This window comes from Chelatococcus reniformis (genome assembly GCF_014640075.1).
Taxonomy (GTDB): Bacteria; Pseudomonadota; Alphaproteobacteria; order Rhizobiales; family Beijerinckiaceae; genus Camelimonas; species Camelimonas reniformis.
Map to the genome: position 1 here is coordinate 169,899 of NZ_BMGG01000009.1, position 57,671 is coordinate 227,569.

Consider the following 57,671-nt stretch of genomic DNA (forward strand, 5'->3'; position numbering starts at 1 on the left):
GCAGGGGGCAGGACCGCAGCTGTCCGGGCCGCCCGCGTCGTCCGGCGCGTCGGCGCGCCCCTGATCGCGGGCCGGCGGCCGCCCCATGCATGATCTCATGGCGGCCTTCGGCTTGCTGCTGGCGATCGAGGGAATCTGCTTCGCGGCATTTCCCTCGGCGGTGAAGAAGGCCGCGGCCGACATGGCCGCGGCGCCCGTCGACATGATGCGGCTCGTCGGCATCACGGCCGCCGCGGTCGGCGTCGGGCTGGTCTGGCTGATGCGCAACCACGTGTGGTGACCGGATGGCGGCCACCGAGCTGTCGCAATCCTGTATAATGCATCAACGCGGGCGCCCTGCGCCTGTTCACGAACGACGAGGACGGACAATGGTCTCTCTCAGCATGGCGTTCGAGGCGACAAGGTCCATGGCGCCACCGCGGCGCCTGGCTGGAGCGCTCGCCCTGGCCGCAGGCCTGGTGCTCGGCGCGGTGGGTACGGCCCATGCCCGCGGGCCCGAAGGCTTCACGGACCTTGCCGATCAGGTGACCAACGCGGTGGTCAACATCTCCGCCTCCACCACGGTGGAAACGAAGGGCCGCACCCTGCCGCAGCTGCCGCCGGGCACGCCCTTCGAGGATCTGTTCGAGGAGTTCTTCAATCGCCGCGGCGGCGGCGGCGGCGATGCCCCGCGCCAGCGCAAGTCGAACTCGCTCGGCTCCGGTTTCATCATCGACTCGGCCGGCATCGTCGTCACCAACAACCACGTCATCGGCGAGGCCAACGAGATTACCGTCATTCTGAACGACGGCACCAAGCTCAAAGCCGAGATCCTGGGCAAGGATTCCAAGCTCGATCTGGCCGTGCTCAAGGTGAAGCCCGAAGGCAAGCCCTTGACCGCGGTCAAGTTCGGCGATTCCGAGAAGCTCCGGATCGGCGAATGGGTGGTTGCCATCGGCAACCCGTTCGGCCTCGGCGGCTCGGTCTCGGCCGGCATCGTCTCGGCCATCAACCGCAATATCGATCAAGGACCCTACGACAGCTACATCCAGACCGACGCGGCCATCAACAAGGGCAACTCCGGCGGCCCGCTGTTCAACATGGCCGGCGAGGTGGTGGGCATCAACACCGCCATCCTGTCGCCGACCGGCGGTTCCGTCGGCATCGGCTTCTCGGTGCCGTCGGCGCTCGCCGGCCCCGCCATCGAGCAGCTGCAGAAGTTCGGCGAGACCCGCCGTGGCTGGCTCGGCGTGCGCATTCAGTCGGTCGACGACGCGACCGCCGAAGCGCTCAACCTCGGCCGGGCCCGGGGCGCCCTGGTCGCCGGTGTCGACGACAAGGGGCCGGCCAAGCCGGCCGACATCAAGCAGGGCGACGTCATCGTCCGCTTCGATGGCCGGGAGGTGAAGGACAGCCGCGACCTGCCGCGTCTGGTTGCCACCACGCCGGTCGGCAAGGAGACCCAGGTGGTCATCTTCCGCGGGGGCAAGGAGGAGACCAGAACGGTCAAGCTGGGACGCCTGGAGGACGGCGAGAAGCAGATGGCAGCCCGCGGCGGCAGTGACACGGACGTGGACAAGCCCGCCATCAAGAAGGCGCTCGGCCTCGATCTGTCGTCGATCAGCGATGACTTGCGCCAGCGCTTCTCGATCAAGCCGACCGTCAAGGGCGTGGTGATCACTCGGGTCGACCCCAACTCCAACGCGGCCGACAAGCGCCTGCAGGCCGGCGACGTCATCGTCGAGGTGGCGCAGGAGCCGGTGCAGCAGCCGGCGGATGTGTCCAAGCGGCTCGACGCGCTCAAGAAGGACGGCAAGAAGTCGGCGCTGCTGCTGGTCTCCAACCCGGCTGGCGAAGTGCGCTTCGTCGCCGTCGCCATGGAGTAGGTCAAGGCGCGGCGGCGGAGCCCATGGGCGTGGCGCGGCTGCCGATAGCGGCCCCGTCGACCGCGACGGCGCGTTTCCCGGGTCGGCCGTTGCATGCTATCGAACAGGCTGGCGTGCGCTAGCGCACTTGGTAGTTCACAGCTGCGCGTCTAACTGTGGCGAACTCCCACCCCTGGTCCGGTTGCATGCTCAGGTCGCTGCTCGCTCGTGTTTTGCCTTCCGTCGCGCTCGTTGCGGCGCTCGCTGCCTGCAATGAACCCGCGACCAAGCCACCGGGGGCGGGTGGCGCCGGCGCGGCGGCCCCGCCCGCGCCGGTGGTCACCGTGGCCAAGCCGGTGGTCAAGCAGGTCACCGAATACGACGACTTTACTGGCCGCTTCGAAGCGGTCGACTCGGTCGAGGTGCGCTCGCGCGTGTCGGGCTATCTGAGCTCCGTGGAGTTCAAGGACGGCGCCGTCGTCAAGAAGGGCGACCTGCTCTTCGTCATCGACAAGCGCCCCTACCAGGCGGCCACGGACCAGGCGATAGCGGGCGTGAACTCGGCGCAGGCGCGAGTACAGTTCGCCAAGAGCGACTTGGAGCGCGCCCAGAGCCTGCAAAAGACCGGCAACATCACCGAGCAGGTCCTGGAAACCCGGCGCCAGACGGCGCTGGTGGCTCAGGGCGATCTCGCCGGCGCCAATGCCGCGGTGGTGAGCGCCAAGCTCAACCTCGAGTTCACCGAGATCCGCGCCCCGGTGTCCGGGCGGATCGGGCGCAAGCTGATCTCGGAGGGCAATCTCGTTACCGCGGATTCGACGCTGTTGACCACGATCGTGTCGCTCGATCCGATCTACTTCTACTTCGATATCGACGAGCGCTCCTACCTCGCCTACCAGCGGCTCAACCGCAACCGCGGCACCGGCGGCTCGATCGCGAGTGATGTGCTCGTCGGCGTCACCGACGAGCGCCAGCCGACGCGCAAAGGCAAGCTGGACTTCCTCGACAACCGCATCGATCAGGCCACCGGTACCTTGAGGGCCCGTGCGCTGGTGCCCAATCCCGACCTTTTCCTGGCGCCCGGCATGTTCGGCACCGTGCGCATCCCCGGCTCCGACCCGTACAGGGGCGTGCTGGTGCCCGATGTCGCGATCGCCACCGACCAGGATCGCCGGCTGGTCTGGGTGTTGGGGGCGGACGACACGGTGTCCCCCAAGGTGGTTCGGCCGGGGCCGCGCATCGACGGCTACCGCCTGATCCGCTCCGGCCTCGACGGCAGCGAGACGATCGTCATCAACGGCCTCCAGCGCCTGCGCCCGGGCATCAAGGTGAAGCCGGAAATGAAGGAACTGCCGCCCACGGCCCCTGACCCGGCCGGCGCGAACGGCTCGAAGAGCTGATCCGCCATGAAATTTGCGCATTTCTTCGTCGATCGGCCGATCTTTGCGTCGGTGCTGTCGATCGTCATGGTGCTCGTGGGATATATTTCCTACGTCTCGCTTCCCGTCGCGCAGTATCCCGAGATCGTTCCACCGACCATCGTCGTCCGGGCGAGCTACCCCGGCGCCAACGCCGAGACGGTGTCGCAGACCGTGGCGACCCCGATCGAGCAGGAGATCAACGGCGTCGAGGACATGCTCTACATGACCTCGAACTCGACCAGCGACGGCAACATGTCGCTGACCATCACCTTCAAACTGGGCACCGATCTCGATACCGCCAACGTGCTGGTGCAGAACCGCGTCGCGGTCGCCCAGCCGCGCCTGCCCGCCGAGGTGCGGGCGCTGGGCGTGACGACGCGCAAGAGCTCCCCCGATCTGATGCTCGTCGTCCACATGTTCTCGGAGAGCGAGGGCTTCGACGACCTCTACATCTCCAATTACGCGCTGATCCGCGTGCGCGACCAGCTGCTGCGGCTCGACGGCGTCGGCGACATCACCGTGTTCGGCGCGCGCGAGTATTCGCTGCGCATCTGGCTCGATCCCAACAAGCTGGCCTCCTACTCGCTCACCACGACCGACATCGTGAGCGCATTGCAGGAGCAGAACGTCCAGGTCGCGGGCGGTGCCATCGGCGGCCCACCGACGCCGGCCGGGGCCGATTTCCAGCTGATCGTACAAACGCAGGGACGCTTCAAGGACGTCCGGCAATTCCGTGACATCATCGTCAAGAGCGGCGAGGCCGGGCGCCTCGTGCGGCTCCAGGACGTGGCGCGGGTGGAGCTCGGCGCCCGCGACTACACCACCAACTCCTACCTAAACGGCAAGCCGGCCGTCGGCATCGGCGTGTTCCAACGGCCCGGCACCAACGCGCTCGACGCCTCCGCTGCCGTCATCGCCAAGATGGAGGAGCTGAAGCGCGACTTTCCGGCGGGAATGAACTACCGGATCGCCTACAATCCGACCGTCTTCATTTCGCAGTCCGTCAACGAGGTCTACAAGACGCTGTTCGAGGCGGTCATCCTGGTGGTGATCGTCGTGCTGGTCTTCCTCCAGTCGTGGCGGACGGCGATCATTCCCATCATCGCCATTCCGGTGTCGCTCATCGGCACCTTCGCCGTCATGGCCATGTTCGGCTTTTCGCTGAACAACCTGACGCTGTTCGGCCTGGTGCTGGCGATCGGTATCGTCGTCGACGATGCCATCGTCGTGGTGGAAAACGTCGAGCGCAACATCGCGGAGGGGCTGTCGCCGCGCGAGGCGGCGCACCGCACCATGGACGAGGTCGGCGGCGCCGTCATCGCCATCGCCCTGGTGCTGTCGGCGGTGTTCATTCCGACGGCTTTCATCAGCGGTATCACCGGCCAGTTCTACCGGCAGTTCGCGCTAACCATCGCCGCCTCGACGGTGATCTCCGCGTTCAATTCGCTCACGCTGTCGCCGGCGCTGTGCGCCCTCCTGCTCAAGGGCCACCACAGCGCCGACCACCGGCCGCGCTTCTTTCTGGCCCGCTGGGGCCGCGGGCTGGCCAATGGCTTCAACTGGGGGTTCGACAAGACGTCGAACGGCTATGCCACCTCGGTGCGAGGCATCGTCGCGCACAAGCTGCCGCTGATCGCCGCGCTCGCCGTCTACGGCGGCCTGCTCTACGGCACCGTCTGGATCTCCCAGCGCGTGCCGCAGGGCTTCATTCCCGCCCAGGATCAGGGCTATCTGCTCGTCGTCCTGCAACTGCCCGACGGCTCGTCGCTGGCCCGCACCGACGTGGTGGCGCGACGGGCCATGGCGATCGTCGGCGAGACGCCCGGTATCGCCGATACGATCGCCATCGTCGGCTTTTCCGGTGCCACATTCACCAACGCCAGCAACCAGACGGTGATCTTCACGCCGCTGAAGCCGTTCGAGGAGCGGGCCAAGGCCGGCATGACGGCGAATTCGATCGCCGGCAACCTCATCAAGCGGCTGTCCACGATCCAGGAGGCCTTCGTCATCGCCGTGCCGCCGCCGCCCGTGCGCGGCCTCGGCAACGCCGGCGGCTTCAAGATGCAGATCCAGGATCGCTCCGGCGCCGGGCTAGGGGAACTGCTGTCGGCCAGCCGCAGCCTCATCGCCGAAGCGAACCAGAATCCCAACCTGACGCGGGTCTTCACCACCTTCGGCGCCAACACGCCGCAGATCTATTTGGACATCGACCGGGTCAAGGCGCGCATGCTCAACGTGCCGCTGTCGAACGTCTTTGCCACCTTGCAGATCAATCTGGGCGGCGCCTACGTCAACGACTTCAACGTCTTCGAGCGCGTCTACCAGGTGCGCGTGCAGGCCGATGAGTCGTTCCGCGCCGACCGGAGCAAGATCCTGCGGCTCAAGGTGCGCTCGTCCGACGGCGCGCTGGTGCCGCTCGGTTCCCTGGTCGAGATCAGGGACGTGGCCGGGCCCGATCTGGTGCAGCGCTTCAACATGTACACGTCGGTGCCCGTGCAGGGCGAGACCCCGCCTTCGGTCTCGTCGGGAACCGGCCTCGATACCATGGAGGCCCTGGCGGCGCGCGTGCTCCCTCAGGGCATGGGCTACGAGTGGACGGAGCTCGCTTTCCAGCAGCGGGCCGTGGGCAACACCACCATCTACATCTTCGCGCTGTCGGTGCTGTTCGTGTTCTTGGTACTGGCCGCCCAGTACGAAAGCTGGGGCCTGCCGCTCGCCATTATCCTGATCGTGCCGATGAGCGTGCTATCGGCCCTGATCGGTGTCTCGCTGCGCGGCATGGACAACAACATCCTCACCCAGATCGGCCTCGTCGTGCTGATCGGTCTCGCCGCCAAAAACGCCATTCTGATCGTGGAATTCGCGCGGCAAGCCGAGGCCGAGGGCAAGGGGGCCGTCCCGGCCGTGATCGAGGCGGCGCGGCTACGCCTGCGGCCGATTTTGATGACGGCGTTCGCCTTCATCCTGGGCGTGGTGCCGCTGGTCACGGCGACGGGACCCGGTGCCGAGATGCGCCAGTCGCTGGGCACCGCCGTGTTCTATGGCATGATCGGCGTGACCTTCTTCGGTCTGTTCCTCACCCCGGTGTTCTACGTCACCATCCGCTTCATTTCGGACCTGCTGAGCGGCAAGCGGCGTCGTGCCGCCGCGCCGCCCGCGTCCGCCGCGTGAGGTGGCGCAGGCCCGGACACCCTCGGCTCCTGGCGGGAGAATGTTGATGACAGCAAAGTTCGGCATTGGGCAGCCGCTGAAGCGGGTGGAGGACGAGCGCCTGCTGACGGGCGTCGGCAGCTACACGGCCGACATCACGGCGCCGTCGGCCGCCGCCGCCGTGGTCGTGCGCAGCCCCCACGCCAGCGCCCGATTCACCATCGGCGACCTCGCCGAGGTGCGTGCCATGCCCGGTGTCCTGCTGGTGCTGACCGGCGCCGACGTGGCGGATCTCGGCGGCCTGCCGTGCCCGGGCGCGGCGGCCGTGCACAACACCGACGGCTCCGCGGTGGTGCTGCCGGACTATCCGGTGCTGCCGCGGGACCAGGTGCGTCACATCGGCGAAGCTATCGCCCTCGTCGTCGCCGAGAGCGACCTCGAGGGCCGGCAGGCGGCGGAAGCCTTTCCCGTGGAATGGGAGTCGCTCGAGGCCGTCGTCGGCATCGAGCAGGCCTCCGGGAACGAGGCGCTGGTCTGGCCGCAGCTCACGAGCAACACCGCCTTCGACATGCTGGTCGGCGACAAGGACAAGGTCGAGGCGGCCTTCGCCATGGCCGCGCGGACGGTCGAGCTCGCCCTCGTCAACAACCGCGTTGTCGCCAACTACATGGAGCCGCGCGCCTGTCTGGCGGACTACGATCCGGCCGCGGAGCGCTGGACCATCACGCTCGGCAGCCAGGGCAGCCACGGCATCCGCGATACGCTGGCGCGCCAGATTCTGAAGGTCGACCGCGAGCGCATCCGCGTCGTCACGCCGGACGTCGGCGGCGGCTTCGGCACCAAGATCTTCATGTATCGCGAGTATCCGCTGTGCGCCGTAGCCGCCCAGCGGATCGGCCGCGCGGTGCGCTGGGTCAGCGACCGCAATGAGCATTTCGTGGCCGACACCCATGGCCGCGACAACGCCACGCGCGCCGAAATGGCGCTCGACGAAAGCGGCCGCTTCCTCGGCCTGCGCGTCGATCTCCGGGCCGACCTCGGCGCCTATCTGTCCCAGTTCGCGCCCTTCATTCCGGCCGTCGGGGCGCGCATGACGCCGGGTTGCTACGATATCCCGGCCCTGCTGGTCCGGGTGCGCGGCTACTACACCAACTCGGTGCCCGTCGACGCCTACCGCGGCGCCGGCCGGCCGGAGGCCGCCTACGCCATCGAGCGCTTCGTCGACTATATCGCCAGGAAGATCGGCAAGGACCGGGCGGAGCTGCGCGCGCTCAACTTCGTCAAACCCGAGACCATGCCGCACACCACCCAGACCGGGCGTGTCTATGATTCGGGCGAGTTCGAGGGCCACATGCGGCGGGCCATGGAAATCGGCGACTGGTCCGGCTTCGAGGCCCGGTGCGCCGCTGCGGCGCAGAAGGGCCGCCTGCGCGGCATCGGCCTCGCCTCCTATATCGAGGCCTGTTCGGGCGGCGGCGCCGAGAAGGCGGAGGTCCGCCTGGAGCCGGACGGCTCGGCGGTGGTGCTGATCGGCACGCAGTCGACCGGGCAGGGGCACCAGACCGCCTATGCCCAACTCGTCTCGCAGCATCTGCAATTGCCGCTCGATCGCATCTCGGTGCTCCAGGGCGATACCGCCGTGATCGCCAGCGGCGGCGGCACCGGCGGTTCACGCTCCATCCCCGTCGGCGGTGCGTCAGTGGATCAGGCCTCGCGCACGCTCGCCGAGCGGCTGAAGGCGTTCGCCGCCGAGGCGCTGGAGGCGTCGCCCGCCGACCTCGAGATCGCCGAGGGCGGCGAGGTCCGTGTCGTCGGCACCGACCGGTCGATCAGCTTTGCCGACATTGCCCAGCTACCGGCGGCGACGCGCGAACAGCTGGCCGTCGAGGATGCCTGGACGCCGCCCGAGTTCACCTACCCCAACGGCACGCACGTGTGCGAGGTGGAGATCGATCCCGACACCGCGGAGATCGCGATCGAGCGCTACAGCATCGTCGATGACTTCGGCGTCACGCTCAATCCGTTGCTGCTGGCCGGGCAGGTGCACGGCGGCGTGGTGCAGGGCGTCGGCCAGGCCTTGCATGAACGCACGGTGTTCGACGCGGATGGTCAGCTGGTGACGGCATCGTTCATGGACTACCGGATGCCACGAGCCGCCGATTTTCCCGAGATCACGTTCGAAACCCGCAACGTGCCGTGCAAGACCAACGTGCTCGGCATGAAGGGCGCCGGTGAGGCCGGCTCGATCGGCGGGACGCCGGCGGTGATGAACGCGGTTTGCGATGCGCTGTGGCGGGCCCACGGCATTGCCCACGTAGACATGCCGGTCACGCCGGACCGGCTGTTCGCCCTGTTGCGCACGGCGGCCGCCAAGGCCGCCTGACCGGGCGGCAACGCCGATGACGGCGGGACAGGAGACGGGCGCAGCTCGCACAAGAAATTGGAATTGGCCTAAATCGAGATTCTATGATGATGAGGTCCGGCAGCCGATGGGCTCGCCCGACGGGAGATCGATGACGATGAAATATGCCGGCTTGGTAGCGACAGTCCTGGTATTTGCCGCACTGGCGGTCGGTTCGACCGTGGTGACCGCCGAGCCCGATCCCATCGCCGAACGCAAGGTGCTGCTGAAGCAGATGGCGGGCGCGGTGAAGGATCCGGCGCAGATGCTGAAGGGGGCGGAGCCTTTCAACGCGGCCAAGGTCAAGGAAGCGCTTGCGGTCGTGGTGACCAACGCCGGCAAGTTGCCGGCCCTCTTCCCTGACACCTCCAAGGTCGGCAAGACGGACGCGCTGCCCAAGATCTGGGAGAGCAAGGCCGACTTTGACGTCCGCTTCGACAAGCTCGGCAAGGATGCGGCGGCGAGCATCGCCTCGATCACCGACGAGGCGAGCTTCAAGGCCGCCATGCCCAAGGTGCTGGGCAATTGCGGCGCCTGCCACAAAGAATACAAGAAGCCCTCGTGAGCGAGGCGCCAGGCGCGGTCCGCACGGGGGCGGGCGCCGAGGCGGACGGCTCGAGCCAGCCCGTGCGCGCCTGGGACCTGCCCACGCGCCTCTACCACTGGCTCCAGCTCGCGCTGGTCGTCGGTTCCTACTACACCCAATGGTGGATGGATCCGGCGGCCGACCCGACGATGCGCTTCCACCGCTGGCTCGGCTATTCCATCCTCACCTTGCTCGTGTTCCGGCTGCTATGGGGCGTCGTCGGCGGCTCGACGGCGCGTTTCGGCTCATTCGTGCGCTCGCCGGGCACGGTCGTCCGTTACGCCTGGGCCCTGGCCCGCGGCCGGGCGCCCGCTTACCTCGGTCACAACCCGCTCGGCACGCTGATGGTCCTGGCGCTGCTCGCCGTGCTTGCGGCGCAGGCGCTGAGCGGCCTGTTCGCGGCGGATTCCAACGCGATCTTTGGCGGCCCGTTTGCCCATCTCGACCCACTGGAGGACGGGCCGGCCTGGAAGGGCAGCGCGTCGCGCTACCACCATCTCGGCGCCAACATCCTTCTCGTCCTCGTCGGCGTCCACGTCGTGATCAATCTGTATTATCAATACGTCAGGCGCGACAAGCTGATCAGCGCGATGGCCAGCGGCTACAAGCCGGCGCGGGCCTATGCGGACCAGCCGGAGGCGGCGGGCGGCTCGCCGGCACGCGCAGCGGTCTGCCTGATCACGGCCGCGGTGATCGTCTTCGGGGGTATCAAGATCTTCGACGGCAGCTTGTGAGGCTCAAAGGCAAGGCCTTGCTAGCGCCGAACGGATTTCGCTCGGGCGCCGCGCGCGCTCCCAGCCAGGGGCGATCTTACAAACGCATCAGCCCCGGCTGTGAGGGGCCTATTCCATGGCGGCGGCCTTCATGATGCACACCATGGTGGCGCGGCCGGTGGCGGTGCCGAGGCAGCGGATGATGTGATGCCGGTCGGAGCGGTAGCGCAGGCTGTCGCCCTGAGCGAGCGTCTGGCTGACACCGGCGACGATGACCTCGAACTCGCCCTCCAGCACCGACAGGCACTCGACGGCGCCGCGCTGATGTCCTTCCGACTCCAGCGTGCCGCCCGGCTCGGCGGTCACGTCGTACCATTGCAGCCATTCGACGGTGCGAAGCCAGCCGATGATGGCGAGGCGGATCTTGCCGTCCTCGGAGAGGAGCATCGGCGTGTCGGCGCGCGTCACCTTCTCGATGACCGGCCCCTCGTCGGAGGCAAGCACGCGCTCGATCGACACGTCGAGCGCCTGTGACAGCCGCCAGATGGTGGCCAGCGTCGGGTTCGTCTCGTTGCGCTCGATCTGGCTGATGATGGATTTGGCGACGCCGGCCTGCTCGGCGAGTTCCGATAACGACAGGTTATAGGCCTTGCGCAGGCGTTGGATGGTCTTTCCGAGCTGACCGGACACCAGGTGGGCGCCCTGATCGGCGGACCGCGGCCGCTCCTTGCCTTCGATGGCCATCGTCGTTCCTCGCATGCCGTCGACGGGGGCCTGGAGCGCTTAGCGGTGGCTCCGCCGTGACGGAGGGCGAGGCGTATCAGCTTGCCGGGCTCACCACCAGTGAGGAAAGTGATGCACCGGCCCGTTGCCGTGGCCGATCACCAAGGCGTCGGCGGCGGCGATCGCGCGGTCGAGATAGGCCTTGGCGCCGCGCACGGCCTCGTCCAGCCCGGCGCCCTTCGCCATCAGCGCCGCGATCGCCGACGACAGCGTGCAGCCGGTGCCGTGTGTATGGCGCGTGGCGATCCGCGGTCCGGCGAAGCGCAGCACGCCCGTGCGCTGGATCAGCAGGTCGACGCTCTCCGGCCCGCTCGCGTGGCCGCCCTTCATCAGCACGGCGCCGGGCCCCAGCGCCAGCAGCCGCTCGCCCTGACCGATTATCGCCTGCTCGTCGGTGGCCGGCGGCTCGCCGAGCAGATCGGCCGCCTCCGGCAGATTGGGCGTCAGCACATGCGCCAGCGGCAGGAGCTCGGTCTTCAGGCCGTCGACGGCCTCGGGCGCGATCAGCCTGTCCCCGCTCGTCGCGACCATGACGGGATCGAGGATCACCGCACGCGGGCCATAGCGGCGAAGCCCCTCGGCCACCGCCTCGATCGTGGCGCGGCGCGACAGCATGCCGATCTTCACGGCATCCACCGCAAGGTCTGAGAACACGGAGTCGATCTGCGCCGACACGAAGGGGGCAGGCACGTCGAACACGCCTTGAACGCCCAGCGTGTTCTGCGCCGTCAACGCGGTGACGACGCTCGCACCATAGGCACCGAGGGCCGAGAAGGTCTTCAAGTCGGCCTGGATGCCGGCGCCGCCGCCCGAATCCGACCCGGCTATGGTTACGGCAATGGCAGTCACGTGCGGCGCCCTCGTGAGCGATGGTCAGAAGGCCGAGCGGAAGGCCCCGCCGTCGATCAGCAGATTCTGGCCGGTGATGTAACCCCCATGGGCGCTGCACAGGAAAGCGCACAGCTTGCCGAACTCGTCGGGATCGCCGAAGCGCCCGACCGGGATGGTGGCCGCCCGTTCCGCGCTGACCTCGTCCTCGGCTCGGCCGGCGGCCCTGGCGGCGCCGGCGATAATGCCGGTGAGCCGGTCGGTGGCAAAGGCGCCCGGCAGAATATTGTTGATGGTGACACCGTGGGGCGCCACCTGGCGGGCGACACCTGCGAGGAACGCGGTGAGGCCCGCACGCGCGCCAGAGGACAGGTCGAGCCCCTGCAGCGGGGTCAGCACGGAGGCGGAGGTGATGTTGACGACGCGCCCGAAGCGCCGCTGTGCCATGCCAGGCACGAGCTTCTGGATGAGCTCGATCGGGGTGACCATGTTCTGGACGACGCCGCGCAGCAGGGCGTCGCGGTCGATCGCCGTGTAGTCCTTGGGCGGCGGGCCGGCATTGTTGTTGACGAGGATGTCGGCGTCTGGGCACGCGGCGAGCAGCGCCGACTGGCCGTCGGGCGTGCCGACATCCGCCGTCACCGCGACCACGGTTGCGCCTGTCAGCCGGCGCAGTTCCGTCGCCGTGGTCTCGAGCACGTCGGTGTTGCGCCCATTGACGACAACCGCGCAGCCGGCCTCCGCGAGGGCCAGCGCGCATGCGCGGCCGAGACCTTTGCTCGATGCGCAGATAATAGCCTTACGCCCTGCGAGTCCCAGATCCATCAATGCCTCCGACGCTTCTGCACGACGCCGCCCCGCGCCCGTCCGCCGGCGGTGAGCCTCGGCCGGGACGATCCGGCGCGGGGCCGACGCTCCTGCTTACAGCCGAGCGAGAAGCAGGAGAAGCAACTTCCGTCGGTTTGCAGCGGTCTACTTCACCGGCTCACCCCCGCTCAGCAAAGCGCAGGCACGGCCGTGGGCCGTGGACATCAAATTGACCGCCGCCGGCTGCGGTCTATAGTTCGTGACATGGCATCCGCTGCCATGCTCGATCAAGCCTTTACGTCATCTGCGTTTCAGATGCGGGGTTGGATGTGCGCGTCATCATAATGCAACGCGAATCCTGCAAACCGACGTATGAACTGACCATTGTCGATGAAGGCCGCAGCCGTTGAGCAAGGATACCGACGTCATCCGGGTTCGTACGATGTTTCTGTCGGACGTTCATCTCGGGACCAAGGGTTGTCAGGCCGAGCTTCTGCTTGATTTCCTCAAGTGCTACGACGCCGATACAATCTACCTGGTGGGCGACATCGTCGACGGCTGGCGGTTGAAGGCCGGCTGGTACTGGCCTCAGACCCACAACGACGTGGTTCAGAAGTTGCTGCGCAAGGTGCGCAAGGGCAGCAAGCTGATCTACATTCCGGGCAACCACGACGAGTTCCTGCGCGACTATGTGGGCTCCAACTTCGGCGGCATCGACGTCCTCGACAGCGCCATTCACGAGACGGCCGACGGCAAGCGCTTCCTGGTGATCCATGGCGATCAGCTCGACATCGTCGTGCGCCATGCCAAGTGGCTCGCCTTCTTCGGTGACTGGGCCTACAGCACGGCCCTGTTGCTCAACACCTATCTCAATATCGTGCGGCGGCGGCTCGGCCTGACCTACTGGTCGCTGTCGGCCTGGGCCAAGCTCAAGGTGAAAAACGCGGTCAACTTCATCGGCCGTTTCGAGGAGTTGCTCTCTGCCGAGGCCCGCCGGCACGAGGCCGATGGCGTCATCTGTGGCCATATCCATCACGCGATCATGCACGACCGCTTCGGCGTGACCTACGTCAACACCGGAGACTGGGTCGAGAGCTGCACCGGGCTGGTGGAGCATTACGATGGCCGATTCGAGCTGCTGCGCTGGGCCGATATCGTGCGCCAGCGGGCGACGGACGAGGCAGAGGTCCTGCGCCAGCGCAAGACCGTGAAACCCAAGGCTGCCGCCGCTTGATGCGTGTCCTGATTGCGACGGACGCCTGGCATCCGCAGATCAACGGCGTCGTCCGGTCGCTCGAGAACGTGGCCGAGCGGGCGGATCGTTGCGACGCGACGGTGGAGATGCTGACCCCGGAGCCCTTCCGGACCGTGGCGTTGCCGAGCTACGGCGAAATCAGGCTGGCGCTCGCGCGCCGCAGCGCCGTGGCCCGGCACATCGAGGCCGCCGCGCCCGACTACATCCACATTGCCACCGAGGGGCCGATCGGCTTCATGGCGCGAGTCGTCTGTCTTGCCCAGCATCGGCCCTTCACCACCAGCTATCACACACGCTTTCCCGAATATCTGTCGGCGCGGGCACCGGTGCCGCTCCGGCTGACCTACGCGCTCCTGCGGCGCTTTCACAACGCCGGCGCCGGTGTGATGGTGAGTTCGCCCTCGCTCGAGCACGACCTGTCGGCCCGCGGCTTCCGCAACATCATGCGCTGGTCGCGCGGCGTCGATGGCGAGCTCTTCCGGCCGCGGGCCGAGCGCCTGCTCGACCTGCCCGGGCCGATCTTTCTCTATGTCGGCCGTCTGGCGGTGGAGAAGAACATAGCTGCCTTCCTGGCGCTCGATCTGCCGGGGACCAAGGTGGTGGTCGGAGACGGGCCCCAGCGCGTCGCGCTGCAGGTCGAGTTTCCAGAGGCGGTCTTCCTGGGCTCCCAGTCCGGCGAGACGCTGGCGCAGATCTATGCCTCCGCCGACGTCTTCGTCTTTCCGAGCCTGACCGACACGTTCGGCATCGTGCTGCTCGAGGCCCTGGCCTCGGGCCTGCCGGTGGCCGCCTTTCCGGTGATGGGACCGCGGGACGTGATCGGCGAGTCCGGGGCCGGGGCGCTGAGCAGCGACCTGCGCGAGGCGGCCCTGCGCGCCCTCGACATTCCGCGTGATCTTTGCCGGGCCTATGGCGAGACCTTCACCTGGGAAGAGAGCGCGCGGCAGTTCTTCGACAACATCCGGCTCGCCCACGATCACGTCCGGCCACCGGCCGAAGCGGCCTGAGTGAGGCGGGGGCCAGCAGGGAACGCTCCGGATTCCAGACCTCCGGGAGGCCTGTCGAGCTTACGAGCGCAGTGCCTGCAGCAGCCGCTGAATCTCGCCCGCGTCGACGCCATGGCGGCTGCTCTGGGCCGGGCGTGGTCGAGTGCGGCCGGCGGCCCCTGGAGCCGGATGATCCTTTGGTTCCTCGCGCTCTGAGGCCTCGTTCGGAGCAGGGTCCCGTCCAAGAGCCGGCGTCCGCTGTCCGGGGGCATGCCCAAGGGGCGTCGCCGCCAAAGCGCGGGGCTGGTCGGCCGGCGCCGCATCCAGTCGATCGGCCAGCGCCGCCATCGCCTCGGCAATCCGCGCGGTGCGCTGCGAAGCGATCTGCTGGACCGCGACGATTTCGAGAATTTCTTCGATCTGCTGGCGCAGCTCGTCGCAGATCACACGGCGTACGCCGCCGTCACGCAGCACCTCGACGGTCGCCCGGATGGCGTCGGCGGCCTTGCGCACGTCGACCGTAGCGTTGTCGTTGATGCGCACGACGCTGTCGAGAACTTCGGCGGCCTCGTCCACGATGGCGCGCAGCTGGGTGCCCGGCGCCGGCTCGGGCGGCGGGGCCGTTCGCTCGACGTTGCTGCCTGCGCGCGTGCGCTCGGCGACCAGCGCGCGTTCCAGCGCCTGCACCGAATCGAGCAGCGTGCGCGTCTCGGCGATGCGGGTGCGGCGTGCGAACTCACTGAGGAAGCGCCGCCCGCGCGGCGCTTCCATCAGCGCGGACCAGATCGAAAGGTATTCGTCGTCGCTCAACTGGGCGACGGTCGCCATGTCGGTCATGCGCATCGGCGCGAGCATCCGCGGGTCGTCATCGCCGCGATGGTTAACGATCGACCGCAAACAAACATTTAACGGTGAGCCGTGCGGGCCCTTAGCCCCAGAGCGTTGCCGTGGGCGGGAAGACGAGGCTGCCGTCATAGGTGAGGCCCTCCGGCCGATCGGCGGCGAGCAGCAGCGGCCCGTCGAGATCGACGAAGCGCGCCTTGGGCGTGAGCAGCATCGCCGGAGCCATGGCGAGCGAGGAGCCCACCATGCAGCCAACCATGATGGCGAGGCCGAGCCGCTCCGCCTCCGCGGCCAGCAGCAGCGCCTCGGTGAGGCCGCCAGCCTTGTCGAGCTTGATGTTCACGGCGTCGTAGCGGTCGCGGAGCGAGCCAAGCCCGTCGCGCGTGTGGACGCTCTCGTCGGCGCAGATCGCCAGCGGCCGCTCCATGGCCGCCAGCATCCGATCGTCGTCCGCCGGCAGCGGCTGCTCGACGAGCGCGACGCCGGCCTCGGCGCAGGCCCGCAGGTTCTCGGCCAGCGTGTCCGGTCGCCAGCCCTCGTTCGCGTCGACGAGCAGGATGCTGTCGGGAGCGGCCGCCCGTACCGCGGCGATCCGCTGTGGATCGCCGCTGGGCGCCCCTAGCTTGATCTTGAGAATGGGCCGGTGGGCGGCCGCGGTTGCCGCGGCGGCCATCACCTGCGGCTCGCCCAGGCTGATGGTAAAGGCGGTGGTGACCGGGCGCAGCCGGTCGATGCCAGCCAGCACATGAGCCGCGACGCCGGCTTGCTTGGCCTCCAGGTCCCACAACGCGCAGTCGAGCGCGTTGCGCGCGGCGCCCGGCGGCAGCAACTCGAGGAGGTCGACGCGCCCGGCGCCGCGTTCAATGGCGTCGCGCCGGCGCTCGATGGTCGCCATGACGCCGTCCAGGGTCTCGCCATAGCGCGCGTAGGGGACGCATTCGCCGCGACCGCGACTGGGGCCGTCCTCGATCACGGCGGTGACGACCGCCGCCTCCGTGCGGGAGCCGCGGGCGATCGTGAACCGGCCGGCAATCGGGAAGCGGTCCACGGCAAGCGACAGGCGGCGGCGCATGGGCAGGGCTCGCGGGATGGCGCGGCCCGCGTCCGCAAGCCACGCGGTGCCTAGATCTCGGGCGCTCGACTCACCCTCATCCGGCACGGTATCAGCATGGCGGGTGCGATAGCACGCGACCCCAACTCGTTCCACAAGCAGGCTTCATTGCCCGTGTCCAATGCCTATGACCCCACGGCGGAATTGGTCCGCCACGGCGACGAACTGAAAGCGACCCTGTCGGGACAGTGGACGGCGGCCCGCTCGGAAGCCGTCGAGCACGAGGCCGCGGCTCTGGAGGACGCGGCGCGTGGCGCCCACCGCGTGCTGATCGACCTTGCGCGCATCGAGCGCTTGGACACGCTCGGCGCCTGGGTCCTCGATCGTACCCGCCACGAGCTCGGCGGCCGCAGCCAGCGTGCGGATTTCGTGGGCGCCAAGCCCGAGCATCGCATCCTGCTCGATGAAATCGCCTATCGCGGCTTCCAGCAACTACCGCCGCCGCGCCGGTCCAGCATCATCGATTTTCTGGCTCAGGTCGGCGAGAGCGTCGTCGATGCGGGCAAGGACGTGGTGCGCGGCACGAGCTTCCTGGGCGAGGTCGTGGTGGCGCTCCTGCGCGTCATCATCGATCCACGCCGCTTCCGGGTCGCCTCGATCGTCCATCATCTGGAGATGGTGGGCTTCCGCGGCGTGCCGATCATCGCGCTGATTTCGTTTCTGGTCGGTTGCATCGTCGCGCAGCAAGGCATCTTTCAGTTGCAGCGCTTCGGCGCCTCCACCTTCGTCGTCAATCTCGTCGGCATCCTGACGCTGCGCGAACTCGCCGTTCTGCTCACCTCCATCATGGTCGCCGGTCGCTCCGGATCGGCCTTCACCGCCGAGATCGGCTCCATGAAAATGCGCGAGGAGGTCGACGCGCTGCGTGTCATGGGCCTGGATCCGGTCGAGGTGCTGGTGCTGCCGCGCATGATCGCCATCGTAGTGGCGCTGCCGTTGCTCACCTTTATCGCGGCCATGGCGGCGCTGTTCGGCGGAGGGCTCGTGGCATGGGCCTACGGCGGCATCACGCCCGAGGTATACCTGTCGCGCCTGCAGCAGACGATCAGCCAGAGCCCGAGCACCTTCATGGTCGGCCTTATCAAGGCCCCGTTCATGGCATTGGTCATCGGCGTCATCGCTTCGCTCGAGGGGCTCGCCGTGCAAGGCTCGGCCGAGTCGCTCGGTCGGCAGGTGACGGCCTCGGTGGTAAAGGCGATTTTCATGGTGATCGTTGTGGATGGACTGTTCGCGATGTTCTTTGCGGCGATCAACTACTGACGCGATGGCCGAGACCTCCCATAGCGCCACGCCGACCCGCAGGCCGACGCCGCAGGATGTCAACGACCGCGAGGTCGTCATCCGGGTGCGCGGACTGGAGGTGGGCTTCGGCACCAAGACGATTATGAAGGATCTGGATCTCGACGTGTACCGGGGCGAGATCCTGGGCTTCGTCGGCGCGTCCGGAACCGGCAAGTCGGTGCTGACGCGCGCGATCCTCGGCCTGGTCCCGAAGCGTACCGGCACCATCGAGGTGTTCGGCGAGGACCTCGACGCGCTGTCACCGCAATCGCGCAAGGCCATCGAGCAACGCTGGGGCGTGCTGTTCCAGCAGGGCGCGCTGTTCTCGTCGTTGACGGTCAAGCAGAACGTGCAGGTGCCCATGCGGGAGTATCTGTCGATATCGGAGCGGCTGCTCGACGAACTCGCCATGCTCAAGATCGAGATGGTCGGGCTGAAGCCCGACGCCGCCGACAAGTTTCCCTCGGACCTGTCGGGCGGCATGATCAAGCGCGCCTCCCTGGCCCGGGCGCTGGCGCTCGACCCGGAGATCGTCTTCCTCGACGAGCCAACGTCGGGCCTCGACCCAATCGGGGCGGGCGAGTTCGACGACCTGATCTCGACGCTCCAGCAAACTTTGGGACTGACGGTTTTCATGGTAACGCACGACCTGGACAGCCTGCATTCGGTCTGCGATCGCATCGCTGCCCTGGCCGAAGGAAAAATTATCGCCTCGGGACCGATCGACACCATGCTTGCCTCGAACCATCCGTGGTTGAGGGCCTACTTCCACGGCAAGCGCGCGCGCGCGGCCTTGGCTTGAGACGAGAAGGTTATGGAAACGCGGGCGAACTACGCGCTCATCGGCATCTTTACGTTGGCTGTCATCGCCGCCGGCTTTCTGTTCGTCTATTGGTTCAGCGGGCTGCAGGGCGCCGGCCGCCGCGTTACCTACAATGTCGTCTTCACCGGGTCCGTCAGCGGTCTCGGTCTCGGTTCGCCGGTGTACTTCAATGGCATCCGCATCGGCGAGGTCACCAAGATCGACATCGATCCCACCGATTTTCGGCGGGTGATCACCACGATCCAGGTCGATTCGAGCAACAGGCTGCGCGTCGACACCAAAGCGCGGCTGGACGTGCAATTGCTCTCGGGCGTCGGCTCGATCTCGTTGATCGGCGGGGCGGCCGATGCCGCCGAACGCCTGCCGTGCCCGTCGCCCTCGTGCACGATCACGGCCGAGCGCTCCGACTTCCAGGACCTTCTGGACAGCACCCGTGTCCTTGCCCGCAACGCCAATGACACCCTGGAAAAGATCAATGCTCTGATCGACCAGAACCAGCAGTCGATCACCGACTCGGTGCAGAACCTCGGCCGCTTCACCAAGGCCCTTGGCGACAATTCCCCCGGCGTCGACAAATTCCTCGCCAGCGTAGGCGGCGCCGCCGATCAGGTGCAGGCACTGGCCGGCAACCTGGATTCCATCGTCAAGGACGTCGATAGGAAGAAAGTAACGCGCATCGTCGATAATGCGGATCGGTTCATGGGAGCGCTCGGTGCGTCAAGCACCGATGTCGAGAAGAGTGTGAAGAACGTGACGTCGATCACCGCCAAGCTCGATCGCGCCTCCGACCAGATCGAGGGCGTGCTCAAGGCCGCACAGGGCTTCCTCTCGTCGCCGGACGGCAAGGGCGCGTTCCAGCAGGTCGCCGAGGCCGCGCGTTCGATCAAGATCCTGGCCGACAACCTGGACAAGCGGACGGCCGAGATCACCGTCGGCATCAATCGCTTCACCGGCACCGGACTGAGGGAGTTCACCGGCTTGGCCACAGACGGTCAGCGTACGCTCGGCGAAATCAACCGCGTCCTCCGCAACGTTGATCGCAACCCCCAGCAGTTCATCTTCGGCGGCAAGCCGCCCATTCCTGAATACAACGGGCGGCGCTGATCCGATGGGGTTTTCGCTACTCAACGGTTCGTCGGCCGGCCGCGGGACGGGCCGTGCCCATCGCCGACGGGGCGCCGCGGTGCTTGCCGTCGCTCTCACACTCGGCATCGGCGGATGTGGCACATCGGCGCCGCCGACGTTCGACCTGAACGCCCCGCGGGATTTCGGCAGGCTGGGGGCAGGACGCGGGCCGCTCGCCGTGGGCGAGCCGGCGGCCGTTCAGGTGCTCAACGGCGATCGCGTCATCGTCAAGGACGGCAGCGCGATCAGCTTCGTGGGCGGCGCGCAGTGGGCCGATCGGCTTCCGGCCCTGATCCAGACCCGCCTGATCGAGACCTTCGAGAACGGCAGCCGCCTGAGCGTGGGGCGCGCGAACTCGTCGCTCAACGCCCAATATTTGCTCAGCAGCGAGTTGCGGGCCTTCCAGATCGAGGCGGCGCGCGGCACCGCGCTGGTCGAGATCACCGCTCGTCTGTTGACGACCAGCGGGCAGGTGTTGGCGGCGCGCGTGTTCAAGGCCGAAGTGCCTGTAGCGGGGGCCATCAACGGGGCCAGCGCGACGCGGGCGCTGAACGACGCCTTGCAGCAGGTGCTCGTGGAGATCGTGCGCTGGGCGTCGAGCTGAGCCGCTCCAAGCTGTTGAATCTGGAGCGCGTCCCTCCGATCGGGTCGTCCACCTGATCGGAGCGTGTCCGAGGGGAGGATCGAACCTGCGATCGCCGAACGTGCCGTCTGTCGCCGCTCGCCGCGACGCCGGGCTCTGAGAGCCGGGCTCGCCCATGTCCGATCGACCTCTGCTCAAGCTGGGCGAGTACCGGGACGCGGATCTGAAGGTCATCCACCCGCGCGCGACGCTGGAGATCGAAAGCCCGGAATGCCGCGGCGAGCTCTCCAGGCCGGCCTCGGTCCGCACGATCGACGTACCCGAGCACTACCTCGTCGAGCTTCGCGACGTGACCTGCGCGCCGCGGCAGTTGCTCATCCAGCAGGACGTACTGCTGCCGGACTGTTTTCGCCGGCGGAGCGCGCGCTATGCGCACGTCCAACTCGAGCCGGCCGGCGAGGGCGCCTTTCGGCCCAAGGTGGCCATCGCGGCGCAAGCGCGCATCGACGTTCCCTGCTTCTACCTCGATGGCGAGCACACCGATCACTTCGGGCATCTCACGCTGGAGGTTCTGAGCCGCCTGTGGCCGTTCAAGGCGATCGACCTGTCGAGCTACTACTTCGTCACCTTCGCGGCCCCCACACGGCGCATCGTCGAGCTGCTGGAGCCGTTCGGCGTCGCGGCGAACCGTCTCTTGTTCCTCAATCAGCCGGTCCTGATCCGGCATCTCACCGTCGCCAGCCAGTCCTATGTGCTGGAGCAGTCGGTCTCGTCGGCCGCCTTCGCAGTCTGGAACCGCATCGGTGACTACTACGGCACGGCGCACGGAGCCCCCTCGCGGATCTACGTGTCGCGGGCGCATTGGCGCCAGCAGCGCAGCCTCGTGGACGAGCCGGTGATCGAGGCGGCGGCGCGCAGGCTGGGCTATGACGTGGTGTATCCGGAGGAGATGAGCATCCCTGCGCAGGTCGGCCTGTTCCGCGGCGCGGAGGCGATCGCCGGACCGGGGGGCTCAGGGCTCTACAACTGCGTCTACAGCAGGAAGACCGGCAGCCGCACGATCCTGGCGCCGGCGAAGTTCGTCTCGCCGAACGACGCGCTGGTCAATGCGCAGACCAGGTCGCACGTGACGCACCTGACCGGGAAGACCGTGGCGGATCGTGTCTCGCCCATGCTCGGGGATTGGTCGATCGATCCACAGCTCGTCGTCGACACGCTCGGGCGCTGAGCGGCGGCCGCTCGGTACCGGCCGTGCCCGCCGGAGCGGCACCTCCTCCTCACGCCAATGACGCCGGTCCGTGACCGGCGCCGCGACGGATTCGCACCGCGCTCCAGGTCTTTGAACCTGGAGCGCTTCTCTCTGATCGGATGGTTCCACCCGATCAGAGGTGCCCAGGGCATCGTCCCCGATCGGGGCGTGCTTTAGTCGAGACGGCCGGCGGCGTGCGCGAGCAGCGTGTAGACCTTGCCCGTCTCCGAGGTGAGGTAGGTGCGCGCGACCATGGAGTCGCGGTCGTTCTTCGCCACCTCGTTCAGCAGCCGCTCGAACTCGTCGATATAGCGGTCGGCCGTGGCACGGAACTCCTGATCGGAGCGGTACTTGCGGCGCACCTCGTCGAATGTCTGCTGGCCGTGCAGCGTGTACAGCCGGCGCGTGAACACCTTGCGCTCGCCACGCTTGTGGCGGTCCCACAACTCCACCGCGGCGTCGTGATCAATCATGCGGGCGATATCGACCGACAGCGAGTCGAGCAACTCGATGGAGTTGACCGGACGCGCGGGCTCCTGGCGGGACGTCGCGATCTCCTCTTCCTCTTGTCGCGACGCACGGGTCAGCAGATCCGAGAGCCAGCCGCTGCCGGTACGCGGCACCGAGGGAGCCGGAGCCGCTTCGCTCGGCCGTGCCGCCGCGGGCTGCGGTGCGCGCGGCCGCGCCGACTCCTGATCGGGAAGACGGATGCGGGCCCGCTCCGTCTCCGGCACCGGCGCTTGGGGCGGTTCCGCGGCGATGCGCGTCTCCGGCGCCCGCTGCTCGGCCGCCCGGGGCTCGGGCGCGCGCGGGGCAGGGGCCTGCACCTGCACACGCGCAGCATAGCGCTCGGCCGTAGCGCGCGTCGGCTCGGCGGCCAGCCGCGCCGCCTCCCAGGCCCGCTCGTCACGCTGGTCGTTGGCCACCGCCTGCGTGCGTCCCGCCCGGTTGACGATCTCGTTGAGCTCGTTCAGCGCGCGGATCTGCTCGCCCACGACCCGCCGCATCGCGGCGGTCGATTCCTGCGTATCCCGTGGCAGCTCCAGCATGCCGCGGGAGATCTCCGAGCGCGTCGTCTCGAGTTCGCGGGCAACGCTCGCCGTCATGGTGCGCACATCGTCGGCGACCGCACGGAAGCGCTCGGTCGTCTTCGACAGCGCGTCGGACGCTTCCGTCAGCACCTGGTCGTAGATGTCGCGCAGGCTGGTGGCGGTGGCCTCCCGTTCCTTGGCGGTCACGGCGCGGACCGAGTCGAACTGTTCGGCGATGGCGTTGGTGGTCGCCTGGGCGCTGTTGCGCAGCAGATGGCCGATCTGCTGGGCCCGCTCCTCCGCCGTCTTGATGGAGTTTTCCATCAGCGTGGAGAAGGCGCGCGTCAGCCGTTCGATGTCCGCCGTGCGCTGCTCGATCATGCCGATCATGCCGTCGAGCCCCTGCTGCCTGTCGCCGATCGAGGCCTGGAAGCGGCCTTCGACTTGCTCCAGGCGCTCGACCGTTTCGTCGATCTCCTCGATGCGCCGCCGGGCGCCGTCGGACATCGAGCGACCTTCCTCGGCAAACTTGGCCGCCACGAGGGCCGCTTCGTGCATCGTGGTCTCGGCGATTTCGCGCAAGCTCGTGATGTGCCGGTCGAGCTGCTCGGAGGCGGAAGCCGCCTTCTCGCTCATGTCGCGCACGGTCAGGTCGAGGCCGCGGACGCGGTCGGAGAGGCCGTTCTCGATGCTGGCCAGATTCTCGGCCGCATCGGTGCTGATCTCGCGCAAGGCGTGGTTAGCCTGCGTCAGTCGATCGATGACGCCCGGTACGTCGGTCTTGAGCTTCTCGGTTGCGGCAGACAGCGCGACGACCGCCTCGCTGGCGGCTGTGTCCACGACCTGGCGGATGTCGTTAGCCGACTGGGCGAACGTCGCCGTGAGCTCGCTGCTGCGGACCTTCATGGCGCCGAAGATCGAGGCGCTGCGCTCGTCGAGCGTCTGGAGCACGCTGCTGCCGACGGTCGACAGGTCGCGGGTGAGCGCCGTCTCGCGATCGGCGAGAGCGCTGAGCAGCTCGGTGCTCTTGTCCTGCAGCAGGATCGAGAGGTCGTCGATGCGGCCGCCCAGCGCCGCGGCTGCGGCGCCGCGGTGCTGGTCGAAGGTTGCGGCGATGCGCTGGATCTGGCTGCTGAAGTTGTCGTCGACCCGGGCCGCGTGCTCGTCCATGGCGCGGATGAGCTCCTCGCCGCGATCGCCGAGGACGCCCACGAGGCGGCCTCCCTTGCTGTCGAGCAGGCCGACGATCTCGTCGATGCGCGTGCCGAGGCTCGTCATCGCCGAGCTGCCATGCGTCTCGAAGGCCGCCGCGATGCGCTGGGCCTGCCTGCGGACGGCCTGCTCCAGGCCGCTGGTGTGCTGGTCGAGCGCGCCCACGATGCCTGTGCGCTGGCTCTCCAGGGCGCCGAGCAGATGATTGCCCTTGTCGTCGAGCTGGCCGAGCATGTCGTCGATGCGCGCGCCGAGGCTTGCCGCCGCCGAGCCGCTGTGGCTGTCGAAGGCGGCCGCGATGCGCTGAACCTGCGCGTCGACGCCGTGCTCGAGGCCGCTGGTGTGCTGGTCAAACGCGCCGAGAATTCCGGCCCGCTGGCTCTCCAGGGCGCCGAGCAGATGATTGCCCTTGTCGTCGAGCTGGCCGAGCATGTCGTCGATGCGGGCCCCGAGGCTTGCCGCCGCCGAGCCGCCGTGGGTATCGAAGGCCGCAGCGATGCGCTGAACGTGGGCGCCGATGCTGCGCTCCACGCCGCTGGTGTGCTGGTCGAGAGCGCCCAGGAAGCCGGCGCGCTGGCTCTCCAGGGAGCCAAGCAGATGATTACCCTTGTCGTCCAGCTGGGCGAGCATATCGCCGATGCGCGCGCCCAAGGCAGCGGTTGCCGAGCCGCCGTGGCTGTCGAAGGCGGCGGCGATGCGCTCGACGTGAGCTGCGACGCTCTGCTCGAGGCTGCCCGTATGCTGATCGAGCGCGCCGACGATGCCCTGCCGCTGGCTCTCCAGAGCGCCGAGCAGATGGCCGCCGCGGTCGTCGATCTGGCCGAGCATGTTGTCGATGCGTGCGCCCAGGCTCGCCGTCGCCGAGGCGCCCTGCGTGATGAAGGCAGCCGCAATCCGCTCGACATGGGCGCCGACGGATTTTTCGAGGCTCGTGGTGTGCCGATCGAGCGCGCCGATGATGCCGGCCTGCTGGTTCTCCAAGGCCCCGATGAGGTGGTTGCCCTTGTCGTCGAGACGGCTGACCATGTCGTCGATGCGCGCCCCGAGGCTCGCGGTCGCCGTGCCGCCGTGCGAGTCGAAGGCCGTGGCGATGCGCTCGATATGCGCACCGACCGCCTGTTCCATGGTGCCGACGTGCTGTTCCAGGGCGCCGATGAGCCCCTTCTGCTGCTCAGTCAAGGCCCCGAGCAGGTGGCCGCCCTTGTCGTCGAGCAGCGTTGCCATGTCGTCGATGCGGCCGCCGATCGAGCCGACGATGCTCGAGCCGCGCTCGTTGAGCGTAGCGCCCAGGCTGTCGAGACGGTTGACCACCCGCTCCTCGAAGGAGGTGACGTGCTCGCCCAGGCTGTTGGCGATCTCCAGCGCCCGGTTGCCCAGGGTGGCACGGATCTCCTCGGCCTTGGCCGTGAGCGCCCCGGTGACCTCGCCGCCGCCCTGGGACAGGACGCGGGCGATCTCGGCCGAGCGCACCACCAGCGTCTCGTTGAGCGCGTTGGCTCGCGCATTGAGGTTGTGCTCGATGCTGCCGATCAGCCGGTCGAGGGTGCCGGTGATCTCCTCGCCCTGCTTGGCGGCGCGATCCTCGAAGGCGCTGACGCGGCCATCGATGATATTGGCGGTCTCCTGGGCCTGCCCGGCCAGGCGCTCGGCCAACGGCTCGCCGCGGCCGACGATGATGCCCTCGATCGCCGTCAAGCCCTCGCCGATGCGCGCGCTGAGCTTGTCGGCCGAGCCCGCGAAGGTCTCGATCATCTGATTGGTGGGCTGGATGACACGCGCCTCCAGGCTGCCGAACTGCGTCGCCAGCGCCTGCTCGGCCTCGCGCGCCTTGCCCTGCATCGCTTCGGCCAGCGCGTTGGCGTTCTGCGTCAGCGCCTCGTTCACCCGCGACGCCTGGGTGGCGATGGCCAGCACGACCTCGCGGCCACGGCTGGCCAGTTGATCGCGTGCCTCGCCGGTCTGCGTCGAGAGCAGGGTCTGCATCTCGTCGTTGTGCGCCTTCGCCGCGGTCGCGAAGCGCTCGACGCTCTCGTCGAGGGCGGTCGTGGCGCGGCCACCGTGTTCGGCGAGCGTCTCGGCAAAGCGGGTGCTGGTGGCGGCGAACTTCTCCTCCAGCGCCTGGGTGTAGGACGTGACGTCCGTCGACAAGCGCCCGAAGGCCTCATCGAAGGTGCCGCGGAACTGTTGGCCGTGCTTGTCGACGAGCCCGACCAGGCGGTCGCCGGACGATGCGAACGTGTCCTCGATGGTCCGCGTATAGTTGGCGACATCGCCGCCCAGACGCTCGATACCGCCTTCGAACAGCGTGCGCACGCCGTCCGTGCGGCTCTCGACCATCTTCGCGAAGCGCTCGGTCGATGTGGTGAAGAGGGTGTCCAGGCTTTGCGTGTGTGTCGTGACCTGCCCGGACAGCTTGTCGATCGACTCCTCCAATGTGGACTTGAGCGAGACGGCACGCGCGTCGAGCTGCTCGACGAATTGGTTGCTCGATGCCGACAACGCGTCCTGCAATGCTCCGCTCTGCTGGACGAAGGTGGTCGACAGGTGGGTGACGCTGTCCTCGAAAGCCTTGCGGGCCGTGCCGCTGTGTTCGTCGAGCTGCATTGTGAAGCGGTTGCCCGAACTCTCCAGCGTGTCCTCGAGGCGGCGACTGTTGTCCGCCATCGTCGTGTTGAGCTTCTCGATGGTGCCGACCAGGTTGTCGGCCAGCGCGCCGCCCCGGTTGCCGATCATGTCGACCACGACGCGCCCGGCGTCCTCGATCTTCTGACGCAGCTCCTCGCTCCGCTCGCCCAGCGAATGAGTCAGGCTCTCGCCCGTGGCCTGGAAGCGCTCGTTGACCTCCAGCGCCCGATCGGCGAGCGACTGCGCAACGCTGCCGCCGGTCTCGGCGAGTTGCTCGGCCACTTGTCCGGCAGCCTGCGTGAGGCCGGCCGTAAGCGTCTCGCCCGCCTGGTTGAGCGAGTTGGAGATGCTGCTCGACTTCTCCGACAGGGAGGCCGAGATGTCGTCGCTGGTCGCGCTCATGCGGTCGACCAACTCCACCCCGCGTGAGGTCAGCTCGTCCACCATGCGCTCGCCGGCGCGCCCCAGCGCCGCCGTGATCTGCTCACCACGGGTGGCAAGCGAGTCGGTGACCTGGCCGCCGGCGGCCGCCACCGCCTCGGCGATGCTGCGGCTCGCCGTCAGCAGGTCGGTGGTGATGTTCTGATGCGCCCCCTCGATCGATGTACGGACGCGGTCGGCATTGGTGATGATGGCTTCGCGCTGCGCCGCCAGCTCCTCGACCAGCGAGCGGATGCGGACCTCGTTGTCCGCGTAGGAGCGCTCCAGCGTGGCGATCTCGCTGCGGACCAGCGTCTCCAGCTCGCCGGCGCGGGCCAGCGCCCGTTCGACGCCGTCGCCCATCGCCGCCATCTCCCGGCGCACGGCCTGCGACAGCGAGACGATGGACTCGGCGGCCAGGGTCTCCGGCTGCGCCATGCGGCCCGCGGCGCCCAGGAGGGCGCGTGACACCAGGTGCATCTCCTTGGAGCGGAGATAGAAGCCGGCGATCACGAACAGGAACGCGGCCGGGCCCAGCAGCCCGATGGCGATGAGCAGCAGCCGCACCACACCGAGGTTGCCGACGGCGCCGAGCCCCTGGTCGGCGACCCCATAGCGTTCGGCCAGCACCGCGGCCGCGCCGACGATCCACACGAGCGAAAGCAGGCCGGCGAGAAGGTAGACCATGCGCGACGGGCGCTGGCGCTCGCTTTGCACCAGGGCGCCGGCGGCGGCCAGATCGTCGTTGGCGACGCGGGTGGTGTCGGGGGCAACGACGGGGCGATGCAGCTCCGGACGTGCACGCTCCGGCGTCGTATGAAAGAATTCGGCTGGCTCGGCGTCTGCCACGGTCTCGCTCGCTTGGATTTGCTCTGTGGGTGCCTGGATCTGATCGCCGGGCGGCGTGATAGGGGTCTCTTCGGGCGCGGTGGCGAAGGCGGCGGCTGCGGCCGAGCGGCGGCCGCCGCGCTGCGGCGCGACCGGAGCCGCGTAACCGCCGGAACGATCCGTCCGCTCGGCGGGCCGGTCGCGGCGCGCCGGCCTGTCGTACACGCTGCCGAGGCCCGGCCCGCTCGTGGCGCGCGGCAGGCGCGGTTCGGCCCTCACTTCGGGGGCATCCCCGTCGACCTGCTCCGCGTGCGGCCTGGCCTCGGGCGCCCGCGTCTGGCTGCTGTCGTCGGCAGCGGCAGCGGCAGCGGCATCGGCGCCTGTGGTCTGCGGCTCGAAGGCTGCGGCAAAGGCCGCTAGCGATTGCTCATCGAACAAGCTTTGCCGCGCCTCGGGCGGCTGTATTCCTATATTGGCCTCGTCGTCCTTGGCCGGCTGAGGTGCGGCCGCGGTCGCGGGGGCGATGGCATCTGAGGCGACGGCATCTGGGGCGGCGGCATCGGAGTCGGGCCTCAGCGCGGGTTCCGTCGCGGGCGCGGCAGGGGTTGGGCCGGCGGCATCGGGACCCATGAGCTCCCGCTCGAGCGCAGACAGTGCGGCCTCTGCGGTATCGGTAAGCCTCTTGTCCTTGGACATACTGCCGCCTCGTTTACGCTACGCTCGGTTCACCGCCCGGATCGCGGAGCCGGGCGCGCCCATACGGTTGCCGCCCACTATCCGACACTCGGAGTTTAGTGCCGCGGCAATGCGTTGGAAACCCAAGCCCTTCGCCGACCTCAGAACGTCGTTAACGAGTTGTTTACCTATGTGTCGCCGCCCGATGGCGTTGTTTGAATCGTCGAGCCGCAGCCTCTGGGCGCAACGCGGAAGCGGCCATTGCGACCCGCGGCGCACGAGGGCGTATCGCTGGCGGCCGCTTGTGCTCTATGAGAGCGCGCTCGGGCCCATCTTGCCCGAGCCGGCCACACGGGGATAACCGAGGAGCTGCCATGCCGACAGTCAATTTCATCGACGCTCACGGCGCCACCCGAACGGTGGATGCGCCCGCCGGCAGCACCGTGATGGAGATCGCGGTCAAGCACGACGTGCCCGGCGTCGTCGGTGAATGTGGCGGCGCCTGCGCCTGCGCCACCTGCCACGTCTATGTCGACGATGCTTGGGTCGAGGCCGTAGGCGCGCCGGCGGACATGGAGAAGGACATGCTCGACTTCGCCTTCGACGTCCGCGAGCACTCGCGCCTGTCCTGCCAGATCATCGTCAGGCCCGAGCTCGACGGCCTGATTGTCCACACGCCCGTGCGCCAGGGCTGAGCTCGCTCCTGCCGCAGGGGGTGTTCCGGCGATCGGAGCGATGGCCCGAACGGTACGCGCTTCTAGCGGGACAGCTCCCGCATCGCCTTGTCGAGGCCTTCCAGGGTCAGCGGGAACATGCGCTGGCCGAAGATGTCCCGGATCAGGGAGATCGACTGGGTGTAGCTCCAGTGCTGTTCCGCCACCGGATTGAGCCATATGGACTTCGGGAAGTGATCGAGCATCCGCTTCAGCCAGGCCTGCCCCGGCTCCTCGTTCCAGTGCTCCACCGAGCCGCCCGGCATGGCGACCTCGTAGGGGCTCATGGAGGCGTCGCCGACGAACACCACCCGGTAGTCGGACGGGAAAGTGCGGATCACGTCGAGCGTCGGCGTCACCTCCTGGAAGCGGCGCCGGTTCTCCTTCCACACGCGCTCGTAGAGGCAGTTGTGGAAATAATAGTGCTCGAAGTGCTTGAACTCGGTTCGGGCGGCGGAGAACAGCTCTTCCGCCTTCTCCACGTGCCAGTCCATCGAGCCGCCGACGTCGAGGAAGAGCAGCACCTTGATGGCGTTGCGCCGCTCGGGCCGCAGCTGCACGTCGAGGTAGCCCTTGTGCGCCGTCTCGTGAATGGTGCCGTCGAGGTCCAGCTCGTCGGCCGCACCGGTGCGGGCGAATTTGCGCAGGCGGCGTAGCGCGATCTTGATGTTGCGGGTGCCGAGCTCGACGTCGTCGTCGAGGTCCTTGAACTCGCGCTTGTCCCACACCTTGACGGCTGAGAAGTTGCGGTTCTTGTCCTGCCCGATGCGAATGCCTTCGGGATTGTAGCCGTAGGCGCCGTAGGGCGAGGTCCCGGCTGTTCCGATCCATTTGTTGCCGCCCTGGTGGCGGCCCTTCTGCTCCTTCATGCGCTCCTTGAGCGTCTCCCAGAGCTTGTCCCAGCCGAGCGCCTCGATCTCCTTCTTCTCGTCCTCGGTCAGGTAGCGCTCGGCCAGCTTGCGCAGCCATTCCTCGGGAATCTCGGCGGCCTCGACAGCTTCGCCCATGGTCTCCAGGCCCTTGAAGACGTGGCCGAAGACCTTGTCGAATTTGTCGAGGTTGCGCTCGTCCTTCACCAGGCACGCGCGCGAGAGATAATAGAAATCCTCGACCTTCTTCTCCGCCAGGTCCTGGTCGAGGCCCTCGAGCAGGGTCAGGTATTCGCGCAGGCTGACGGGCACCTTGGCGCTGCGCAGTTCGGTGAAGAAGTTCAGGAACATGGCGTTCTCTTGCCGCAGGATGGGGCGGTTCCCATCGTCTCGGCCGGCAGGATAACAACTCCGGGCGCCGACCGGAAGCCGTGTCGCCGAGCCGAGGTGGCACCGGACGGCGACAAGAAAGCGGCCGGGCAGGAGGCCCGGCCGGAACGGATGGACGGCGGAGCGAGCGGGCCGCCTACTCGGCGCCTTGGCGCCAGTGGCCGAAGTGGCCGGCGAACTTGCGCTGCTGCATTCCGGAGCGGATCAGCACCGACAGCCGACGCTTCTGCGCCTCATCCAGCGTCTTGTAGAGCGGCTCGATGCCGTCGGCCAACTTGCTCACGGTGGCGGCATTCTCGGTCATGCGCTCGGCACCGCCGCGCATGCGCTGGATCAGGTCGGGGCGGTCCTCCGGGTTGGCGCGGGCGTCCGCGCGCTTCTCGCGCCGTTGGGCGAAACGCTCGGCGCGCGCCTTGGCGGCGTCGCGGATCGCCTGTTCGGCCTGCGGCCACAGCTTCTCCTGGTCCGGCGTCAGCTTGAGGCCCGCCTTGATGCCGGCGATGCGGGCGTCGACGAACGCGCTGCGGTCCGCATCTGTCATCTGCGGCCGGGCCCTGCCTCCGGAGCCGGCGTCGGCCCCCTGAGCGTTCTGTTGCTGCTGAGCCGAAGCGGCGCCTGCGACGGCAAGAGCGGCGGTCATAGTCAAAGCTGCGAGGGTGCGTTTCATGTGCCTTCAGTCCTCCGATCGAGGTGAGAAAAGGATGTGGCCGGGCCCCCCCGGTTTCAAATTAAGGATGCGTAATGATGGGTCTTGGTTAACGGCCGGTGACGGACCGCAGCGCCGGCGGGGCCGGGGTCATCGGCGCGGCGTTGCGTTTTTGGCGGTCGACACACCGGCTTCGATCGCTTAACCCCGGCGCCACGGACCGGAGGTGAGGCATGCGGGAAAGCATCAAGGACAAATTCGTCGTTTGCGGCATCGACGAGTTGCCCGATTTCCGTGGCAAGTCGGTGACGCACGTGCTCTCGATCCTCGATCCTGAGCGGGACGATCCCGATGCTTTTGGCGACTACGGGCAGCACCGGCGGCTGACTCTGCGCTTTCACGACATCATCGATCCGGCCCCGGGAATGATCCTGCCGCAGCGCAAGGACGTGGAGGCGCTGCTCACCTTCGGCGAGGGCATCGATCTGGTGCCGGAAAAGTCCGACCACCTCCTGGTGCATTGCCATATGGGCGTGTCGCGCTCGACGGCGGCCATGACGACGCTGCTGCTGCAGGACCATCCGCAGGCGGACGAAGGCACAATTCTAGCCCGGATCCTGCGTGTGCGGCCGCAGATGTGGCCCAATTCCCGCATGATCGCTTTTGCCGACGAGCTTCTGGGCCGTGGCGGCCGCCTCAATGCGGCGTTGCGCCGTCTCTATGGCCACCAGGTGAAGGTGCGTCCCGAGCTCGCCGAGGCGATCCGTTCCTATGGGCGGGGCCGGGAGGTCGACTCCGCCCTCCTCGACTGAACGCAGAGATGGTCCAGGACCGTTGTCAATCAAGCACTTGCTTGACGGTGGGCGTTGCGCCTAGTGTCGCCGCAACTGTGATATGAAATGGAAGCCGGTATGAAGTTTCATGGAACCGAGTCCTACGTCGCGACCGAGGACTTGAAGGTCGCCGTCAATGCGGCGATCGTTCTGGAGCGTCCGCTGCTCGTCAAAGGCGAGCCTGGAACGGGCAAGACCGTGCTGGCGGAGGAGATTTCGAAGGCGCTGGGCGCTCCGATGCTGACCTGGCACGTCAAGTCGACCACCAAGGCACAGCAGGGCCTCTACGAGTATGACGCCGTCAGCCGTCTGCGTGACAGCCAGCTTGGCGACAGCCGCGTGACGGACATCAAGAACTACATCAAGCAGGGCAAGCTCTGGGAGGCGTTCCAGAGCGACCAGCGCCCGGTGCTGCTGATCGACGAGATCGACAAGGCCGACATCGAGTTCCCGAACGATCTGCTGCTGGAGCTCGATCGCATGGAGTTCCATGTGTACGAGACCGGCGAGACGATCCGCGCCAACAAGCGTCCGATCGTGGTGATCACCTCCAACAACGAAAAGGAGCTGCCGGACGCTTTTCTGCGCCGCTGCTTCTTCCACTACATCCGCTTTCCCGACGAAGAAACGATGAAGGCCATCATCGAGGTGCACTATCCCGGCATCCAGCGCCGGTTGGTCGAGGAGGCGCTGAAGCTCTTCTTCGAGGTGCGTGACGTGCCGGGCCTCAAGAAGAAGCCGTCGACCTCCGAGCTGCTGGACTGGCTCAAGCTGCTCATGGCCGAGGACATCGGGGCGGAGGTCCTGCGCGAGCGCGACACGCGCAAGGTCATTCCGCCACTGCATGGCGCGCTGCTCAAGAACGAGCAGGATGTCACCCTCTTCGAGAAGCTGGCGTTCATGGCCCGGCGCGAGCAGCGCTGAGCTTTTTCGTCACGCCTGATAGGGCGAGCGCCGGCTCGGAGGTTCCGGGCCGGCGCAGTCGTCTGGAACCTCTCCGATCTTTCGATCCGGAGGGCGCCGTCAGCGGCAGACGCGGACGCCGGCCCGCCAGTAGCAGCGCGCAACCGCACGCGGCGCGACGTAGGCCCGCGGGCGCGGCGCGACGTAGACCCGCGGGGCGGGCCGAACGTAGGCGCGCGGCGGCGGGCGGTGATAGGGCCGTGCAGCGACGCATCCGCGCGGCCCGCAGGCAACCGCCGCCTCGGCCCCGGCTGACGCAAACACGCCGCCGAGGGCGAGCGCCGCGATCAGAACATATTTCTTCATGTCGAAAACTCCTCGCTGCAGGGGCCGCTCGGCCTGGAGCAGGGCGCATCGCGCCAAAGCGAATCCGGGCCACAGACCGGTGACACGCGTGCGACCAAAGCGTCTGCCGGTTAACAGGAGGTTGCCGACGGCCGCAATCGGGACCTCGCACGATGCAGCGGCGGCTGCGCTGATCGGCTGGATTCCGTCACCATCGCCCTGCAGGTCCCTTGAGGCGATGGCGCCCGAAGTTGGCGGCAGAGGCGCTATTCGGTCTTGCTCTCGATCAGGTGCCCGGCCACTTCCGTGAACGTCGGTGCCGACAGCGCCTCGAAGGGCAGGGGGCGGCAGACATCGATCGCGGCAAGGCCCACCCGTGCGGTCAGCATGCCGTTCAGCACGCCCTCGCCGAGCTTCGCCGAGACGCGGGCGGCGACACCGAGGCCCATGACCTGCTGGATCAGGCTGTCGCCGGCCGCCATGCCGCCGGTGAGCGCCAGATGCGCGAGGACGTTGCGCGCCAGCCGCAGGAAGCCGAGGAACCCGGGGCGGCCGCCGTAGATGCTAGCGAGCTGCCGGATCAGCCGAAACGACGAATAGAGCACGAAGCCGACGTCGACGATGGCGCGCGGGCTGATCGTCGTCACCAGCGAGACCTGGCGCGCGGCCCGCGCCACCGTGCGCCGGGCCGACAGGTCGAGGGCGGTCATCAACTCGCGCTCGGCGACCATGAGGCGGTCGCGCGGGTCGATAATGGCGTCTCCGAGGCCGTCGAGCGCCGCCCGGGCCCGCGCCGTGTCCGCCCGATTCGCATAGAGCGCCAGCAGATCGCGCACGACGGCCCGGGCCTTGTCGTCGCTCGCCTCGGCATGGGCATCGACCGCGGCGCGCCGTAGCCTTTCGATGCGCCGCTCGCGCAGCACGCCGGCGACCTCGCGCGCCAGCAGCACGAGGAAGGCCAGGACGGCCAGGGCGGCGAGCGCCATGGCGACGTAGCCGAGCGCCGGCGCGAGCGCCAGCAACTGCGTGATCAGGCTTTCGATCCAGAGCCCGATGCCGAGCAGGGCGAGCCCGCCGAGGGCGGACAGGAACAGACCGCCCCAGGAGGTACCGCGCCGCGGCGCCTCCGGCTCCGCGACGGCGTCGACGATCTCGCCGTCCTCAGCCGCCACGACGACGGAGGCCGACCCCGCCGGCGCCTCCCCGGCCGGGACGGCGAGGACGTCGGGGTCGTCGAGCCGGAAGGCGCGCGGGGGCGTGGTCATGAGGTCAGGCCAGCTTGTCGGCAAGCAGGAATTCAAGCGCCCGGTCGAGGCGGATGTACGGCAGGCTGTGGCTGCGGCCGGCCGGGTCGTTCGTCAATTTCGGCGGCCGGAAGCGCGGAAACCGCAGCGAGCCCGGCGCAACCGCGCCGTCGAACACGGCCTGCGGCCGCTCCGGCAGCTCGCCGGGGAAGATCGCCGCCTCCGTCTGGCCGTCGAAGGTCTCGCCGCCGATGACCTCGCCGGCTTCGGGCGTCCCCGTGATCGCCGGCAGGCGCAGCGCGCCTTCGCGCACCATCGCCTCCCTGGTGGCGCGCACGGACGCCAGCGCGACCGTTCCCACCTTGGCGCCCGCGCCCTCGGTGCGCCGGATGGCGCGCTCCACCAGCACCCGCAGGATCGCCTCCAGCCGGGCATGGCCGGATTGGTGCAGGTGGTCGGCCTTGGTCGCGGCGAACAATACCTTCTCGATGCGCGGCGCGAACAGCATCGAGGTCAGCGTGTTGCGGCCGGCCCGGAAGGCGCCGAGGACCCGATCGAGCGCCGTCTCCAGCTCGGCCAGCGCGCCCGGTCCGCGGTCGAGCGCCGCCAGCACGTCGACGAGCACGATCTGGCGGTCGAGGCGGGCGAAGTGATCACGGAAGAACGGCTGCACCACCCGCGACTTGTAGGCCTCGAAACGCCGCTCCATGAGACCGCCCAGGGTGTCCCGCTGCGGCGCCGCGCCACGCAGGTCGAGCGGCGCGAAGGTGAGGGCGGGCGAGCCGGCGAGATCGCCGGGCATGAGGAAGCGGCCGGGCGGGGTCGTGGCCACGGCCTCGGGGCCGGCGCGCAGGGCGAGCAGATAGGCCTTGAAGGCCTCACTCGCGGCGGCGGCGTTGGCCTCGCTGGCCGGGCCGGCCGGGTCCATGTCGGCGAGCACCGCATGCCAGGGTCCGGCGAGGCTGACGCGGTCGGCGCGGCGGCTCGCATTGACCGTGTCACGCGACCAGGAGGCATAGCTTTCGTCGAGCAGGGCGAGGTCGGTCAGCCACTCGCCGGGATAGTCGATGATGTCGACGAACAGCGTCGACGGCCCCTTGATCCAGCCGGCCGCCCGCTCGAAGTCGATGGCGACCCGCAGCTCGGCGATCTGCGTCGTCGAGCCGGGCCAGCGGCGCTCGGAGCCGGTGAGCGCCTCCAGATGGTCCTCGAAGGCAAAGCGCGGCACGTCGTCGTCGGGCTGATGGGCCAGGCGCGCCCGCCTAATCCGGCCTTCGGCCGCGGCGCGGAACACCGGCATCGGCGTCACCTCGAGCAGGTGGTGCACCATCGCGGTGGTGAACACGGTCTTGCCGGAGCGGGAAAGCCCCGTCACGCCGAGTCGCACGGTCGGCTGCACCGTGCCGACGGCGAAATCGGCCAAGCTCCTGAGGGCGTCGAGCGTATCGGAAAAGACGGGCGGGCTCACCCGGTCTGCATACGCGCTCGCTCGAGGTTCGTCACCTCGCGCCTAAGGTGCTTCGCGATGGGGCGGAGCCACCTATCGCCAAAGAAGCTCCTCAGCTTCAAAAAGTTGGAGCATTTAGGTGCAGTTGAATGAGCTCATGCAATGGCGAAATGCGCTCGCTCAGTCGTCGACGCCGCCGATCATCCGCGGCGTGATGAACCGGTCCAGGCGTCCGCCGCGGTCGGCGAGCGCATCCCAGCGCTCCACGGCGAAATCGATGACGGCGAGCGCCGCCGTCGGGAACTTCTGCAGCATGCGTGCGAAGGCGTAGCGATCGCCGTGGCCGACGAGACGGCCGGCGAGCTCCTCGAACCCGGGGTTGTGGCCGACGACGAGGAGCGTGCGCACCGTATCGGGCGTGGCCTGGATGACCGAGAGGATATCTTCCGGGCTCGCCTCGTAGATCCGCTCCTCGAAGCGGACCGGTACTTCCTCGCGGAAGGCGGCGGCCACCAGATCCCACGTGAGGCGGGTGCGCCGAGCGGTGGAGACAATGACCAGATCGGGCACGAGCTGCTCGGCGGCCATATAGGACCCCACCACCGGCGCAGCCTCCCGGCCGCGCCGCGCGAGCGGGCGTTCGTGATCCGCCACGCCATCGGGCCAGTCCGATTTCGCATGGCGCAGGAGCATGAGCCGAAGCATGGAACGATCCTTAGTCGAGCTATATCACAGCCGCGCGTCAATTTTCGGTCGCGCCCACAGCAAATGCGCCATGTCCGCGCACAACCGGTGAGGAAGCCCGTTGTTCGCGTCCCTCGCCCGTCGAATGCGTCTTGCCCAATCGCTTGATCGACAGCATGAATGCCGGCTGCCGACTACCACAGCCGTGCGGCTGGGGAATCGGAAATTCGCATCGCGAGTCCACCGTCGGCGAATTCCGGATTCTCCAGCCACACCAGCCGCCGCCGGGAGGAGACACGACAATGCGCAGCTATCGCCTTAAGGATTTCGAGCAGCCTCTGGAGACCGTCGACGAGGACACCCCGACGCCCGAGGGAACGCAAGTGCTGCTGCGCGTCAAGGCGGCGGGCGTCTGCCACAGCGACATTCACATCTGGGAGGGCAGCTACGATCTGGGCGGCGGCCGCAAGATGGCGATGCGCGGCATTCCGCTGCCGTTGACCATGGGCCATGAGACCGTGGGCGAGGTCATCGCCGCCGGTCCGGAGGCCGAGGGCGTCAAGGCCGGCGACGTGCGCGTCGTGTTTCCGTGGATCGGTTGCGGCAAATGCGCCTTGTGCCAGGCGGGCGATGAGCACCTGTGCAACCGGCCGCGCGCCCTCGGCGTTGTCTGCGACGGCGGCTATGCGGATCACATCGTGGTGCCGCATCCACGCTACCTCCTCGCCATCGACGGCGTCGATCCGGCCGTGGCGGCTCCCTACGCCTGCTCGGGGCTCACCACGTTCAGCGCGCTCAAGAAGCTCGAGCACGTGTTCAAGGACGAGCCGATCATGATCATCGGCGCCGGCGGCCTCGGCCTGATGGCGCTGACGCTGCTGAAGGCGCTCGGCGGCAAGGGTGCGGTCGTCGTCGACATCGACGCCAAGAAGCGTGAGGCGGCGCTTGCGGCGGGAGCCCTTGCAGCGGTCGACGGTGCCGCTCCGGACGCGGTGAAGCAGGCCACCGCCGCCGCCGGCGGGGGGCTGCGTGGCGTGGTCGATCTCGTCGGCAACACCCAATCGACCTCCCTCGGGTTCGATGCCCTCGGCAAGGGCGGCAAGCTGGTCATCGTCGGCCTGTTCGGTGGCGCCGCCGCTTTCGCCCTGCCGATGTTTCCCATCAAGGCGGCCACCGTGCAGGGCTCGTTCGTCGGCAGCCTGTCGGAGTTCCACCAGCTCATGGAGCTCGTGCGAGCCGGCGCCGTGCCGGCGGTCCCGCTGATCCGGCGTCCGCTCGCCGAAGTCGGTCAGACGCTCGAGGATCTGCGTGGTGGCCGTATCGTCGGGCGCGCCGTGCTGACGCCCTGAACCGGTCGGCCACGGGTTGCGGTTCGCGCATCGCGCATGCAGGGATGCCCCTGACGGCGACTTGTCCGAATCAGGGGCATCTTCGATGCGCGGCGCAGCCTTCCCAACCTTGTTCTTGACCGTGATCTTGCTGGCCGGGCCCGCGCCGGCCCGGGCTGGCGAGCCGCCGGCCGCGAAGCCGGCTCCGGCGACGTCCGAAGCCGACTCCCGCGACCTGCTCGAGGCGGCCAAGGCGACCGCCAAGTCAGCCCGCACGACGGCGGAGAACATCGCCGTCGTGCCCGATCTGCTGGTGCAGATCCTGACCAAGCTCGACAAGATCGAGGACAAGATCGCGCGACTGGAGACGGCTATGCAGGCGAAGCCGCCCGCCAGGCGCGACGGTCGCTGAGGCGCCGGGCGCAGGCGTCGACTTGACGGCTGCAAGGTCCTGAACCAGAAGCGGCGTCATCAACTGCGGTCGCCCCCAGGCGGTCCGCCGCGTTGGGCAGACAGCGCTCCCGATTCGAGGTGGAGTTGGAGCATGTCACTCCGCTCGGATGACGCCATCTGACCGGGACATCCTCTGGGCCGCGATGCTCTTCAATTCGTTTGCATTTCTGCTCGTCTTCCTGCCGGTCGCGCTGCTCCTGCACTGGCTGGTCGAGCGCGTCCGGCCGCAACTGCGGCTGCCTCTGCTGCTGGCCCTGTCCGTCGCCTTCTACGGTTACTGGGATTGGCGCTTCGTGCCGTTGCTGGTGCTGTCCGTCTTGCTCAACTGGCTGCTGGCGCAGGCCTTCATCCGCCTGCGGCTGGGCTGGCTGATCGCCCTCGCCATCATCGTCAATCTGGCCGTGCTCGGCGTGTTCAAATACGCGGGCTTCTTCGCCGGCCTGCTGCCGGGTCTGGATCTGACCGGCATCGACGTCTTCGGCAGCGGGGCGGCCCTGCCCCTCGGCATCTCGTTCTTCACCTTCCACCACGTGATGTATCTGGTGGACCTGAAAGCCGGCCGCGCCCCCGATTTCGGGCTCGTCAAATACGGTCTCTACATCGCCTTCTTTCCGCAAGTCCTCGCCGGCCCTCTGGTGCGCTGGAGCGAGGTCATGCACCAGTTCGACCAGCGCCCCTACGCCCGCGCGGACGCGGCCGAGCGTTTCGCGCGCGGCCTGCTGCTGCTGGTCGTCGGCCTGATCAAGAAGGTCTTCATCGGCGATCCGCTCTCGGCCTATGTGAACCCGGTCTACGAGGCGGCCGCCAAGGGCACGGCGGTGTCACTCGCAGAGGCGTGGCAGGCCACGCTCGCCTTCGCCTTCCAGATCTATTTCGATTTCTCCGGCTATACCGACATGGCGCTCGGCATCGCGCTGATGTTCGGCATCGTGCTGCCGCAGAATTTCGAAGTGCCGTACCGGGCCCTGTCGCTGCAGGATTTCTGGCGGCGCTGGCACATGACCCTGTCGCGCTTCCTGCGCGACTATCTCTACATCCCGTTGGGCGGCAACCGCCACGGCCTGCCGCGGCAGGTCTGGGCGTTGTTCGCCACCATGGCGCTGGGCGGCCTGTGGCACGGAGCCGGCCTCACCTTCGTGGCCTGGGGCGCCGCGCACGGGCTCGGGCTGTGTGCCGGCCTGCTCTGGCGCCGCACCGGTCGCACCATCCCGCCGCTCGTCGGCTGGGCCCTCACCTTCCTGTTCGTCCTGTTCACCTGGGTGCTGTTTCGCGCACAGACGTTCGAGGCGGCGCTCAGGATCTACGAGGGCATGCTCGGCCTCACCTCGATCGGTCACGGCTTCAAGTGGCGGACGATCCTGCTTGCTGCCCTTGTCGCGCTGATCGGCCCGACAGCCTGGGCGGCGGTCCAGCGGGCACCGCCCTCCCGCCTGCTGGCCGTCGCGGCCGCGGTCGTGTTCGTATTGGTCCTGTTCAAGATCGGCGACGATGCGAACTACGAGTTCATCTATTTCCAGTTCTGACACGGGCGCCCGATGGCGGGCGGTGGCGACGACCTTCGTCATCACCGCAGCGGTGCTGCTGGCCGCCCTCCTGGCAGCGGTCGTCGCCCTCGATCCCTACGACACGGGGCGCCTGGCACTCATCGAGAAGGGCGGCATCCCCGACACCGGCCCGCGCATCGCCAACGCGAGCCGAGGCCGCGATCCCGCCTTCAACGCGGCGCTCATCGGCAATTCGCGGGTGCAGATGGTCGAGCCCTCGCGGCTCGACGCGGCAACGGGCCTGCGTTTCGTGACGCTGATGGTGCCGGCGATTCGGCCCGAGGAGCAGTTGGTGCTGCTGCGCTGGTTCCTGCGCAACCATCCCCGTCCCGCCGCGCTGGTGATCGGTCTCGACGAGTGGTGGTGCCTCGCCTCGATCAAGGCGGACAAGCCGTTTCCGTTCTGGCTCTACGCCGAGACCTCCCTCGGTTATGTCAGGGGGCTGCTGCGTTTCGAAGCGCTAGAACAGGCCTCGCGCCGGCTCGCCTACCTCGGCGGGCGGGGCGCCCGGGCCCGGCCCGACGGCTTCTGGGACTACGAGCAGGACTACATTTCGGTCGGCGCGACAGAGCCGGAGCTGCATCGCCGCCGCCTGTCGGCGCCGCCGCCGTCCGAATCCGCCAACCCGGCGAACCGCTTCCCCGGGCTCGAAGCGCTGGACGAGGCGCTGCACGGGGTGCCGCCCACCACTGCGGTCGTGCTCACCTGGAGCCCGGTGCACCACAGCTATCGGCCCGTGCCCGGCAGCCCTGCCGACGGAACCTGGCGCGCCTGCCGCGAATCGGCGGTGCGCGTTGCCGATTCGCGGCCCCGGACGGCGGTGCTCGATTGGTCGACCGACCGGCCGGAGAGCTGGGACGACGACAATTTTTTCGATCGATCGCACTACCGCAGGGCCCTGGGCCAGCGCTTTGCCGACGCGATCGGCCGGCGGGTGGCGGCCCTGATGCAGGCTTCGCCTTGAGCAGCAATGGCGCTCAGGGCTGCGGCGGCCGACCCCGGCGTGGCTGCGCCGCGGTGCCGCGGCAGGCGATGCCCTGCAGATGGTGCGTTGTCGGCGTCGATACGTGCGGCTATATAGCGACCGCCTTGTCCGGTTAACTGCGTGGAGCGCCCTCCGCCAATGCCAGCATCCGGGTCGACGAGAGAAGAAGCCGCGATGTCGAATGTCACCATCGGCGAAGGCTACCGACCCTCGGAAGCCGAGCCATTCATGAGCGAGCGGCAGCGCGAGTATTTTCGCCGCAAGCTGCTGAAGTGGAAGGACGAGATTCTGAGGGAAAGCAGGGATACGCTGGCCACCCTGCAGAACGAGAACGAAAATCATCCCGATCTCGCAGATCGCGCGTCGTCCGAGACCGATCGGTCCATCGAGCTACGGGCCCGCGATCGTCAGCGCAAGCTGATCTCGAAGATCGACGATGCGCTGCAGCGGATCGAGGATGGCACCTACGGCTATTGCGAGGAGACGGGCGACGCGATCTCGCTCCGACGCCTCGAGGCCCGGCCCATCGCCACACTGTCGCTCGAGGCGCAGGAGCGCCACGAGCGCAACGAGCGCGTCTACCGCGACGATTGAGCGGCGCCGCGCGCGAGGCGCGCCCTGCTGCGCATAGCTGTGTCGAAGGCGGCCGGCGATAGGTGCGCTTTGCGCTCGGGCGGAGCCACCCTAGAGCATTTCGGCGTTTCTTTGAATCGCGGAAATGCTCTATCTGTTTGAATTGTCGCGTTTTCTTTACGCGAACCGGCGTCCACTTCGCTCAAAAATCGCTCCTAGGGCGCGGAAAGCGCTCCAGTCTCAACAGACGATGAGCATTTCTGCGCCATTGGATGATCGCCATTGCGGAGGCGAAATGCTCCAGGGCGCGTTCCGATCGAAATGTGCTCCAAGACCGTCGGGCGCGGAGCATGCTGTCCCCGGCCGCCGCTTCGCGGCGGAGGGTTCATTCGCCTGGCGGGTTCGCCAGCCCATTTCGCAATGGGAAGAGACCATCCCGCTGCAGAGACTGCCGCCGCTCAGAGAAACGCTGGTTCCACGGATCGCGTAGCACACGAACCGCCAACCGGCCGGGCGGAGGTTCCCGCCCGCGACACCGCGGCGGCGGAGCCTCTCGACCTTGCCGCACGCACGGTTCCTGACCGCGGCGACTCCTCATGGAGGCACCGCCCGTCTCCCGAGCCTTCGTCGCCAGAGCATCTGACGACGGGCGGCGCGGTGCCGCAAATCCCGGCCGACCCGCCCGGCCCGCGGCCGCCCCTCGCCGACGCGAGGATGGCTCCGGCAGCAGGCCCGGGCGGCTCTGCCGCGCCGGCACGAGGTGATCAGCTCTTCTGCCGGCAGCGCTTCTGCCGGCAGCTCTCGGGGCCGTCAGCTCTTGGGGCCGTCAGCTTTTGGGGCTGGGCGAACGGAGCAGTCGGGCGAACTCGGCCTCGATCGCCTCGGGCGAGAACGGATCGGGCGGCCCGGGCGGGGTCGGCTCGGCCGGCGGCGCGTCGGACTTCTCCGGCGCCGGCGAGGCCGCCGCGGCGGGCCGTTGCGGTGCCTCGGGCGTCGATGCCGGAGCGGGCGGCTGCGGCCGGGGCGGAGCGGCGGGCTCGGGCCGAGCCGTGGGCGGCAGGTCGAAGTTCAAATCGGGCAGATCCACGCGCGAGTTGCCCGGGCGGGCGGGTGCCTCGGCGGCGGCCGGTTGCTGCGGGCGCGCCGGGGTTGCCGGTGCCGGCGGCACCGGGCGCCGGAAGCCCGGCAGGTCCAGAGGGCGCAGCGACGGCGTCGGCGGCGCGTCCGGCCGCGGCCCCGGGGGTGCCGGCGCCGGAGTTGGCGCTGGTGTCGGCCCCGGCGCCTGGGCCGGTCGTTCGGTGGCAGTCCTCGAGGGCTCGGCCGGCGGGACCGGGCGGCTGGGCGTCGGCTGCGACGGCCGTTGCGGTGGCGGGGATGCGTCCTGCGCTGCCGGGCGGACGGCGGCGAAAGGCTTTTTCAGCGCCTCTTCCAGCTGCCTTGCCATGTCGGTCAGCCGTCGCTCGCCGCGCTCGCCCGCGGGAGCGGGCCCGGCGGCAGGCGCCTGCCGGGTCTGGTCCGGCGGTACGGCGACGGGCCCCGGGGCCGGCCGCTGCGGCTGGGTCGGCGCCGGCGCGAGGGGGGTGGGGGCATCCGGCCGCGCCGGAGGACGGGGTTCGAAGCGGCGCTCGCTCCGTGGGGCAGGTTCGGGCCGCTCGGCGGCACCACGGGGCTCGACCGGCTGTGCCGCCTCGACCGGTGGCCGCGGCTCCGGCACCGGGCGAGCCGGCGGCGGCGCGGCGGGCAGGGTGCGCACGTCGGCGCGCGGCGGGGCCGCGGCAGCTTCGGGGATGTCCGCGGCCACGTCCTGTCCCGGCCGGCCGGCAATCGGCTCACCCTTGCGTTCGGTTGTCTCGTTCGCGTCGGCCAGGCCCGACGCCGCCGACGGCTGCCGGCTGGCGTGACCGCGCAGGATGCCGGCCTCGATGACGACGTCCGAGGCCCCGCCGATCATCACCAGATGTTCGACGTGGTCCCGCCGCAGCAGCACCAGTTGGCGCTGCTGGTCGAGATCGAAAATGTCGACCACGCCGAGGCGCGGCTGGCGCGCGCGGGACACCTGCGCACCGAATTTTTTGCGCCCCCCCGTGATGCGGCGAAGCACGAGTGCGAACACCGTCAGCAACGCGAAGATGATGACGAAGGCGACGAGATATTGGACGGCGGGTGACATCTCAATTCCGAACATCGATCACTCGGCTTTTTCACTGCCGCGGTTAGCAAAGCCAAGTCGCGCGACAATTAGGCTACCTGGCGGCACTGTTTCATATTCATGGTTAATCGACGGTTGATCCAGCGGCAATAGTTGTTCCAGCAAAGTCGGCGCGGTCGGCGATGGGCGCGAGCGCGCGCGGCGGACCGACAAGCTCCTACTTTCGCTGAAAAGATGTGCAAATGCAATATGTTGTCTCAATATTGCGCGATCCCGGCCGCCCGGGCGCTCGCAAGACGGCCGCGACGGCCCCGCGAACTTTGGGTGAATAACGTGCCGGCGCGCGTTGTTGCGCTTGCTCCGGCCCCACCTGACGCATAAACGCAGACAAAGGCCTTGAGCGGCTTGAGCAGCCTCCCTGAGCATTCATGAGCGAGACGACCGCCAGCACCGCGCTCGACCGGACCGATCGTCCCCCCCACGTGGGGCGGCTCGCCGTCTTCGCTCTCGCCGTCATCGGCGCCGCCGTGATCTTCGCGCTGCAGGCAAGTGAGAGCCATCGGCCTCTGGTGCTCGCGGCCCTCGCCATCCCAGCCATCGCCGGCATCTTCGCCCTGTTCGCCCTGGCGTTCGGCCTCGCCCGGCTCGGCCCGCGTACGGCCGGCGACGATCTCATGCGCTCCATCGCCGATACCGCCGGCGAGGGGTTGATCGTCGTCGCCGCCGACGGCGCCGTCGTCTACGCCAATGCGGCCTATCGGCGGCTGACGGGGGCCGCGGCCGGCGCCGATCCGTTGCCGCCGGAGCTGCTGCTCAAGGGCGCGCCGGCGGTGTCCGAGGCGTTGTACCGTCTCGTGCAGTCCGCGCGGGCGGGGCAGGCCCGGGGGGAGGAGTTGCGCCTGTCGCCGCCCCTCAGTGGCGGCGGCCAGGCCGGCTGGTATCGCGTGGCGGTGCGCCCGCTCGGCCGCGCCGATGCCGACCCGGTGCTGTGGAGCATCGCCGACATCACCGCCGACCGCGACCGGCAGGAGAACGTCTTCCAGGAGCTTCAGCACGCCATCGACTATCTCGACCAGGCGCCGGCCGGGTTCCTGTCGCTCGAGCGCGATGGCGGCATCGTCTACATGAATGCGACATTGGCGAGCTGGCTCGACCATGATCTCGCCAGCGTGGGCACCGGCGGCCTGACATTGGCCGACGTGGTATCGATCAACGCCGCGGCCCTGTTCGATGGGGTCACCGGGGCCGCAGGCGAGATCAGGACCGAGATCCTCGACCTCGATTTTCGCCGGCGTGGCGGCCAGATGCTGCCGGTACGCCTGTTCCACCGGGTGGGTTTCGATGCCGAGGGGCGCCGCGGTCCCTCGCGCACCTTGGTGCTCAACCGCTCGCCGGGCGAGGACGTGGCCGAAGGGCTGCGCCAGGCGGAGGTCCGTTTCGCCCGCTTCTTCAACAACACCCCGGTCGCCATCGCGACGGTGACGCGCGACGGCGCCATCGCCCGTTCGAACGCCTCCTTCTCGCGCCTGTTCGGTACCCCCGCCCGCCGCGAAGGGGAGGCGGCGTCCGTCGGCTCCATCACCGCGGAGCGCGACAGCGAACAGCTCATCGCAGCGGTCAAGGCGGCCGCGGCGGGTGAGGACGTGCTCCCGTTCGATGCCGCGATCGCCGGCGACGGCGGTCGCTCGGCGCGCTTCTACGTCAGCGGCGTCGATGACGTCGACAGCGACGGCGAGGCCGCCATCATCTACGCGCTCGATACCACCGAGCAGCGCACCCTCGAGGCCCAGTTCGCGCAGGCGCAGAAGATGAACGCCGTCGGGCAACTGGCCGGCGGCGTCGCCCACGACTTCAACAACGTGCTGCAGGCGATCATCGGCTACAGCGACCTGCTGCTCGGCAAGCACCGGCCGACCGACCCGTCGTTCCAGGACATCATGCAGATCAAGCAGAATGCCAACCGGGCGGCGAGCCTGGTGCGGCAGCTGCTGGCCTTCTCCCGTCGGCAGACCCTGCGCCCGCAGGTTGTGCAGATCGGCGACATCCTGTCGGACCTGTCGCTGCTGCTGAAGCGGCTCCTCGGCGAGCGGGTGGAGCTCGACGTGCACCACGGCCGCGACCTGTGGCCGGTCAAGGCCGACATCAACCAGTTCGAGCAGGTCATCGTCAATCTTGCCGTCAACGCGCGCGATGCCATGCCCAGCGGCGGCCAGCTGTCCATCCGGACCCAGAACGTCCCGGCGAGTCAGGCGCAGCGTTACGACGAGGCGATGCCGGCGGCCGACTACGTCATGATCGAGGCGCAGGACACCGGCACCGGCATGCCGCCGGAGGTGCTGGCCCAGATCTTCGAGCCCTTCTTCACCACCAAAGAGGTGGGCAAGGGCACCGGGCTCGGGCTCTCCACGGTCTACGGTATCGTCAAGCAGACCGGCGGCTTCATCCTCTGCGAGAGCGAGGTGGGGCGCGGCACGGCGTTCCGCATCTTCCTGCCGCGTCACCAGGCCGAGCCCGAGGTGCCGGCGGTAGAGGACGTGACCAAGGCCAAGAAGCCGGCCATGGATCTGACCGGCCACGGCACCATCCTCCTGGTCGAGGACGAGGAGGCGGTGCGCGCCTTCGCCGCCCGCGCGCTGGCCACGCGCGGCTACACCGTGCTCGAGGCGACCTCCGGCCGTGAGGCGGTGAGCCTTCTGGAGCAGCGCGGCGCGCCCGTCGATCTCATCGTCTCGGACGTGGTGATGCCCGAGATGGACGGCCCGTCGCTGCTGCGCGAGCTGCGGGCGCGTGATGTCAAGGCCAAGGTGGTGTTCGTCTCGGGCTATGCCGAGGACGCCTTCAAGAAGAACCTGCCCGACGGCGAAAGCTTCGTCTTCCTGCCCAAGCCCTTCAGCCTCAAGCAGTTGATCGAGGCGGTGAAGTCGCAGATGGGCTAGGGCATCTCTCGATCAGATCGACACGTCGGATCGCGTGAAGCACCAAGCCTTTAAATTTGTAGCATTTCTGGTGCGATCGGGTGATTCCGCCCCATCGCGAAGCGCCCTCGATGCGATCAGTCGGTATTGTGGAGGCTCCGCTGTCGGACGTGACCGTACGCAAGGATGAAGCGGAGCCTGGGCCGGTTGCGCCGCCGCGGCCCCGGTTCGTCGAGGAACTCGGGCCGTGGCTGGTGAGGCACGCCGCGGTCGCCGTGCTTGCCGTCGGCGTATTCGCTTATGCTTTCTACGAGTTCAGCGCCGCATTCTTTGCCTATACCGGCGACGCCTACGTCGCCGGTGACAGTGTGGCCGTCGCGCCGACCGTGGCCGGGCCGATCAGCATGCTTGCGGTCAGGGACAACGATTCGGTGCAGGCCGGCGATGTCCTGTTCCGTATCGATCCGCGTCCCTACGAACTGACCGTTGCCGAAAACGAAGCCAAGCTCGTGCTGGCCGAGGCCAATTTGGTCCAGGCCAACGATGAGGTCAGCGCCGCGATCGACGAGGTCAACCAGCGTCAGGCTACGCTGGCCGATGCGCAGGTCACCGAGAACCGTTATCGGACGCTGCGCGGCAACGAATTTGCCTCTCAGCAGCAGCTCGACGACGCGACCCGCGATGCGCGGATCGCCAGTGCCCTGTTCCTGGCGGCCAAGGCGCGTCTGACCGCTGCGCGGCAGGGTGTCGTCATCGCGCAGGCGGAGCGGACCGTCGCCGCCCGCGCGCTGGCGCGGGCACGGTACGATCTGGGACAGACCACCGTCGTTGCGCCGGCCGCCGGGCGCGTGGCCCCCTTTCTTGCCCGCGTCGGGGACTACCGCACCGTATCGGAGGCGGTGCTGGCCATCGTGACGAACAGTAACTGGCGCATCGTCGCCAACCTGACCGAGCGGCATTTGAGCCGCGTCATGCCGGGGCAGACCGTGTGGCTGACCATCGGCTCAAGGCCGTGGCAGGTGTATACGGGGCGGATCCGCTCGGTCGCCAACGGCGTGTCCCGCACGAAGGGCGAGGTCAAGGTGCTGCCCTACGTGGAGACGACGACCGACTGGATTCGCCTGCCGCGGCGCTTTCCCGTCGAGGTCGATCTCGGCGATCTGCCGCGCCAGCAGCCCATGTTCCTGGGCGCGGATGCGCGTGTCCTGGTGTGGTTCTGAGCCATGACCTGGGCGCCGCGGCACGGCCTGACGACGGCTGCGGGCGTGGTCCTGGCGGTGCTGCTCGCGTTGACGGCTGAGCTGCCCGATCCATGGTGGGCCGCGATTTCCGCCTGGATGGTCGCCAATCCGGACCGGCGGGCCATCTTGCCCAAGAGCGTGCTTCGCATCGTCGGCACCCTGGCGGGTTGCGCTCTCGGCTACGGCTTGAGCATGCTGTTGGGCGGGCAGCCCTTCCTCATCCTCGTCGCGATCTTCATCTGCGGCTCCCTCGGCATGCGCGGCCGCTTCACCAGCCCCTACGCCTATGCCTGGGTGCTGTTTGCCATCACCTCCATGATGATGCTGCTGGCGAGCCTCAACCAGCGGGACGGCCTCCTCGAATTTGCCGTGGCGCGGGCGCTGGAGATCGTCTGCGGCGTCATTGGCGCCTTGATCGCCGGGCTGGTGCTCGGCGTGAGCGGCGAGGGGCCCGCGCCCGCCGCGGCGCCGCCGGCAAGCGGCGGCGACCATGATTTCGACCTGGACCGGGTGGCGGCGATCGGCGGCCTCATCGGCGTGGTCATCGCCATCGTCTGGGACGCCATGGCGATGCAATCCGCCACCCAGATCGCCATCACCAGCTACGTCATCATCGACCGCGACCTGGGCACCAGCCGCGTGCGGGCGCAGCAACGCATCGGCGGCTGTCTGCTCGGTGCGGCGCTCGGCCTCCTGGTGGTCGGCTTCGGCCCCGTCTCCGTGTTGTTCTGGGTCTGGGCGCTCGGCGCCGGCATCTTCTTCTTCTCGAGCCTCCACCTCGGCGGGGGAGCGCATGCCTACGTGGGTACCCAGGCCGGCATCGCCTACATCATCGCGCTCATCACCGGCCCCGGCTATCCGACCGACATCCTCTCCGTCGTCGAGCGGCTCGCCGGCATCCTCATCGGCGTCGCCCTGGCCATCGCGCTGGCCTACGCGTTGGCGCCGAAGCGGCGCGTGCAGGTGGAGGGCCGGTGAACGCGGGGCAAGGCGAACAAAAAAAGAACTTGTTGATGGGAACAAATAGAGTACAAAACGATATGCAGCGTTGAGACTCGTTCGCGTCGCGTGTCATAAGGACCCAAAGCATGTCCCAATCGACTCTACGGCTCGTTGAAGGTTCCTCCATGGACAAGACCAAGGCGCTCGACGCTGCGCTCTCCCAGATCGAGCGCGCCTTCGGCAAGGGCTCGATCATGCGTCTCGGCAAGAGCGAGAAGACGATCGAGATCGAGACCGTCTCCACCGGCTCGATCGGGCTCGACATCGCGCTCGGCGTCGGCGGCCTGCCGCGGGGCCGCGTGGTCGAGATCTTCGGCCCCGAATCGTCGGGCAAGACCACGCTCGCGCTGCACACCATCGCCGAGGCCCAGAAGAAGGGCGGCGTCTGCGGCTTCATCGACGCCGAGCATGCGCTCGACCCTGTCTACGCCCGTAAGCTCGGTGTGAAGCTCGACGATCTCCTGATCTCCCAGCCCGATACCGGCGAGCAGGCCCTGGAAATCGCCGACACGCTGGTGCGGTCGGGCGCGATCGACGTGCTCGTCGTCGATTCCGTGGCGGCGCTCACGCCGCGGGCGGAGATCGAGGGGGAAATGGGCGACGTGCAGCCCGGCCTGCAGGCGCGGCTGATGAGCCAGGCTCTGCGCAAGCTGACGGCCTCGATCTCACGCTCCAACACCATGGTCATCTTCATCAACCAGATCCGGATGAAGATCGGCGTCATGTACGGCTCGCCGGAGACGACCACGGGCGGTAATGCGCTGAAGTTCTATGCCTCCGTGCGTCTCGACATCCGCCGCATCGGCGCCATCAAGGACCGGGACGAGGTCACCGGCAACACGACCCGGGTGAAGGTGGTGAAGAACAAGGTCGCGCCGCCGTTCAAGCAGGTCGAGTTCGACATCATGTACGGTGAGGGCGTGTCCAAGATGGGCGAGCTCATCGACCTTGGCGTCAAAGGCGGCATCGTGGAGAAATCCGGGGCCTGGTTCTCCTTCGACAGCCAGCGGCTGGGGCAGGGCCGGGAGAACGCCAAGACGTTCCTGCGCGAGAACCCCGACGTGGCGAACCGGATCGAAATCTCGATCCGCCAGAATGCCGGCCTCCTGGCCGAGCGGATCCTCGACAACGTCGAGCCATCGGCGGACGACCTGGACGAGGGGTCGGCCTGAGGCTGGGGGCTGCGGGCGGCGACGGCGGCAGGCAGACGCTCGGCCGGGCCGGGGCGCCACTGCACCTTGGCGCGGGCCCGTGACCGCCGATGCCGAGCTTCCTCGACAAGTGCCGATGTGACCTCTAGAAACGCGCTTCGATGCAGGACGGCCGGTGGCCGTCCCTGAGATTGCGAGTGCGTATTCACGATGAGCGGCGTCAACGAGATCCGATCGACTTTTCTCGACTACTTCCGCAAGCACGGCCACGACGTCGTGCCGTCGAGCTCGCTCGTGCCGCGCAACGACCCCACGTTGATGTTCACCAACGCGGGCATGGTCCAGTTCAAGAATGTGTTCACGGGGGCGGAGAAGCGCCCTTACGTGCGCGCCGTCTCGTCCCAGAAGTGCGTCCGCGCCGGCGGCAAGCACAACGATCTCGACAACGTCGGCTATACCGCCCGGCACCATACGTTCTTCGAGATGCTGGGAAATTTTTCGTTCGGCGACTATTTCAAGGACCGCGCCATCGAGCTGGCCTGGCAATTGATCACGGGCGAGTTCGGGCTGCCGAAGGACAGGCTGCTGGTCACCGTCTTTTCCGAGGACGATGATGCCTATGAGCTGTGGCGCAAGATCGCCGGCCTGCCGGAAAGCCGGATCATTCGCATATCGACCTCTGACAATTTCTGGATGATGGGCGATACCGGGCCGTGCGGGCCGTGCTCGGAGATCTTCTACGATCACGGCGAGCACATCCCAGGCGGGCCGCCGGGCAGCCCCGACGAGGACGGCGATCGCTTCATCGAGATCTGGAACCTCGTCTTCATGCAGTATGAGCAGCTGAGCCCGCGCGAGCGGCTGCCGCTGCCGCGGCCGTCCATCGACACGGGCATGGGACTGGAGCGCATCTCGGCCCTGCTGCAGGGCACGCACGACAATTACGCCACCGACCTGATGCGCTCGCTGATCATGGCGGTAGCCAACCTGACCGGCGTCGACGCCGACGGGCCGCAGCGCGTCAGCCACCGGGTCATCGCCGACCACCTGCGCGCCTCGGCCTTCCTCATCGCCGACGGCGTGCTGCCGTCGAACGAGGGGCGCGGCTACGTCCTCCGGCGCATCATGCGGCGCGCCATGCGCCACGCCCAGCTGCTCGGCGCGCATGAGCCGCTGTTGTACCGGCTGGTGCCGGCGCTCGAGCGGGAGATGGGGCACGCCTATCCCGAGCTGACGCGTGCCGACGCGCTGATCACCGAGACGCTGCGGCTGGAGGAGATCCGCTTCCGGCGCACGCTCGAACGGGGGCTCGCCATCCTCGAGGATGAGAGCCGCGCTCTGGTCGATGGCGATCGCCTCTCCGGCGAGACAGCCTTCACCCTTTACGACACCTACGGCTTTCCGCTCGATCTCACCCAGGACGCGCTCAGGTCCCGCGGCATCGGCGTCGACACCGATGCGTTCGAGCGGGCCATGGGGCGCCAGCGCGAGATGGCTCGGGCGGCCTGGGCCGGCTCCGGGGAGGCGGCCACCGAGACCGTCTGGTTCAAGCTGAAGGAGCGGGTCGGCGCCACGGAGTTCCTGGGCTACGACACCGAACAGTCGGAGGCCGTGGTCACGGCGATCGTCCGCGACGGGACGGAGCTATCGTCGCTCGGCGCCGGCGAACGGGCACAGGTGCTCTTCAATCAGACGCCGTTCTACGGCGAATCGGGCGGACAGGTCGGTGACGAGGGGCTGGTCACGGCTCCGGGACTCAAGGCGCGCGTCGCGGCGACGGCCAAGCGCCTGGGCGACGTCCTCGTGCACGACGTGACCGTCGAGGCCGGCGAGTTGATGGTCGGGCAGGCGGCGGAGCTGACCGTCGACCACGCGCGGCGCCGCTCCATCCGCGCCAACCACTCGGCGACCCACCTGTTGCATGAGGCGCTGCGCCTCGTGCTCGGCGACCATATCGCCCAGAAGGGCTCGCTGGTCGCTCCCGATCGGCTGCGCTTCGACGTCAGCCATCCCAAGCCGATCGACGCCGACGAGCTGGCCCGCATCGAAGACATTGCCAACGAGGTCGTGCTGCAGAACGATCCCGTCGTGACCCGGCTCATGGCCGTGGACGAAGCAATCGAGTCGGGGGCGCGGGCCCTGTTCGGCGAGAAGTACGGCGACGAGGTTCGTGTCGTCAGCATGGGCCGCCCGAGCGAGGGGTCGAACCGAGCCTTCTCCATCGAACTCTGCGGCGGCACCCATGTGGCGCGCACCGGCGATATCGGCCTCGTCACCATCGTGTCCGAAAGCGCGGTGGCGGCCGGTGTGCGGCGCGTCGAGGCGTTGACGGGCCATCAGGCGCGGCGCCAGCTGAAGGACGACAGTCAGCGGCTCCAGGGGCTGGCGGGACAGCTGCGTACCACCGCGAGCGAGGCGCCGGGCCGCCTCGACGCGCTGATCGAGGAGCGTCGCAAGCTGGAGCGGGAGCTCGCCGAGGCCCGCAAGAAGCTCGCCATGGGCGGCGGCGGCGAGGGCGATGCGCCGATCCGCGACGTCGGCGATGTCAAGCTGTTCGCCCGGGTGGTGGCGGGCGTCGAGATGAAGGACCTGAAGAGCCTCGCGGACGATGCCAAGAAGCGCATCGGTTCCGGCGTCGTGGCCATAGTCAGCGTTGCCGACGACGGCAAGGCTGCGATCGTCGTGGGCGTCACGGAGGACCTGACCGGGAGGTTCGACGCGGTGCATCTGGTCAGACTGGGTGCCGCCGAGCTCGGCGGCAAGGGCGGCGGCGGTCGTCGCGACTTGGCGCAGGCCGGCGGTCCGGACGGCGGCAAGGCGGACGGCGCGCTCGGTGCGATCGAGGGCGGGCTCGCCACCTGAGCGTTCCTCGCCGGAGCCCGGTCACGACTGGTGAACGAGCGCCGGAGCGTGGCGCATGCCCCGATCGGATGGATGGAACCGTCGGATCGGCTCGAGATGCTTCGAGTCTTTGAATCTGGAGCGCTGACCCGCCTCGCTCGACAGTTGCTCTCGAGCATTTCCGCGTTTCTTCGAATCGCCGAAATACTCTATCTGTTTGATTTGGCGCGTTTTCTTCACGCGAACCGGCGTCCACTTCGCTCGAAAACGCTCTAATCCGGCAGCCGCCGCAGCGTGGTGCTGAGCACCGTCTCCAGGTCACGCAGCTGGAAGGGCTTGTTGAGCACGCCCATGAGCCCGCCGGACTCGAACTCGTCGACGACGCTGCGGGAATCGTAGCCCGTCGCGAAGATCACGGGCAGCCCGGGCCGCAGTTCCAGGCAGGCCTTGGCGAGCGCCGGGCCTCGCATGTCCGGCAGGCCAACATCGGTGAGCAGCAAGTTGATGGCGGCGTTATGCGTCAGCAATTCGAGCGCCGTTCGTGCGCAATCGGCCTCGATGGCCGTATGGCCGAGGTCCTCGAGCATGTCGACGGTCGTCATGCGGACGAACATCTCATCCTCGACCACGAGCACGCAGAGCGATGTCGCCCCCTCGGTCATTCTCACCTCGCCATCCTGGCCGCGCTGCGATCGACGTGGCGCGCGGCCGGGTGTGGGCATGCCCGGCGGAGCCAGCCCCGGCCCCCGTGCACCAATGTTAGGGCAGCTCGCCCGCCCATGGCTACGACTTTGATGCCGCGGCTGCCGGCGCCGCATGCTCCGGTCCAGTGAGGCGGCGGGCTTGCGGCACTGGCCGTCCGATCACGGGGCCGGACGACCTGGAGCGCGGTTCGATCGGGGGAGCCAGCCGATCGAAAGAAGCGCTCCAGCTGCAAGAGCGTGAAGCGCTTCTGTCCGACAAGATGGGCCCGTGTGATCGAAGACTGCTCTGGCCGTGGCCCGATCAGGCCATGGCCCGCTTCAGGTTCTCGTCGATCTTGTCGAGGAAGCCGGTGGTCGACAGCCACTTCTGATCGGCGCCCACGAGCAGCGCGAGGTCCTTGGTCATGAAGCCGGCCTCGACGGTGTCGACGCAGACCGTCTCCAGCGTCTGGGCGAAGCGGGCGAGTTCGGTGTTGTCGTCGAGCTTGGCCCGGTGGGCGAGGCCCCGCGTCCAGGCGAAGATGGAGGCGATCGAATTGGTCGAGGTCTCCTTGCCCTTCTGATGCTCGCGGTAGTGGCGCGTCACGGTGCCGTGCGCCGCTTCGGACTCGACGATCTTGCCGTCGGGCGTCATCAGGACGGAGGTCATCAGCCCGAGCGAGCCGAAGCCCTGAGCGACGATGTCCGACTGCACGTCGCCGTCGTAGTTCTTGCAGGCCCAGACGTAGCCGCCCGACCATTTGAGCGCGGAAGCCACCATGTCGTCGATCAGCCGGTGTTCGTAGAGCAGGCCGAGCGGCTCGAACTTGGACTTGAACTCGGTGTCGTACACCTCCTGGAAGATGTCCTTGAAGCGCCCGTCATAGGCCTTGAGGATGGTGTTCTTGGTGGAGAGGTAGACGGGATACTTGCGGTTGAGGCCGTAGTTCAGGGAAGCCCGGGCGAAATCGCGGATCGACTCGTCGAGGTTGTACATGGCGAGCGCGACGCCGGAGCCGGGCGCCTTGAACACCTCCTTCTCGATCACCTTGCCGTCCTCGCCGACGAACTTGATGGTCAGCGTGCCCTTGCCCGGAAAGAGGAAATCGGTGGCCCGATACTGGTCGCCGAAGGCGTGGCGGCCGACGACGATCGGCTGCGTCCAGCCGGGGACCAGGCGCGGCACGTTCTTGCAGATGATCGGCTCGCGGAAGATCACGCCGCCCAGGATGTTGCGGATGGTGCCGTTGGGCGACTTCCACATCTCCTTGAGCTTGAACTCCTCGACGCGCGCCTCGTCGGGCGTGATGGTGGCGCACTTGACGCCGACGCCGTGCTTCTTGATCGCCTCGGCCGCCTCGACGGTGACCTTGTCGTTGGTCGCGTCGCGATGCTCGACCCCGAGGTCGTAGTACAACAGGTCGACATCAAGGTAGGGATGGATCAGCTTGTCCTTGATGTACTGCCAGATGATCCGGGTCATCTCGTCGCCATCGAGCTCGACGACCGGGTTCGCCACCTTGATCTTCGCCATCGTCAACAATCCTCGCGGAAGCGCCTGCACGGCTTGGTTTCGGCGCGGACTGAGCGGGCGCGCGCCTCTGGCCTGCTTCTAGCGCGCCGATCGCACTTGCGAAAGCAGGGAGGGGACAAGCGTCGGCCGCTCTGGTCGTGCGGGCGCTTTTCGTATTGACTGCGACGCGCTTGGGAAAGGCTCGCAAGGGGAGGGTGCACGGGTGGCGAAGAAACCGATGTGGCAATGGTCTGCGGTCGATACGGCCAAGGCGATCAGGAGCGGCAAGGCCAGCGCCGAAGAGGTCGTCGACGCGCACATCCGTCGCATGCGCGAGGCCAATCCCGCCATCAACGCCGTAGTCGTCGACCTGTCCGAGCCGGCGGCCAAGGCGGCCAAGGCAGCCGACAAGGCGCTGGCCAAGGGCAAGCCCATCGGGCCGCTGCACGGCGTGCCGGTCACGGTCAAGATCAACGTCGACGTGGAGGGGCAGGCGAATTCCAATGGTGTGAGCGCCTTCAAGGAGACGATTGCCCCCGCCGATTCGCCCGTCGTCGCCAATCTGAAGAAGGCCGGTGCGATCATCATCGGCATGACCAACACGCCCGAGTTCTCCATGCGGGCGTTCACCGACAATCCTCTGCATGGGCTGACCCGCAATCCGTGGGATCCGGCTATCACCTGCGGCGGGTCCTCGGGCGGTGCCGGTGCATCGATGGCGGCCGGCATCGGCTGCATCGCCCACGGCAATGACATCGGCGGTTCGCTGCGCTGGCCCGCCTTCTGCAACGGCATCGCCACCATCAAGCCGACGCAGGGGCGCATTCCGGCCTTCAATCCCAGTGCCCCGGCCGAACGGCCGCTGATGGCGCAGTTCATGTCGAGCCAGGGGCCGCTGGCGCGCTCGGTCGCCGACGTCGCGCTGGGCCTCGAGGTCATGGCCGCCCGGGACCCGCGGGATCCCTGGTGGGTGCCGGCGCCGCTCGACGGCCCGAAGCCGGCCGGCCCGCTCCGGGTGGCCGTGGCCAAGATTCCGTCCGACATGGACGTCGACCGCGATGTCCTCGGTCTGGTGCGCAGCGCGGCGGACCATCTCGCCGAGGCCGGCTACGACGTCGCCGAGGTCGAGGTGCCGGATCTTGCCGGCACGTGGCAGCTGTGGGCGGACCTGATCATGACCGAGTTGCATGTGCTGCAGGAAAAGCAGATGCGCGAGGTCGCCGGCGCCGACTTCAAGCAGACCCTCGATTCCTTCCTGTCCGTGGCCAATCTGCTCGACGGCGAGGGCTACATGAGGGCCATCGCCCAGCGCTCGCGCATCTTGCGCAACTGGCTGCTGTTCCTGGAGGACTATCCGGTGGTCCTGACGCCGCTCTCCGTCAAGCCGACGCCGGCGGTCAACGCCGATCTCGGCGGCGCGCAGCGCGTCAAGGATCTGTTCTGGAACGACGTCCGGTTCATGTCGTCGATCAACGTGCTCGGGCTTCCGGCGGCGGTGGTGCCGGTGGGCCTGCTCGAGGGCAAGCCCATCGGCGTCCAGCTCATCGCCTCGCGCTACCGCGAGGATATCTGCCTTGCTGCGGCCGCCGCCATCGAGCACAGGGCGGGCACCGTCGTGCAGAAGCTCTGGAAGCGGAAGGCGGCCGGATAGCAGGCCCCACGGCCTGGACCGACTTACCCGAAGGGCGGCCTCGCGCGTGCCCTCGGCCACGGCCCTTGAAGATGGATCACCAGCCATGACGACGACCGCGGGCTCCGGCACCGGAACTGCCCTCCTCGCCGATATCGGAGGGACGAACGCGCGCTTTGCGCTGCTGGCCGAAGGCGTGCAGGCGCCGGTGGCCCACTTCGCCGTGGCCGATTTCGCCCGCTTCGACGAGGCGATGGCCGCGTTCCTCGATGGCCGCAAGGTGGATCGTGCGGCTATCGCCGTCGCGGGCCCCGTCCGCGACGGCCGCGTCGATCTCACCAACAGCGACTGGGTCGTCGACCGGCGTGAGCTCGAGGCGCGCTTCGCCATCCCCGCTGTCACCGTCGTCAACGACTTCGAGGCTCTGGCCCGTGCAGTGCCGACGATGGAGGCCGCGGATCTCGAGCCGCTCGGCGGCGGCGGTGCCACGGTCGGCCATCTGGAAGAGCCGATCGCCATCGTGGGGCCGGGCACGGGGCTGGGAGTCGCCTGCCTGGTGCCGACCGCCGCGGGCCTCGCCGTGCTCGATTCGGAAGGGGGCCACGTGACCGCGCCCAGCTGGTCGGCGCGCACCGACGCGCTCATCGGCTATCTGCGCGGCATCTACGGCCATGTCTCGGCCGAACGGCTGGTGTCGGGCCAGGGGCTCGAAAACCTGTTTCGCGCGATCGTGGCGGTCGATCGCCGTGACGAGCCGCTGAAGAGTGCGGTTGACATCACCACGAGCGCGGTGGCTGGCACCAGCGCGACCAGCGTCGAAGCGCTGGAGCTGTTCTGCGCCATGCTCGGCGAGGTGGCGGGCAACCTGGCGCTGGCCTACGGCGCCAAGGGCGGCGTCTACATTGCCGGCGGCATCGGCCCGCGCATCGTGCCGCAGTTGAAGGCGTCCCAGTTCCGCACCCGCTTCACCGACAAGGGCCGCTTCCAGGCGTATCTGGAGGCGATCCCG

At 68.2% G+C, this 57,671-nt stretch carries 45 protein-coding genes (2 of these 45 cut by a window edge); 30 read left to right on the forward strand and 15 right to left on the reverse strand.

Features of this window, described 5'->3' with window-relative positions; all coding sequences use genetic code 11:
- The 8 genes from hflC to IEW34_RS23570 all read left to right on the forward strand — a co-directional run.
- Positions 1–64, forward strand: partial view of a protease modulator HflC gene (hflC, locus tag IEW34_RS23535; protein ID WP_188611674.1) — the end only. 875 nt of this gene lie to the left of the window's left edge; only the last 64 of its 939 coding nucleotides appear in the window; its start codon lies off the left edge, out of view; its stop codon occupies positions 62–64.
- A 21-nt stretch (positions 65–85) separates the two neighbouring features.
- A complete protein-coding gene (locus tag IEW34_RS23540; protein ID WP_188611675.1) occupies positions 86–280 on the forward strand; it encodes a DUF2065 family protein in 195 nt (64 codons plus the stop codon).
- Positions 281–368: 88 nt separating this feature from the next.
- On the forward strand, positions 369–1,865 hold the full coding sequence (locus IEW34_RS23545) for a Do family serine endopeptidase (protein ID WP_188611676.1): 1,497 nt from the start codon (positions 369–371) through the stop codon (positions 1,863–1,865).
- Positions 1,866–2,050: 185 nt separating this feature from the next.
- Positions 2,051–3,244, forward strand: a complete 1,194-nt coding sequence (locus tag IEW34_RS23550) for an efflux RND transporter periplasmic adaptor subunit (protein ID WP_188611677.1) — start codon at positions 2,051–2,053, stop codon at positions 3,242–3,244.
- A 6-nt stretch (positions 3,245–3,250) separates the two neighbouring features.
- Complete coding sequence (locus IEW34_RS23555; protein WP_188611678.1) at positions 3,251–6,436, forward strand: efflux RND transporter permease subunit; 3,186 nt, start codon at positions 3,251–3,253, stop codon at positions 6,434–6,436.
- A gap of 40 nt (positions 6,437–6,476) precedes the next feature.
- Positions 6,477–8,798: a xanthine dehydrogenase family protein molybdopterin-binding subunit gene (locus IEW34_RS23560; protein ID WP_188611679.1), complete on the forward strand. Its 2,322-nt coding sequence runs from the start codon at positions 6,477–6,479 to the stop codon at positions 8,796–8,798.
- A gap of 130 nt (positions 8,799–8,928) precedes the next feature.
- Positions 8,929–9,381, forward strand: a complete 453-nt coding sequence (locus tag IEW34_RS23565; RefSeq protein ID WP_244642163.1) for a c-type cytochrome — start codon at positions 8,929–8,931, stop codon at positions 9,379–9,381.
- On the forward strand, positions 9,378–10,136 hold the full coding sequence (locus IEW34_RS23570; RefSeq protein WP_188611680.1) for a cytochrome b/b6 domain-containing protein: 759 nt from the start codon (positions 9,378–9,380) through the stop codon (positions 10,134–10,136). The genes IEW34_RS23565 and IEW34_RS23570 overlap by 4 nt, the downstream gene beginning before the upstream one ends.
- Positions 10,137–10,244: 108 nt before the next feature.
- Here the strand turns inward: IEW34_RS23570 and IEW34_RS23575 are convergent, their stop codons facing one another.
- The 3 genes from IEW34_RS23575 to IEW34_RS23585 form a co-directional block, all read right to left on the reverse strand.
- Positions 10,245–10,859: a helix-turn-helix domain-containing protein gene (locus tag IEW34_RS23575; protein ID WP_188611681.1), complete on the reverse strand. Its 615-nt coding sequence runs from the start codon at positions 10,857–10,859 to the stop codon at positions 10,245–10,247.
- Positions 10,860–10,949: 90 nt separating this feature from the next.
- Positions 10,950–11,747, reverse strand: coding sequence for a bifunctional hydroxymethylpyrimidine kinase/phosphomethylpyrimidine kinase (thiD, locus tag IEW34_RS23580; RefSeq protein ID WP_188611682.1), 798 nt, complete (start codon positions 11,745–11,747; stop codon positions 10,950–10,952).
- A 24-nt stretch (positions 11,748–11,771) separates the two neighbouring features.
- Entirely contained in the window at positions 11,772–12,551 is a 780-nt protein-coding gene (locus IEW34_RS23585; RefSeq protein WP_188611683.1) for an SDR family oxidoreductase, read from the reverse strand.
- Positions 12,552–12,939: 388 nt separating this feature from the next.
- Here IEW34_RS23585 and IEW34_RS23590 point away from each other — a divergent pair, with 388 nt between their 5' ends.
- Both IEW34_RS23590 and IEW34_RS23595 read left to right on the forward strand, forming a co-directional pair.
- Positions 12,940–13,767, forward strand: a complete 828-nt coding sequence (locus IEW34_RS23590; protein WP_188611684.1) for a UDP-2,3-diacylglucosamine diphosphatase — start codon at positions 12,940–12,942, stop codon at positions 13,765–13,767.
- A complete protein-coding gene (locus tag IEW34_RS23595; RefSeq protein ID WP_280516327.1) occupies positions 13,767–14,795 on the forward strand; it encodes a glycosyltransferase family 4 protein in 1,029 nt (342 codons plus the stop codon). The genes IEW34_RS23590 and IEW34_RS23595 overlap by 1 nt, the downstream gene beginning before the upstream one ends.
- Positions 14,796–14,855: 60 nt before the next feature.
- On the opposite strand, the gene IEW34_RS23600 is transcribed toward IEW34_RS23595, so the two are convergent.
- Together IEW34_RS23600 and dgcA are read right to left on the reverse strand one after the other, a co-directional pair.
- A complete protein-coding gene (locus tag IEW34_RS23600) occupies positions 14,856–15,629 on the reverse strand; it encodes a hypothetical protein (RefSeq protein WP_210324568.1) in 774 nt (257 codons plus the stop codon).
- Between the two features lie 73 nt (positions 15,630–15,702).
- Complete coding sequence (gene dgcA / locus IEW34_RS23605; protein ID WP_188611687.1) at positions 15,703–16,689, reverse strand: N-acetyl-D-Glu racemase DgcA; 987 nt, start codon at positions 16,687–16,689, stop codon at positions 15,703–15,705.
- 153 nt (positions 16,690–16,842) lie between these two features.
- Between dgcA and IEW34_RS23610 the strand changes: the two genes are divergently transcribed.
- The 5 genes from IEW34_RS23610 (at position 16,843) to IEW34_RS23630 (ending at position 21,768) form a co-directional block, all read left to right on the forward strand.
- A complete protein-coding gene (locus IEW34_RS23610) occupies positions 16,843–17,988 on the forward strand; it encodes an ABC transporter permease (RefSeq protein ID WP_373288311.1) in 1,146 nt (381 codons plus the stop codon).
- A gap of 124 nt (positions 17,989–18,112) precedes the next feature.
- Entirely contained in the window at positions 18,113–18,811 is a 699-nt protein-coding gene (locus IEW34_RS23615) for an ABC transporter ATP-binding protein (protein ID WP_373288312.1), read from the forward strand.
- 12 nt (positions 18,812–18,823) lie between these two features.
- Complete coding sequence (locus IEW34_RS23620; RefSeq protein ID WP_188611690.1) at positions 18,824–19,936, forward strand: MlaD family protein; 1,113 nt, start codon at positions 18,824–18,826, stop codon at positions 19,934–19,936.
- A 199-nt stretch (positions 19,937–20,135) separates the two neighbouring features.
- Positions 20,136–20,561, forward strand: coding sequence for an ABC-type transport auxiliary lipoprotein family protein (locus IEW34_RS23625; protein WP_244642165.1), 426 nt, complete (start codon positions 20,136–20,138; stop codon positions 20,559–20,561).
- A gap of 154 nt (positions 20,562–20,715) precedes the next feature.
- Positions 20,716–21,768: a glycosyltransferase family 61 protein gene (locus IEW34_RS23630; protein WP_188611692.1), complete on the forward strand. Its 1,053-nt coding sequence runs from the start codon at positions 20,716–20,718 to the stop codon at positions 21,766–21,768.
- A gap of 194 nt (positions 21,769–21,962) precedes the next feature.
- Here IEW34_RS23630 and IEW34_RS23635 read toward each other — a convergent pair whose 3' ends face one another.
- On the reverse strand, positions 21,963–28,601 hold the full coding sequence (locus IEW34_RS23635; RefSeq protein ID WP_188611693.1) for an apolipoprotein A-IV repeat region-like domain-containing protein: 6,639 nt from the start codon (positions 28,599–28,601) through the stop codon (positions 21,963–21,965).
- Between the two features lie 353 nt (positions 28,602–28,954).
- Between IEW34_RS23635 and IEW34_RS23640 the strand changes: the two genes are divergently transcribed.
- Complete coding sequence (locus IEW34_RS23640) at positions 28,955–29,275, forward strand: 2Fe-2S iron-sulfur cluster-binding protein (RefSeq protein ID WP_188611694.1); 321 nt, start codon at positions 28,955–28,957, stop codon at positions 29,273–29,275.
- 62 nt (positions 29,276–29,337) lie between these two features.
- Here IEW34_RS23640 and IEW34_RS23645 read toward each other — a convergent pair whose 3' ends face one another.
- Positions 29,338–30,513: a vWA domain-containing protein gene (locus IEW34_RS23645; protein ID WP_188611695.1), complete on the reverse strand. Its 1,176-nt coding sequence runs from the start codon at positions 30,511–30,513 to the stop codon at positions 29,338–29,340.
- A 175-nt stretch (positions 30,514–30,688) separates the two neighbouring features.
- On the reverse strand, positions 30,689–31,093 hold the full coding sequence (locus tag IEW34_RS23650; RefSeq protein WP_188611696.1) for a Spy/CpxP family protein refolding chaperone: 405 nt from the start codon (positions 31,091–31,093) through the stop codon (positions 30,689–30,691).
- A 338-nt stretch (positions 31,094–31,431) separates the two neighbouring features.
- On the opposite strand from IEW34_RS23650, the gene IEW34_RS23655 reads away from it, so the two are divergent.
- Positions 31,432–32,010: a tyrosine phosphatase family protein gene (locus IEW34_RS23655; protein ID WP_188611697.1), complete on the forward strand. Its 579-nt coding sequence runs from the start codon at positions 31,432–31,434 to the stop codon at positions 32,008–32,010.
- 99 nt (positions 32,011–32,109) lie between these two features.
- A complete protein-coding gene (locus IEW34_RS23660; RefSeq protein ID WP_188611698.1) occupies positions 32,110–32,955 on the forward strand; it encodes an AAA family ATPase in 846 nt (281 codons plus the stop codon).
- Positions 32,956–33,054: 99 nt separating this feature from the next.
- Here IEW34_RS23660 and IEW34_RS23665 read toward each other — a convergent pair whose 3' ends face one another.
- The 4 genes from IEW34_RS23665 to IEW34_RS23680 form a co-directional block, all read right to left on the reverse strand.
- The gene (locus IEW34_RS23665; protein ID WP_188611699.1) at positions 33,055–33,300 is read right to left on the reverse strand and encodes a hypothetical protein; all 246 of its coding nucleotides are present in this window, start codon (positions 33,298–33,300) and stop codon (positions 33,055–33,057) included.
- 245 nt (positions 33,301–33,545) lie between these two features.
- A complete protein-coding gene (locus IEW34_RS23670; protein ID WP_188611700.1) occupies positions 33,546–34,544 on the reverse strand; it encodes a YcjF family protein in 999 nt (332 codons plus the stop codon).
- 4 nt (positions 34,545–34,548) lie between these two features.
- Positions 34,549–35,991 (reverse strand): YcjX family GTP-binding protein, encoded by a 1,443-nt coding sequence (locus IEW34_RS23675; protein WP_188611701.1) that lies wholly within the window; start codon positions 35,989–35,991, stop codon positions 34,549–34,551.
- A 159-nt stretch (positions 35,992–36,150) separates the two neighbouring features.
- The gene (locus IEW34_RS23680; RefSeq protein WP_188611702.1) at positions 36,151–36,675 is read right to left on the reverse strand and encodes a SixA phosphatase family protein; all 525 of its coding nucleotides are present in this window, start codon (positions 36,673–36,675) and stop codon (positions 36,151–36,153) included.
- A gap of 281 nt (positions 36,676–36,956) precedes the next feature.
- On the opposite strand from IEW34_RS23680, the gene IEW34_RS23685 reads away from it, so the two are divergent.
- The 5 genes from IEW34_RS23685 to dksA all read left to right on the forward strand — a co-directional run bounded on the left by IEW34_RS23685 (position 36,957) and on the right by dksA (position 41,558).
- A complete protein-coding gene (locus IEW34_RS23685; RefSeq protein ID WP_188611703.1) occupies positions 36,957–38,003 on the forward strand; it encodes an alcohol dehydrogenase in 1,047 nt (348 codons plus the stop codon).
- Between the two features lie 115 nt (positions 38,004–38,118).
- Entirely contained in the window at positions 38,119–38,394 is a 276-nt protein-coding gene (locus IEW34_RS23690; protein WP_188611704.1) for a hypothetical protein, read from the forward strand.
- A 184-nt stretch (positions 38,395–38,578) separates the two neighbouring features.
- Positions 38,579–39,958 carry an MBOAT family O-acyltransferase gene (locus IEW34_RS23695; RefSeq protein WP_188611705.1) on the forward strand — a complete coding sequence of 460 codons (1,380 nt, stop codon included), beginning with the start codon at positions 38,579–38,581 and terminating at the stop codon, positions 39,956–39,958.
- A gap of 22 nt (positions 39,959–39,980) precedes the next feature.
- Positions 39,981–40,943: a hypothetical protein gene (locus IEW34_RS23700; protein ID WP_188611706.1), complete on the forward strand. Its 963-nt coding sequence runs from the start codon at positions 39,981–39,983 to the stop codon at positions 40,941–40,943.
- 195 nt (positions 40,944–41,138) lie between these two features.
- Positions 41,139–41,558: an RNA polymerase-binding protein DksA gene (gene dksA / locus IEW34_RS23705; RefSeq protein ID WP_188611707.1), complete on the forward strand. Its 420-nt coding sequence runs from the start codon at positions 41,139–41,141 to the stop codon at positions 41,556–41,558.
- Between the two features lie 805 nt (positions 41,559–42,363).
- Here the strand turns inward: dksA and IEW34_RS23710 are convergent.
- Positions 42,364–43,722 (reverse strand): flagellar biosynthetic protein FliO, encoded by a 1,359-nt coding sequence (locus IEW34_RS23710; protein ID WP_188611708.1) that lies wholly within the window; start codon positions 43,720–43,722, stop codon positions 42,364–42,366.
- 392 nt (positions 43,723–44,114) lie between these two features.
- Between IEW34_RS23710 and cckA the strand changes: the two genes are divergently transcribed.
- From cckA to alaS, 5 genes are all read left to right on the forward strand, one after another.
- Positions 44,115–46,622 (forward strand): cell cycle histidine kinase CckA, encoded by a 2,508-nt coding sequence (cckA, locus tag IEW34_RS23715; protein WP_188611709.1) that lies wholly within the window; start codon positions 44,115–44,117, stop codon positions 46,620–46,622.
- Positions 46,623–46,750: 128 nt separating this feature from the next.
- Complete coding sequence (locus IEW34_RS23720; protein WP_188611710.1) at positions 46,751–47,821, forward strand: HlyD family secretion protein; 1,071 nt, start codon at positions 46,751–46,753, stop codon at positions 47,819–47,821.
- Between the two features lie 3 nt (positions 47,822–47,824).
- The gene (locus IEW34_RS23725) at positions 47,825–48,820 is read left to right on the forward strand and encodes an FUSC family protein (RefSeq protein WP_188611711.1); all 996 of its coding nucleotides are present in this window, start codon (positions 47,825–47,827) and stop codon (positions 48,818–48,820) included.
- 110 nt (positions 48,821–48,930) lie between these two features.
- Positions 48,931–50,016: a recombinase RecA gene (gene recA / locus IEW34_RS23730; RefSeq protein WP_188611712.1), complete on the forward strand. Its 1,086-nt coding sequence runs from the start codon at positions 48,931–48,933 to the stop codon at positions 50,014–50,016.
- 189 nt (positions 50,017–50,205) lie between these two features.
- Positions 50,206–52,857 (forward strand): alanine--tRNA ligase, encoded by a 2,652-nt coding sequence (gene alaS / locus IEW34_RS23735; RefSeq protein WP_188611713.1) that lies wholly within the window; start codon positions 50,206–50,208, stop codon positions 52,855–52,857.
- Positions 52,858–53,108: 251 nt separating this feature from the next.
- On the opposite strand, the gene IEW34_RS23740 is transcribed toward alaS, so the two are convergent.
- Together IEW34_RS23740 and IEW34_RS23745 are read right to left on the reverse strand one after the other, a co-directional pair.
- On the reverse strand, positions 53,109–53,498 hold the full coding sequence (locus IEW34_RS23740) for a response regulator (RefSeq protein WP_188611869.1): 390 nt from the start codon (positions 53,496–53,498) through the stop codon (positions 53,109–53,111).
- A 343-nt stretch (positions 53,499–53,841) separates the two neighbouring features.
- Positions 53,842–55,053: an NADP-dependent isocitrate dehydrogenase gene (locus IEW34_RS23745; RefSeq protein WP_188611714.1), complete on the reverse strand. Its 1,212-nt coding sequence runs from the start codon at positions 55,051–55,053 to the stop codon at positions 53,842–53,844.
- A gap of 217 nt (positions 55,054–55,270) precedes the next feature.
- Between IEW34_RS23745 and IEW34_RS23750 the strand changes: the two genes are divergently transcribed.
- A complete protein-coding gene (locus tag IEW34_RS23750; protein WP_188611870.1) occupies positions 55,271–56,683 on the forward strand; it encodes an amidase family protein in 1,413 nt (470 codons plus the stop codon).
- An 85-nt stretch (positions 56,684–56,768) separates the two neighbouring features.
- On the forward strand, positions 56,769–57,671 hold the 5' portion of the coding sequence (glk, locus tag IEW34_RS23755; RefSeq protein ID WP_188611715.1) for a glucokinase. 132 nt of this gene lie beyond the right edge of the window; only the first 903 of its 1,035 coding nucleotides appear in the window; the start codon lies at positions 56,769–56,771; the stop codon falls past the right edge of the window.

Bases quoted from the DNA above. Each gene is read 5' to 3' on its own strand.
- IEW34_RS23540 (WP_188611675.1), top strand. From the start codon at position 86: ATGCATGATCTCATGGCGGCCTTCGGCTTGCTGCTGGCGATCGAGGGA.
- IEW34_RS23545 (WP_188611676.1), top strand. From the start codon at position 369: ATGGTCTCTCTCAGCATGGCGTTCGAGGCGACAAGGTCCATGGCGCCA.
- IEW34_RS23550 (WP_188611677.1), top strand. From the start codon at position 2,051: ATGCTCAGGTCGCTGCTCGCTCGTGTTTTGCCTTCCGTCGCGCTCGTT.
- IEW34_RS23555 (WP_188611678.1), top strand. From the start codon at position 3,251: ATGAAATTTGCGCATTTCTTCGTCGATCGGCCGATCTTTGCGTCGGTG.
- IEW34_RS23560 (WP_188611679.1), top strand. From the start codon at position 6,477: ATGTTGATGACAGCAAAGTTCGGCATTGGGCAGCCGCTGAAGCGGGTG.
- IEW34_RS23565 (WP_244642163.1), top strand. From the start codon at position 8,929: ATGACGATGAAATATGCCGGCTTGGTAGCGACAGTCCTGGTATTTGCC.
- IEW34_RS23575 (WP_188611681.1), bottom strand. From the start codon at position 10,859: ATGGCCATCGAAGGCAAGGAGCGGCCGCGGTCCGCCGATCAGGGCGCC.
- IEW34_RS23585 (WP_188611683.1), bottom strand. From the start codon at position 12,551: ATGGATCTGGGACTCGCAGGGCGTAAGGCTATTATCTGCGCATCGAGC.
- IEW34_RS23595 (WP_280516327.1), top strand. From the start codon at position 13,767: ATGCGTGTCCTGATTGCGACGGACGCCTGGCATCCGCAGATCAACGGC.
- IEW34_RS23600 (WP_210324568.1), bottom strand. From the start codon at position 15,629: ATGCTCGCGCCGATGCGCATGACCGACATGGCGACCGTCGCCCAGTTG.
- dgcA (WP_188611687.1), bottom strand. From the start codon at position 16,689: ATGCGCCGCCGCCTGTCGCTTGCCGTGGACCGCTTCCCGATTGCCGGC.
- IEW34_RS23615 (WP_373288312.1), top strand. From the start codon at position 18,113: ATGAAGGATCTGGATCTCGACGTGTACCGGGGCGAGATCCTGGGCTTC.
- IEW34_RS23620 (WP_188611690.1), top strand. From the start codon at position 18,824: ATGGAAACGCGGGCGAACTACGCGCTCATCGGCATCTTTACGTTGGCT.
- IEW34_RS23630 (WP_188611692.1), top strand. From the start codon at position 20,716: ATGTCCGATCGACCTCTGCTCAAGCTGGGCGAGTACCGGGACGCGGAT.
- IEW34_RS23635 (WP_188611693.1), bottom strand. From the start codon at position 28,601: ATGTCCAAGGACAAGAGGCTTACCGATACCGCAGAGGCCGCACTGTCT.
- IEW34_RS23640 (WP_188611694.1), top strand. From the start codon at position 28,955: ATGCCGACAGTCAATTTCATCGACGCTCACGGCGCCACCCGAACGGTG.
- IEW34_RS23645 (WP_188611695.1), bottom strand. From the start codon at position 30,513: ATGTTCCTGAACTTCTTCACCGAACTGCGCAGCGCCAAGGTGCCCGTC.
- IEW34_RS23650 (WP_188611696.1), bottom strand. From the start codon at position 31,093: ATGACAGATGCGGACCGCAGCGCGTTCGTCGACGCCCGCATCGCCGGC.
- IEW34_RS23655 (WP_188611697.1), top strand. From the start codon at position 31,432: ATGCGGGAAAGCATCAAGGACAAATTCGTCGTTTGCGGCATCGACGAG.
- IEW34_RS23660 (WP_188611698.1), top strand. From the start codon at position 32,110: ATGAAGTTTCATGGAACCGAGTCCTACGTCGCGACCGAGGACTTGAAG.
- IEW34_RS23665 (WP_188611699.1), bottom strand. From the start codon at position 33,300: ATGAAGAAATATGTTCTGATCGCGGCGCTCGCCCTCGGCGGCGTGTTT.
- IEW34_RS23670 (WP_188611700.1), bottom strand. From the start codon at position 34,544: ATGACCACGCCCCCGCGCGCCTTCCGGCTCGACGACCCCGACGTCCTC.
- IEW34_RS23680 (WP_188611702.1), bottom strand. From the start codon at position 36,675: ATGCTTCGGCTCATGCTCCTGCGCCATGCGAAATCGGACTGGCCCGAT.
- IEW34_RS23685 (WP_188611703.1), top strand. From the start codon at position 36,957: ATGCGCAGCTATCGCCTTAAGGATTTCGAGCAGCCTCTGGAGACCGTC.
- IEW34_RS23695 (WP_188611705.1), top strand. From the start codon at position 38,579: ATGCTCTTCAATTCGTTTGCATTTCTGCTCGTCTTCCTGCCGGTCGCG.
- dksA (WP_188611707.1), top strand. From the start codon at position 41,139: ATGTCGAATGTCACCATCGGCGAAGGCTACCGACCCTCGGAAGCCGAG.
- IEW34_RS23710 (WP_188611708.1), bottom strand. From the start codon at position 43,722: ATGTTCGGAATTGAGATGTCACCCGCCGTCCAATATCTCGTCGCCTTC.
- cckA (WP_188611709.1), top strand. From the start codon at position 44,115: ATGAGCGAGACGACCGCCAGCACCGCGCTCGACCGGACCGATCGTCCC.
- IEW34_RS23725 (WP_188611711.1), top strand. From the start codon at position 47,825: ATGACCTGGGCGCCGCGGCACGGCCTGACGACGGCTGCGGGCGTGGTC.
- recA (WP_188611712.1), top strand. From the start codon at position 48,931: ATGTCCCAATCGACTCTACGGCTCGTTGAAGGTTCCTCCATGGACAAG.
- alaS (WP_188611713.1), top strand. From the start codon at position 50,206: ATGAGCGGCGTCAACGAGATCCGATCGACTTTTCTCGACTACTTCCGC.
- IEW34_RS23740 (WP_188611869.1), bottom strand. From the start codon at position 53,498: ATGACCGAGGGGGCGACATCGCTCTGCGTGCTCGTGGTCGAGGATGAG.
- IEW34_RS23745 (WP_188611714.1), bottom strand. From the start codon at position 55,053: ATGGCGAAGATCAAGGTGGCGAACCCGGTCGTCGAGCTCGATGGCGAC.
- IEW34_RS23750 (WP_188611870.1), top strand. From the start codon at position 55,271: ATGTGGCAATGGTCTGCGGTCGATACGGCCAAGGCGATCAGGAGCGGC.